The organism is Flagellimonas beolgyonensis (assembly GCF_003992615.1).
In the GTDB taxonomy this organism is placed as follows: domain Bacteria; phylum Bacteroidota; class Bacteroidia; order Flavobacteriales; family Flavobacteriaceae; genus Flagellimonas; species Flagellimonas beolgyonensis.
In genome coordinates this window covers 481,679-539,349 of the sequence record NZ_RZMY01000006.1, presented here as the reverse complement: position 1 = coordinate 539,349, position 57,671 = coordinate 481,679, and the positions used below count along the sequence as shown (strand labels likewise).

General features: G+C 43.5%; 41 protein-coding genes, 2 tRNA genes and 1 other RNA gene (1 of these 44 cut by a window edge). 23 read left to right on the top strand and 21 right to left on the bottom strand.

From position 1 onward, the window contains the following. The 4 genes from EO131_RS05985 to ppk1 form a co-directional block, all read left to right on the top strand. Positions 1-379, top strand: the end of a protein-coding gene (locus EO131_RS05985; protein WP_127019877.1) for a ribonuclease Z. Its footprint begins 527 nt before the window's first position; 379 of the gene's 906 nt are visible here — the last part of the coding sequence; the start codon falls outside the window, past its left edge; it ends in the stop codon at positions 377-379. A 76-nt stretch (positions 380-455) separates the two neighbouring features. Next, positions 456-1,103 (top strand): pyridoxamine 5'-phosphate oxidase, encoded by a 648-nt coding sequence (gene pdxH / locus EO131_RS05980; protein ID WP_127019875.1) that lies wholly within the window; start codon positions 456-458, stop codon positions 1,101-1,103. 10 nt (positions 1,104-1,113) lie between these two features. After that, positions 1,114-1,602, top strand: coding sequence for a SixA phosphatase family protein (locus EO131_RS05975; RefSeq protein ID WP_127019873.1), 489 nt, complete (start codon positions 1,114-1,116; stop codon positions 1,600-1,602). Next, the gene (gene ppk1, locus EO131_RS05970) at positions 1,603-3,678 is read left to right on the top strand and encodes a polyphosphate kinase 1 (protein ID WP_127019871.1); all 2,076 of its coding nucleotides are present in this window, start codon (positions 1,603-1,605) and stop codon (positions 3,676-3,678) included. 31 nt (positions 3,679-3,709) lie between these two features. Here ppk1 and EO131_RS05965 read toward each other — a convergent pair whose 3' ends face one another. Together EO131_RS05965 and EO131_RS05960 are read right to left on the bottom strand one after the other, a co-directional pair. After that, complete coding sequence (locus tag EO131_RS05965) at positions 3,710-4,291, bottom strand: MiaE family protein (RefSeq protein ID WP_127019869.1); 582 nt, start codon at positions 4,289-4,291, stop codon at positions 3,710-3,712. Positions 4,292-4,344: 53 nt separating this feature from the next. Next, entirely contained in the window at positions 4,345-6,108 is a 1,764-nt protein-coding gene (locus EO131_RS05960) for a DNA polymerase III subunit gamma/tau (protein ID WP_127019867.1), read from the bottom strand. Positions 6,109-6,209: 101 nt separating this feature from the next. On the opposite strand from EO131_RS05960, the gene rnpB reads away from it, so the two are divergent. After that, an RNA gene (gene rnpB, locus EO131_RS05955) (RNase P RNA component class A) lies at positions 6,210-6,512 on the top strand. On the opposite strand, the gene EO131_RS05950 is transcribed toward rnpB, so the two are convergent. Genes EO131_RS05950 through EO131_RS05940 form a run of 3 tightly spaced genes read right to left on the bottom strand, consistent with a single transcriptional unit; the run spans position 6,508 to position 8,596 of the window. Further along, positions 6,508-7,047: an RsmD family RNA methyltransferase gene (locus tag EO131_RS05950; protein WP_127019865.1), complete on the bottom strand. Its 540-nt coding sequence runs from the start codon at positions 7,045-7,047 to the stop codon at positions 6,508-6,510. The genes rnpB and EO131_RS05950 overlap by 5 nt on opposite strands. Continuing rightward, complete coding sequence (locus EO131_RS05945) at positions 7,048-7,881, bottom strand: DUF3822 family protein (protein ID WP_127019863.1); 834 nt, start codon at positions 7,879-7,881, stop codon at positions 7,048-7,050. Then, the gene (locus EO131_RS05940) at positions 7,862-8,596 is read right to left on the bottom strand and encodes a hypothetical protein (protein WP_127019861.1); all 735 of its coding nucleotides are present in this window, start codon (positions 8,594-8,596) and stop codon (positions 7,862-7,864) included. The genes EO131_RS05945 and EO131_RS05940 overlap by 20 nt, the downstream gene beginning before the upstream one ends. A gap of 108 nt (positions 8,597-8,704) precedes the next feature. On the opposite strand from EO131_RS05940, the gene EO131_RS05935 reads away from it, so the two are divergent. The 7 genes from EO131_RS05935 (at position 8,705) to EO131_RS05905 (ending at position 16,650) form a co-directional block, all read left to right on the top strand. After that, complete coding sequence (locus EO131_RS05935; RefSeq protein WP_127019859.1) at positions 8,705-10,138, top strand: ATP-dependent DNA helicase; 1,434 nt, start codon at positions 8,705-8,707, stop codon at positions 10,136-10,138. 30 nt (positions 10,139-10,168) lie between these two features. After that, positions 10,169-10,732: a DUF4126 domain-containing protein gene (locus tag EO131_RS05930; RefSeq protein WP_164731631.1), complete on the top strand. Its 564-nt coding sequence runs from the start codon at positions 10,169-10,171 to the stop codon at positions 10,730-10,732. Positions 10,733-10,768: 36 nt separating this feature from the next. Next, the gene (kdsB, locus tag EO131_RS05925; RefSeq protein ID WP_206512848.1) at positions 10,769-11,482 is read left to right on the top strand and encodes a 3-deoxy-manno-octulosonate cytidylyltransferase; all 714 of its coding nucleotides are present in this window, start codon (positions 10,769-10,771) and stop codon (positions 11,480-11,482) included. After that, positions 11,473-12,192 carry an HAD family hydrolase gene (locus EO131_RS05920; protein WP_127019853.1) on the top strand — a complete coding sequence of 240 codons (720 nt, stop codon included), beginning with the start codon at positions 11,473-11,475 and terminating at the stop codon, positions 12,190-12,192. The genes kdsB and EO131_RS05920 overlap by 10 nt, the downstream gene beginning before the upstream one ends. 55 nt (positions 12,193-12,247) lie before the next feature. Next, positions 12,248-13,303 (top strand): iron-containing alcohol dehydrogenase family protein, encoded by a 1,056-nt coding sequence (locus tag EO131_RS05915; RefSeq protein ID WP_241243800.1) that lies wholly within the window; start codon positions 12,248-12,250, stop codon positions 13,301-13,303. A 41-nt stretch (positions 13,304-13,344) separates the two neighbouring features. Further along, positions 13,345-13,881 carry a 1-acyl-sn-glycerol-3-phosphate acyltransferase gene (locus EO131_RS05910; protein WP_127019849.1) on the top strand — a complete coding sequence of 179 codons (537 nt, stop codon included), beginning with the start codon at positions 13,345-13,347 and terminating at the stop codon, positions 13,879-13,881. An 87-nt stretch (positions 13,882-13,968) separates the two neighbouring features. Beyond that, positions 13,969-16,650 carry a carboxypeptidase-like regulatory domain-containing protein gene (locus EO131_RS05905; RefSeq protein WP_127019847.1) on the top strand — a complete coding sequence of 894 codons (2,682 nt, stop codon included), beginning with the start codon at positions 13,969-13,971 and terminating at the stop codon, positions 16,648-16,650. Between the two features lie 7 nt (positions 16,651-16,657). Here EO131_RS05905 and EO131_RS05900 read toward each other — a convergent pair whose 3' ends face one another. The 3 genes from EO131_RS05900 to gcvT all read right to left on the bottom strand — a co-directional run bounded on the left by EO131_RS05900 (position 16,658) and on the right by gcvT (position 19,359). Next, positions 16,658-17,368 carry a YebC/PmpR family DNA-binding transcriptional regulator gene (locus tag EO131_RS05900; protein WP_127019845.1) on the bottom strand — a complete coding sequence of 237 codons (711 nt, stop codon included), beginning with the start codon at positions 17,366-17,368 and terminating at the stop codon, positions 16,658-16,660. 76 nt (positions 17,369-17,444) lie between these two features. Beyond that, positions 17,445-18,263: a sugar nucleotide-binding protein gene (locus EO131_RS05895; RefSeq protein ID WP_127019844.1), complete on the bottom strand. Its 819-nt coding sequence runs from the start codon at positions 18,261-18,263 to the stop codon at positions 17,445-17,447. 7 nt (positions 18,264-18,270) lie between these two features. Then, entirely contained in the window at positions 18,271-19,359 is a 1,089-nt protein-coding gene (gene gcvT, locus EO131_RS05890) for a glycine cleavage system aminomethyltransferase GcvT (RefSeq protein WP_127019842.1), read from the bottom strand. 145 nt (positions 19,360-19,504) lie between these two features. On the opposite strand from gcvT, the gene EO131_RS05885 reads away from it, so the two are divergent. Next, a complete protein-coding gene (locus EO131_RS05885; protein ID WP_127019840.1) occupies positions 19,505-21,121 on the top strand; it encodes an aminopeptidase P family protein in 1,617 nt (538 codons plus the stop codon). Between the two features lie 2 nt (positions 21,122-21,123). Here the strand turns inward: EO131_RS05885 and thrC are convergent, their stop codons facing one another. The 3 genes from thrC to thrA are packed head-to-tail and all read right to left on the bottom strand — an operon-like array spanning position 21,124 to position 25,790. After that, complete coding sequence (thrC, locus tag EO131_RS05880) at positions 21,124-22,416, bottom strand: threonine synthase (RefSeq protein ID WP_127019838.1); 1,293 nt, start codon at positions 22,414-22,416, stop codon at positions 21,124-21,126. Between the two features lie 3 nt (positions 22,417-22,419). Continuing rightward, positions 22,420-23,343: a homoserine kinase gene (locus EO131_RS05875; RefSeq protein ID WP_127019836.1), complete on the bottom strand. Its 924-nt coding sequence runs from the start codon at positions 23,341-23,343 to the stop codon at positions 22,420-22,422. 2 nt (positions 23,344-23,345) lie between these two features. After that, the gene (gene thrA / locus EO131_RS05870; protein ID WP_127019834.1) at positions 23,346-25,790 is read right to left on the bottom strand and encodes a bifunctional aspartate kinase/homoserine dehydrogenase I; all 2,445 of its coding nucleotides are present in this window, start codon (positions 25,788-25,790) and stop codon (positions 23,346-23,348) included. Between the two features lie 258 nt (positions 25,791-26,048). Here thrA and EO131_RS05865 point away from each other — a divergent pair, with 258 nt between their 5' ends. Further along, positions 26,049-27,584, top strand: a complete 1,536-nt coding sequence (locus tag EO131_RS05865) for an NAD(P)H-hydrate dehydratase (RefSeq protein ID WP_127019831.1) — start codon at positions 26,049-26,051, stop codon at positions 27,582-27,584. On the opposite strand, the gene EO131_RS05860 is transcribed toward EO131_RS05865, so the two are convergent. Both EO131_RS05860 and EO131_RS05855 read right to left on the bottom strand, forming a co-directional pair. Then, positions 27,581-28,000, bottom strand: coding sequence for an STAS/SEC14 domain-containing protein (locus tag EO131_RS05860; RefSeq protein WP_127019829.1), 420 nt, complete (start codon positions 27,998-28,000; stop codon positions 27,581-27,583). The genes EO131_RS05865 and EO131_RS05860 overlap by 4 nt on opposite strands. Positions 28,001-28,165: 165 nt before the next feature. Next, positions 28,166-30,721: an ATP-dependent Clp protease ATP-binding subunit gene (locus EO131_RS05855; RefSeq protein WP_127019827.1), complete on the bottom strand. Its 2,556-nt coding sequence runs from the start codon at positions 30,719-30,721 to the stop codon at positions 28,166-28,168. Positions 30,722-30,981: 260 nt separating this feature from the next. Between EO131_RS05855 and gyrA the strand changes: the two genes are divergently transcribed. Continuing rightward, the gene (gene gyrA, locus EO131_RS05850; protein ID WP_127019825.1) at positions 30,982-33,507 is read left to right on the top strand and encodes a DNA gyrase subunit A; all 2,526 of its coding nucleotides are present in this window, start codon (positions 30,982-30,984) and stop codon (positions 33,505-33,507) included. 33 nt (positions 33,508-33,540) lie between these two features. After that, on the top strand, positions 33,541-34,803 hold the full coding sequence (locus EO131_RS05845) for a tetratricopeptide repeat protein (protein WP_127019823.1): 1,263 nt from the start codon (positions 33,541-33,543) through the stop codon (positions 34,801-34,803). A 50-nt stretch (positions 34,804-34,853) separates the two neighbouring features. Here EO131_RS05845 and EO131_RS05840 read toward each other — a convergent pair whose 3' ends face one another. After that, positions 34,854-35,606, bottom strand: a complete 753-nt coding sequence (locus tag EO131_RS05840; protein WP_127019821.1) for a C40 family peptidase — start codon at positions 35,604-35,606, stop codon at positions 34,854-34,856. 22 nt (positions 35,607-35,628) lie between these two features. After that, positions 35,629-36,804: an acetyl-CoA C-acyltransferase gene (locus EO131_RS05835; protein ID WP_127019820.1), complete on the bottom strand. Its 1,176-nt coding sequence runs from the start codon at positions 36,802-36,804 to the stop codon at positions 35,629-35,631. Between the two features lie 113 nt (positions 36,805-36,917). On the opposite strand from EO131_RS05835, the gene EO131_RS05830 reads away from it, so the two are divergent. The 3 genes from EO131_RS05830 (at position 36,918) to EO131_RS05820 (ending at position 39,243) form a co-directional block, all read left to right on the top strand. After that, positions 36,918-38,954 carry an HD family phosphohydrolase gene (locus EO131_RS05830; protein WP_127019819.1) on the top strand — a complete coding sequence of 679 codons (2,037 nt, stop codon included), beginning with the start codon at positions 36,918-36,920 and terminating at the stop codon, positions 38,952-38,954. A 112-nt stretch (positions 38,955-39,066) separates the two neighbouring features. Next, positions 39,067-39,150, top strand: a tRNA-Ser gene (locus tag EO131_RS05825). Between the two features lie 18 nt (positions 39,151-39,168). Beyond that, positions 39,169-39,243: transfer RNA gene (locus EO131_RS05820), tRNA-Pro, on the top strand. Between the two features lie 318 nt (positions 39,244-39,561). Here EO131_RS05820 and EO131_RS05815 read toward each other — a convergent pair. Genes EO131_RS05815 through EO131_RS05790 form a run of 6 tightly spaced genes read right to left on the bottom strand, consistent with a single transcriptional unit; the run spans position 39,562 to position 45,753 of the window. Continuing rightward, positions 39,562-40,074, bottom strand: coding sequence for a hypothetical protein (locus EO131_RS05815; protein WP_127019817.1), 513 nt, complete (start codon positions 40,072-40,074; stop codon positions 39,562-39,564). Continuing rightward, complete coding sequence (locus tag EO131_RS05810; RefSeq protein WP_127019815.1) at positions 40,058-41,260, bottom strand: hypothetical protein; 1,203 nt, start codon at positions 41,258-41,260, stop codon at positions 40,058-40,060. The genes EO131_RS05815 and EO131_RS05810 overlap by 17 nt, the downstream gene beginning before the upstream one ends. 1 nt (position 41,261) lies before the next feature. After that, positions 41,262-43,436, bottom strand: coding sequence for a type II secretion system protein GspD (locus EO131_RS05805; protein WP_127019813.1), 2,175 nt, complete (start codon positions 43,434-43,436; stop codon positions 41,262-41,264). Between the two features lie 8 nt (positions 43,437-43,444). Further along, positions 43,445-44,857 carry a GspE/PulE family protein gene (locus EO131_RS05800; protein ID WP_127019811.1) on the bottom strand — a complete coding sequence of 471 codons (1,413 nt, stop codon included), beginning with the start codon at positions 44,855-44,857 and terminating at the stop codon, positions 43,445-43,447. After that, complete coding sequence (locus tag EO131_RS05795; RefSeq protein ID WP_127019809.1) at positions 44,858-45,343, bottom strand: hypothetical protein; 486 nt, start codon at positions 45,341-45,343, stop codon at positions 44,858-44,860. Then, a complete protein-coding gene (locus EO131_RS05790; RefSeq protein ID WP_127019807.1) occupies positions 45,340-45,753 on the bottom strand; it encodes a general secretion pathway protein GspG in 414 nt (137 codons plus the stop codon). The genes EO131_RS05795 and EO131_RS05790 overlap by 4 nt, the downstream gene beginning before the upstream one ends. An 804-nt stretch (positions 45,754-46,557) precedes the next feature. Here EO131_RS05790 and EO131_RS05785 point away from each other — a divergent pair. From EO131_RS05785 to EO131_RS05770, 4 genes are read left to right on the top strand one after another with little or no spacing between them, the layout of a single operon-like run. Then, the gene (locus EO131_RS05785; RefSeq protein ID WP_127019805.1) at positions 46,558-50,028 is read left to right on the top strand and encodes a hypothetical protein; all 3,471 of its coding nucleotides are present in this window, start codon (positions 46,558-46,560) and stop codon (positions 50,026-50,028) included. Between the two features lie 36 nt (positions 50,029-50,064). Further along, on the top strand, positions 50,065-50,520 hold the full coding sequence (locus tag EO131_RS05780; protein ID WP_127019803.1) for a hypothetical protein: 456 nt from the start codon (positions 50,065-50,067) through the stop codon (positions 50,518-50,520). A gap of 12 nt (positions 50,521-50,532) precedes the next feature. Next, positions 50,533-56,898 carry a DUF6443 domain-containing protein gene (locus EO131_RS05775; RefSeq protein WP_127019801.1) on the top strand — a complete coding sequence of 2,122 codons (6,366 nt, stop codon included), beginning with the start codon at positions 50,533-50,535 and terminating at the stop codon, positions 56,896-56,898. A gap of 14 nt (positions 56,899-56,912) precedes the next feature. Continuing rightward, positions 56,913-57,290, top strand: coding sequence for a hypothetical protein (locus tag EO131_RS05770; protein WP_127019800.1), 378 nt, complete (start codon positions 56,913-56,915; stop codon positions 57,288-57,290). The last annotated feature ends 381 nt before the right edge of the window (positions 57,291-57,671 follow it).

Sequence of the window (57,671 nt, the reverse complement as noted above, 5' to 3'; positions counted from 1 at the left end):
TAAAAAAGGGATGGATGGTTTGGACAAAAATGGCAATACCGTCCCCAATAAAAAACTCACTTTTGACCCTGATCCGCCTAAAAGTTATGCTTTTTGCAGTGATACGGTTTATCGGGAAACCGTTGTGCCCTTTATTAAAGATGTAGATGTGCTCTATCACGAATCCACCTTTTTGGATTCGGAAAGCCATCTGTGTGAAAAAACAAAACACTCCACGGCGAAACAGGCGGCCCAGATTGCCAAGTTGGCCCATGCCAAGCAATTGATTCTCGGCCATTATTCCACGCGTTACAAATCCATTGAACTTTTTGGGAAGGAGGCCATGGAGGTTTTTCAAAATGTGGAATTGGCGGATGATGGTAAAACGTTCCAGTTCTAACAACCTTTCCTAATTTTAGCCAACTTTTAAGTCGGTCAAACTTTGAAGAGATTTGAAATTTGACGAACTTCACCGTATGCAAAAAGACCTGGGCAATTACCGAAAATCGTACGAAAAAAGTGAGTTGATGGAGGACTCCATCAAGGAAAATCCGATGGAACAATTCCAAAAATGGTTTTATGAGGTAGAGGCATCCGAAGGGGTAGATGAGCCCAATGCCATGACCATTGCTACCATTGGTTTGGATGGATTTCCGAAGAACCGCGTGGTCTTGATGAAAAAATTCACTTTTGAAGGGTTTATATTCTATACCAATTACCAAAGTGAAAAGGGTAAGGCCATAGCGAACAACCCCTCTGTTTGTCTTTCTTTTTTTTGGCCCAACATGGAACGGCAGGTCATCATAAAAGGAAAGGCCGAAAAATTGGCGGAAAACCTTTCCGATGGCTACTTTGAATCCAGACCGGTGGGCAGCCAATTAGGGGCCATCGTGTCCAACCAAAGCGAGGTGATACCTTCTAGGGAATTATTGGAACAAGAGCTTAAAAAATTGGAAAAGACCTATGAGGGAAAATCCATTGAACGACCCGATTATTGGGGTGGATTTTTGGTACGACCGATTTCCTTGGAATTTTGGCAGGGAAGGCCCAACCGACTTCACGACCGTATTCGCTATACCCTGCAAGAGGACTTTGATTGGAAAATAGAGCGTTTGGCACCTTAAACCCACACAGATGAAACAATTGATTCTAATGCGGCATGGAAAATCATCATGGGAGTATGATGTTTCCGATAAAGATAGACCGCTACAAGAACGGGGCGTAAACGATGCCCATTTGGTGTCTAAAACGTTTGGCTTACATGCTCCGGAAATAGATTTTGCATTCGCCAGTCCCGCCAATAGGGCATTGCATACCGGCATGATTTTTCTTAGAAACCTGCATTTTGACCTTGCCCAATTTCGAGTGAACGAAGCCCTTTATGATTTTTCGGGACAAAGTGTACAACGATTTGTGGAAGGTTTGGATGATAAGTGGGATGTGGTCGCTATTTTTGGCCATAATTATGCCTTTACTTCTCTTGCAAATACTTGGGGAGATCAGTATATTGAAAACGTTCCCACGGCAGGACTCGTCCATATTACATTTGGTGTGGACTCATGGTCCGATGTAAAGAAGGGCACTACGAAACAAATGGTCTTTCCAAAACACTTGAAAAAATAAATGGTTAAAGCAAAAAACGAATATATAAATAGGGAAATCAGCTGGTTGCAATTTAATGCCAGGGTACTGCAAGAGAGTAACGACAAAAAAGTGCCACTGATTGACCGGCTCCGATTTTTAGGAATTTTCAGTAACAACCTTGATGAATTTTTTAAGGTGAGGTATGCCACGGTCAAACGTATTGTGGATGCAGGAAAAACTGGGAAAAGCGTTTTGGGAGGCGAACGGGCAAAGGACCTGTTGGAAGAAATCACCAAAATTGTGATTGCCCAACAAGCAAGAAGCTTGGAAATATTCAAGGGGATTGAAAAGGAGCTGCGCGAAGAAAATATCTTCATCATCAAGGAAAATGAGGTAACTGAAAGTCAGGCTGAGTTCATCAGGGATTATTTTTTCAAAAAGGTGAACCAGGAGTTGATGACCATCATCCTGAACGATCTTACCGAGTTTCCACTGTTGAAGGATACTGCTGCCTATTTGGCCGTTAAAATTGTCATGAAAAATGGGTCGGGCCAAGGAAATCATAATAGGTACGCCCTAATTGAGATTCCCAAGGGAATTGACCGTTTTGTGGTCTTACCAAAGGAAGGTGATAAGGATTACATCATCATGTTGGACGATTTGATCCGGTTTTGCCTGGACAGCGTGTTCACCATGTTCGAATTCGAGTCCATCTCTGCCCACATGATTAAGATTACACGCGATGCCGAACTCGATATCGACAACGATTTGAGCAAAAGTTTTATCGAGAAGATTTCACACAGTGTGGAGCACCGTAAGATCAGTGATCCGGTACGGTTCGTGTACGATAAGAAAATCGATAAGGATACCCTCCAATTTCTCAAGGAAAAGATGGACATCATGGACACCGATAGTGTGATTCCTGGTGGACGTTACCATAATAGACGGGACTATATGGGCTTCCCAAGTTTGGGCAGACACGATTTGATGTACGAGAAGATTGAGCCCCTACCTGTAAAAGGTCTCAGTATGAAGGGGAGTTTGCTCGACATTATTGCCCATAAGGACTACATGATCTATGCCCCATACCACACCTTTAGCTATGTGACCAAGTTTTTAAGGGAAGCCGCCCTAGATCCACAAGTGCGGTCCATCAAGATCACCATTTACCGTTTGGCCAGTGATAGCCAAATTGCTTCGGCTTTGGTGAATGCCGTAAAAAACGGGAAACAGGTAACCGTTCAGATTGAGTTGCAGGCCCGATTCGATGAGCAGAACAACATTGAATATGCCAACTACCTACAAAATGAGGGGGTAAAATTGATTTTTGGTGTCCCTGGCCTGAAGGTGCACAGTAAGATTTGCATGGTGGAACGGGAAGAAGGTTTAGGCATCAAACGATATGGATTTATCAGTACCGGCAACTTTAACGAGTCCACGGCCAAAATCTATACCGATTATACCCTTTTTACGGCCCATGAAGGCATTTTGAAGGATATGAGCAAGGTGTTCGATTTCTTCGAGACCAACTACATGATCAATAAATACAAACATCTCATCGTGTCGCCCCATTACACCAAATCAACCTTTATAAAGTTGATAGATAGGGAGATTTTGAACGCCAAACACGGCAAGGAAGCGTATATCAAGATCAAAATGAATAGCCTTACTTCGTACCAGATGGTGGATAAACTTTATGAAGCGAGTAGGGCTGGAGTAAGGATCCAAATGATAGTTCGTGGTATCTGCTGTTTGATTCCTGGTGTTCCGGGAATGAGCGAGAACATTGAGGCCATTAGTATTGTGGACAAGTTTTTGGAACATCCCCGATTGTTCATTTTTGGTAACGGCGGTGATCCAAAGATTTACATTTCCTCTGCCGACTGGATGACCCGAAACCTCGATTTTAGGGTAGAGGTGGGATGCCCCATCTATGACCCCGATATCCGTCGGGAACTATTGGATACTTTCAATATCTCATGGAAAGACAACCTTAAGGCACGGGTGTTTTCAGCAAAGCAGGACAATGCGTACCGCAAAAGAAAACAAGGTGAAGAGGAGTGTAGGTCCCAATTTGAGATGTATTACTACTATCAAGACAAGCTGGAATCCTAACGTTTTGTTTTAAAGGAGCATGCGGTTGTGATCAACCGTGCATGGTTTCTTTTTTACCCAGATTCTTCATGAGCTCGGCTTCGTATTCCAAGAGTGCCTGCCATTTTTGGTCCACTTCTTCTTTGTTGCCATATTTACGGGCAAATTTTAGGAACATGGTGTAATGGTTGGCTTCGCTCACCATAAGGTTTCGGTAGAATTCGGAAAGCTCCTCATCCTCCATTTCTTCGGAGAGCAATCGAAAACGTTCACAACTCCGGGCTTCGATCAAAGCGGCATACAATAGTTTATGTACCAAGTGGGTCTCCCGGCTTCCACCTTTTGGGAAAAATTTCATCAACTCGATCACATATTCGTCCTTGCGCTCACGCCCCAAAGTCCATCCTCGCTGAAGGATCTTGTCGTGCACCATATTAAAATGCCCCATTTCCTCTCGGGCCAAAGCGGTCATTTCCTTTACCAATTCCGACTTTTCAGGGAAACCGATGATCAACGAAATGGCAGTACTGGCAGCTTTTTGCTCACAATAGGCGTGATCGGTCAGGATTTCTTCAATGTTTTTTTCAACGATGTTTACCCAACGTGGGTCGGTCGGTAACTTAAGCCCTAGCATGGAATTGTTAATTAGAATTTATGGACCACAAAGATAGGGTGAAGCGAATTGTCTTAAAAATCCAGATCGAACTCTTTGCGCAGTAGGTCGATGGCGGGATTTTTTTCCTTCAACTTTTCGTATTTCTCCGCAGGGGTGAAGGCAAACTTTTTGGCCACTTCTTCATTTACGGTAATATGAAGGGTAATGGAGTAATTGTTGAGTTTTTGCTTCAGATAATCCAGCATCAAGCTTTGTTCACGCTCAATCTCCTTCTTCATGGTGCCATTGGGCAGCTCGATCCAAATGGTGTTTTCATTTTTGAGTTTGGGCACATCGGTCTGCAGGTTACTGGCCAAGATCTTTCGTCCTTGTTTTTCCAATTCGTCCACAAAATCGTTCCAGTGTTGTTGCATGGTTTCTTCGGAGAAAGCATCCTGAGGAAGATCTTCTTCGGCAATTTCTGGAGCTTTAATGTTTTCATGCTCCTTTTTTACCTTAATGCTGGAAAGGGATAGGCCCGACACCCGTTTTTCTGGAGACTTGATCTGAATCTTTTTGATTGGCTTGTAGGGTTCTTTGGGTTCACTGACCAAAACTTCCTGTGCAGGTGCTGCAACTGTTTGTTCCGCTTCTTTTTGGATTGCTACGGGAGCAGGGGACGGTTGAGTGGCAATAGCTGCTGAACCGTTGGATTCGTTGGGTTGGTTCCCATTTTTTTGAATTGTTTTGCTTCCAAAAAAGGAGGCGGGAATTATGAAATCAGTGTTTTTTTTTTCTCCATCAAAAGTGATGGAGGCTAATTTCATTAAGGTAAGTTCTACAAGCAGTCGTTGGTTTTTGCTGGCCTTGTATTGCAGGTCACAGGTATTGGCCATTTCCAGAGCCTTCAATAAAAATTCCTTGGAGGCTTTTTGTGCTTGCTGCTGATAGTGGGTCTTTACGTCTTCGCCTACTTCCAATAGATTCAATGTATCTGGGTGCTGACATACCATCAAATCCCTAAAATGGGAAGCCAGACCGGTAATGAAATGATGGCCATCAAAGCCCAGCGACAAAGTTTTGTTGAAAAGCAGCAACAATTCGGGAATGTTGTTTTCCAGAATTAAATCGGTAGCCGAAAAATAAATGTCGTAATCGAGCACGTTCAGATTTTCGGTGACCGACTTTCGTGTCAATTCCTTGCCCGAAAAACTCACTACCCGATCAAAAATGGACAATGCATCGCGCATCGCGCCATCGGCCTTTTGTGCAATGATGTGCAAGGCACTTTCTTCGGCATTGATGCCTTGCTGCTCGGCAATATATTTAAGATACTCGGTGGCATCCTTAACGGTGATCCGCTTAAAATCAAAAATCTGGCAGCGTGAAAGTATGGTGGGAATGATCTTGTGTTTTTCTGTTGTAGCCAAAATAAAAATGGCATGTTTTGGCGGCTCTTCCAGCGTCTTCAAGAACGCATTAAAGGCCGACTGGGACAACATATGCACCTCGTCGATAATATAGACCTTGTATTTTCCCACTTGAGGCGGAATCCGGACTTGGTCGATCAAATTTCGGATATCGTCCACGGAATTGTTGGAAGCCGCATCCAATTCAAAAATATTGAAGGCAAAGTCTTCATCCTCCCTTTCGGTACCGTCTTGGTTGATCTGTTTGGCCAGGATGCGTGCACAAGTGGTTTTACCCACGCCACGTGGCCCACAGAACAATAAGGCTTGGGCCAAGTGGTTGTTTTCTATGGCATTTAAAAGGGTATTGGTAATGGCACCTTGGCCCACAACATCCTTAAATGTTTGGGGACGGTATTTTCGTGCCGATACTACAAAAGGTTCCAATGCCATATTGATTTGTACAAATATAAAAATAGCTACGGGCAATGGCACCCCTATGTAACATTGATGGCTTTTTTTTATTAACAATTGGAGTACCTTTGTGCCCAGCAGGCCACCTTATCGCTGCAAGCCCGGGCAACCGGGTTTGAAGAGGAAAGTCCGGACACCATAGTGCGGCATAGCGGGTAACGCCCGTCCGCCGCAAGGCGAGGACCAGTGCAACAGAAAGCAAGTACAGTTCGGCTGTAGTGAAATCAGGTAAACTCTATGCGGTGAAACGCCATGTAAACCAGTGTTTGAGGGTAGCACGCCCGAGCTGGAGGGTAGGCGGTTCGAGTCTTTGGGCAACCAAAGGCCTAGATAAATGATAAGGATATACAGAATCCGGCTTATGGCCTGCTTTTATTTCAATTCAAAAAAACTGAAAATACTTCCCCCATATTTTCGCTGTTCCGTAAAGTGGGGATGTTCCGATAAGTTTGTTTGGTCGGAATGTTCCACTACCAACAAACCATCTTCCCGCAGCAATTCCTTTGTAAAAACCAAGTCAGGAATTTTCAAAAATTGGGTTTGGTCAAAATTATAGGGTGGATCTGCGAAAATGAGGTCAAATTGTTCCGTGGTCCGCTCCAAATATTTAAAAACATCAGATTTAATGGTAGTGATGGGAAAATCCAGTTCCGTGGAAATTTTGGAAATGTAGTGGACGCAACCTAGGAAACTGTCCACCGCAGTTATGTCTTGGACTCCTCGGGAAGCGAATTCAAAAGAAATGTTTCCTGTGCCCGCAAACAGGTCGAGTACTTTCAGCTCATCAAAATAAAACCGATTGTTCAAGATGTTGAAAAGGCCTTCCTTGGCCATGTCCGTAGTAGGCCTTACCGGTAATTTCTTGGGGGCAACCAAGCGTTTCCCTTTATATTTTCCCGAAATGATGCGCACCTATAACGAACTTAAAATAGAAAAATCAATGCTCTCGTCCTCAAAATTTTCCAGTGGGATGGAGGTACTATTGGGGATAAACACCGAAACATTTTTAATGTAAGTGTGGCAGAGTTCAAATATGGGGTCACCTTCCTCTATGGCGCCAAAAAGTTTTAATTGTATTTTTTCGGTGCTCATTTGCGTTTGCTCCAGACTAAACAGCAAATAATACAAAAAGTCTTCCTTGGTTGCGTATTCAAACTGGTTGTAGAATATCAATTGCTTTTCCGATACCACCATCATTTCCATTTCCCTTTCGGACACCTGCACATAGCAAACGGGTTCAGCCGTTGGCCGGTTTTGGCTCATAAGACTTTGGATCAACACCGTTCCACTGTGTTTGAACTCGAATTCTCCAAAAAGTTCAAAAATGTAGTTGTTGATGTTGGTGTAGGGAATATAGACGTTTACGATGTCCTGGTTGGGAATCTCATCATAGGCAATGAGATCGTTTGCCATGATTTTGGCATTGAACTTCAAATAATTGGGAAGCTCTTCCTTGTTGAAAAGGGTTTTGGGTACCAAGCTGAACATATTGTTCTTATGGATGACCAGCACCTCGGAAAAATTTTTACCGATATCCCCTTTTTGGTTGAGCTTGGACTTTAGTTCCTTTAACAACAGATAGGGGGTGGAGGTTGTTTTGAAGGTTTCCCGCTCAAAGGCCAGAATCTTGTTGGTAATCGTATCCAGAACACAAAAAGAAAGTCCATTCAAGCCAGCTTGAATGGACAGTTTTCTATAGGTGTTATTCGGTTCTGTACGGTCTATATTAGTTGTCTTTTCTATCATAGATAGGAGGCCAGTTACCGTTTGTACTCACATCGGTCAACGAACCAACTTTTATTTCATCTCCATTTACTTCCTCTACACTTTGATGTGCCTTTTCCCTGTCGACCAAATCTTTGGGTTGGTCATAAAGGACAACGTCTTTTTTCACTTTGGCTTCGAATACCGGAGCCTTGTAACCACTCTTATCGATGATGTCCGCCTTCAGCTCAAACTTTTCGTTGTTTTGGGCATAAGGAACATTCATCATGGTTTTGTAACGGTCACTGTTTTTGAATAGTGAGTCCTTAACTTTAACAGTTCCCAAAGTATCAATGATTACAGTATCCTGTTGCATATCAATACCATAAGCCCTGTCAAATCGCATGAAAGAGGAATCTTTTTGGGTGGTGATGGTGTAGCTGCCAGTATCAATAAATTGAATCAAGCTTTCAAAATTTCCGGCGTATTTTCCATTCACTGTTTTGTAAGCTTCTTCGGCATCCCTGATATCCTTCAATTTAGCGATAACTTGGGAAAATCTTTCTTTTCTTACCTTGTTGAATTCGATGGGGGCATTGATGGATTCATATATTTTGTAACCGAGGAAAATGCTCACTAGTCCAAAGAGAATCACCAAAAATGGCTTAACCTTTTGAGGTAAAAATCTGTCAATCAAGAACACAAGCCCTACGGTAACAAGGCATATTAGAACAACAATAAGAATTAAGTTTAACATATCTGATATAGTCTTTCAAAGTTAATTTAGTGGTTACTGACAAATCTACAATTTTTTTTTAATCAGGAAACTTTTTGCTTTAAAAAACCATGCTATCTTTAGAAGCCCATGGACGATTTTACTGCAGCAGGATTTTTACGGATTTTAAACGAAAAGTTTCCCCATTTACCTACGGAAAAGCAAAGCATGGCCTTGGAAAAAATGGCTCGTTTTGTTTTGGACGGAAGGGACGGGGAGGTATTTTTATTGAAAGGATTTGCCGGTACCGGAAAGACAACTTTGGTGGCCACATTGGTGAGCAGCCTCTGGAAAGTGAAGATGAGTGCCGTGCTCATGGCACCTACTGGACGCGCAGCAAAGGTGATGTCCGTGTATTCCGGAAACCAAGCCTTTACCATCCATAAGAAAATATATTTTCCCAAAAAACAAAGTGGAGGAGGGGTCCAGTTTGTTTTGGCGCCCAATAAACACCGGAATACCGTATTTATAGTGGACGAGGCGTCGATGATACCCGATACCCCTTCCGATTCCAAGTTGTTCGAAAACGGTTCGTTGTTGGACGACCTCATGCAGTATGTGCACTCCGGCCATAAATGCAAGTTGATCTTGATCGGGGATACGGCCCAATTGCCACCTGTAAAATTGGAATTGAGTCCTGCATTGGACGAAGATCGTTTGGCCTTGAATTACGATAAGGAAGTGGAGTGCCTGGAATTGGACGAGGTAATGCGACAGACCGAGGATTCCGGAATACTGCACAATGCCACCAACCTCAGGGAGCAATTGCAATCCCAATATTATGATGGCTTCAAATTTGAGCTGGACCATTATAAGGACATTGTCCGATTGATCGATGGTACCGAGATCCAGGAGGCCATCGATTCCTCCTACAGCCAAAATGGAAAAGAGGAGACGGCCATTATAGTGCGATCGAACAAAAGGGCCAACCTCTACAATCAGAATATAAGGGAGCGGATCTTGTTCTTGGAAAGTGAATTGGCAGTAGGCGATTACATGATGGTAGTGAAGAACAATTATTTTTGGCTCAAGCCGAATTCCGAGGCCGGTTTCATTGCCAATGGGGATATCATTGAGGTATTGGAACTGTTCGCGATAAAGGAGTTGTACGGCTTTACCTTCGCGGAAGTGAAGGTTAAAATGGTGGATTATCCGAATCAAAGACCTTTTGAAACTGTTCTATTGTTGGATACCATAAATGCTGAGACACCTTCCTTATCGTATGAGGATGGCAATCGGCTGTACCAAGAAGTATTAAAGGATTATGACCACGAAAAATCCAAGTATAAAAAGTTTCTCGGTGTGAAGAACAATCGATTCTTCAATGCCCTGCAGGTCAAGTTTTCTTATGCCATTACTTGTCATAAGTCCCAAGGAGGCCAATGGGATACCGTGTTCGTGGAACAGCCTTATTTGCCAAACGGGGTGGATAAGGATTATTTGCGCTGGCTTTATACTGCAATCACAAGGGCAAAGAATCAACTCTATCTCATTGGATTTAAAGATGATTTTTTTCTTGATTAGGAATACCCTAAATTAGACCTAACCATGAACATTGAACCTAACACCATAATCAGTATTTTTTTGGGAATCGGGCTTGCCGCTTCGGTAGGTTTCCGCATATTCCTCCCCTTGTTTGCCCTAAGTTTGGCAGCTTATTTTGGGGTATGGGAACTGAATGAATCCTGGCAATGGATAGGAAGTTTGACGGCGCTCATCACCTTTGGTGTGGCCACTGTGGTGGAAATTTTCGCCTATTTTATCCCTTGGGTGGACAATGTCCTGGATGGACTGGCCTTGCCATTGGCCGGTATTGCAGGTACTGCCGTTATGGTATCCACAATCACCAATTTGGATCCGGTGGTAACATGGTCTTTGGCGATTATTGCAGGTGGTGGTACGGCAACAGCCATTAAAGGGGCCAATGCGACGGGAAGATTGACTTCCTCGGCAACCACGGGAGGCCTTGCCAATCCCATTGTGTCCACATTGGAGACCGGTACAGCGGTGGTGGTGAGCACTGCATCAATCCTAGTGCCGCCCATTGCAGCGATATTGGTCATCATTATACTGTTGGTCATATTTAGCATTTATAGAAAACTACGTCCAAAACGATAACCTAATCAATTCAAACTAATAGTGAAGATAATTTCCATGATTCCCGCACGGTATCAAGCCTCTAGGTTCCCCGCCAAATTAATGCAGGACCTTGGCGGCAAACCTGTTATTGTAAGAACCTATGAAGCAGCGGTGAACACACAATTATTTGATGAAGTTTATGTAGTGACCGACAGTGAGGTTATCTCAGAAGTTATCAGTGCAATTGGCGGCAAGGTAATCATGAGCAAACAAAAACACGAAAGCGGCAGCGATCGTATTGCGGAGGCAGTGGAGGATATGGAGGTCGACATTGTGATCAATGTGCAGGGCGACGAACCTTTTATAGATGCGGTGAGCCTTGAAAAGATCATTGATGTATTTAAAGCGGATACGGAAAGGGAAATTGATTTGGCCTCCTTAATGACGCCCATTTCCGAATGGGAGGAAATTGCCAATCCAAATACAGTAAAGGTAATCGTGGACAACCAAAACTTTGCCTTGTATTTCTCACGTTCGCCCATTCCCTATCCAAGGGACGAGGAAGTGGAGGCAACCTATTATAAGCACAAAGGCATCTATGCCTTTCGAAAACGGGCACTAATGGATTTTAAACGATTGCCCATGTTGACCTTGGAGGCCAAGGAAAAAATTGAAGCCATACGATTTTTGGAATATGGCAAAAAGATAAAAATGGTGGAAACCCATGTAACAGGTATAGAAATTGATACGCCGGAGGACTTAGATCGCGCAAGAAAGGTATGGAAGTAGATTTCTCGAACATAAAGGTCATTGGTTTTGATGCCGACGATACCCTTTGGGTAAACGAAACCTATTTTCGGGAAACGGAGGAAAAGTTTGCCGAACTGTTGGAAGATTACGAGACTAAGAACAAGGTGGACCAAGAGCTCTTCAAAATGGAGATGGATAACCTCGATCTATATGGTTATGGCATAAAAGGTTTTATGCTCTCCATGATTGAATCCGCATTGGACCTTTCCAACAACCAAGTCCCGCAGGAGACCATTACCGAAATCCTTACTTTGGGCAAGCAAATGATAGCCCATCCGGTGGAACTGTTGGATGGGGTGGAAGAAGTGCTTTCCAAATTGGTGGGCAGGTATCGATTGATTGTATTGACCAAGGGCGATCTGTTGGATCAGGAACGAAAATTGGAACGGTCGGGCCTATCCAAATATTTCCACCACGTGGAAGTATTGAGCGATAAAAAAGAAACAAATTATAGCAATCTCTTGGAACATTTGAACATCGATGTAAAGGAATTCTTGATGATCGGGAATTCGTTAAAATCGGATGTATTGCCTATTTTGAACATTGGCGCAAAAGCAGTTCATGTTCCTTTCCATACCACATGGGCCCATGAGATGGTGGAAGAGGACGAACTGGTGAACGACCATTTAAAACTGAACAGCCTCAAGGATATTTTGAAGTATTTGATAATTAATGAAGACAGCAAGTAATTTGAGAAACAAAAAAACAATCCCGCAGACTAAAACAAGATACCGTAATTTTCCAATGGTACCCCGTGTAATTTTTGGTTCGGGATGCTTTTCGCAATTGGGAGATATTCTATTGCCCGTTCGGAAGAGTTCAGAGGCACCGTTCATATTTTTGGTGGACGATTTTTTTGAAAACAAGGGGTTCGCAAAGCAACTGCCCTTGATGTTCAACGATGAGGTCATTTTTATTTCAGCCGATGAGGAGCCCAAGACAGCGCAAGTGGATGCTTTGGTGGCACGAATCAAGGAAAAATATGACGAATTACCCTCTGGAATAATAGGTATTGGTGGTGGAACCCTGCTCGATTTGGCCAAGGCCGTTTCCATTATGTTGAACAACCATGGAGTGGCCAAAGATTACCAAGGATGGGATTTGGTCACTAGACCCGCTTTGTACCATCTCGGTATCCCAACCATAAGTGGAACAGGGGCAGAAGTGTCCCGAACAACAGTGTTGTTGGGTCCAGATAAAAAACTGGGCATTAACTCCGATTACACTACCTATGATCAAGTGTTGTTAGATCCGGATTTTACCAAAACCGTACCCAAGGAACAATGGTTCTACACCGGAATGGATTGTTTTATCCATTGCGTGGAATCTCTGACCGGTACATATTTGAATGCCTTTAGCCAAAGTTATGGGGAGAAGGCCATGGAACTATGTCTCGAAGTGTTTTTGGGCGATATCCCTGAGGAAGAATCAAGGGAAAAATTGATGATGGCCTCTTGGCACGGTGGCATGAGCATTGCCTATTCGCAAGTGGGGATTGCCCATGCCATGAGTTACGGTCTTTCCTACCTGCTAGGGGTAAAACATGGCATTGGAAACTGTTTGGTGTTCCAGCATTTGGAAGAATTTTATCCGGAAGGGGTAGCACAGTTTAATCAGATGATGGCCAAACATGGTATCGAATTGCCCAAGGGAATCTGTGCCAATTTAACACAAGACGATTTCGATATCATGGTCAATGTTTCCTTGGGGCTTGAAGCACTGTGGGAAAATGCTCTGGGGCCCGATTGGAAAAAGACCATTACCCCTGAACGGCTGCAAGCCATGTTCCAAAAAATATAGGTCATTGTTCCCAACTGAAACAGTAGATTAAAAACGCGAATATGCACCGACTGGCCAAATTTTTATACTTCAAGGTTTTGGGCTGGAAACTGGTGGGCCATTTTCCGGATTTGGATAAATGTGTCATTATCGTGGTTCCACATACCCATTGGTGGGATTTTTTCTTGGGTTTGTTGGTGCGAAAGGTAATGAACCTTGAAATCAATTACATTGGCAAGAAAAGCTTGTTCAAACCACCGTTTGGATGGTTTTTCAGGTGGACAGGCGGTGCCCCGGTGGATCGTTCCAAAAATTCCAATACGGTGGACAGTGTTGTTCAAATCTTTAAGGAAAGAAAGGTGTTTCGATTTGCCTTGGCACCAGAGGGAACACGAAAAAAAGTGGATAAACTGCGAACTGGCTTTTATCATATTGCACAAAAAGCAAACGTACCCATTGTTATGGTTGCCTTTGATTTTGGCAATAAGCAAGTGAAAATCGCCGATCCCTTCCTACCAACCGAACAGGAAGCCGATTTTCTAAAAATCCATACGTTTTTTAAAGGAGTAAAGGGAAAGATTCCAGAATACAGTTTTTAAACTCTAAATTTTAATGGGTTAATTGCATTTTTTGTCCGTCTTCTGGACAAAAATGGTATCTTGTAAGAAACACCTTAAGACCATTCTATGATAGCTACCAATACTGTGGTTTCACGGAAACACGGTTCACGACTATTGCACAACATCGGCCTTTTTTTTGTTTTTGTTTTTTTTCAGTTTGCATACTCGCAGGTCGAACAAGAGATCAGGGGAACAGTGTTGGATGAAACCACGGGATTGCCCATCCCTTTTGTGAATATTGGAATTTTAGCCGAGAGTATCGGCACCGTGAGCAACGAGAATGGAAATTTTCATTTAATATTTGAAAAGAACATCCCTTCAGATGCCATTGTGCAAATCTCATCCATCGGTTATTCCACCAAAAAGTTCGATTTGGCCAAATTAACGGGGTCTGGCTTTACCAAGATTTACCTGCAACCCGATATCACCGTTTTAAATGAAGTAGTGGTATCCAGTGAAAGAAGCTCAAAGTTGGAACGCGTTGGTTATTTATATGATAGTAACTTAAAATTGGGGTATTGGAAGGGAAATGGTTCGCTGGGAGGTGAGTTGGTCACCAAGATTAAAGTGAACAAACAACCTAGGACACTCAACCAATTTCACTTCCTTGTAAAAGGAAACACTTCAGATAGTCTTTTGATGCGGGTAAATGTGTACGAAGGCAACTCTATGGTGCCCGAAAAAAAATTGAACAGGTCAAACATATTTCACACAATCAAAGTTAAGGAAGGGGAGGAAGTGGTTGATCTTCGCAGTCATGGGATTTTTGTCCAAGATGATTTTATGATTGGTCTGGAATTGTTGAAAGTTTATGGCGGAGGTGAAATAGGTTTGGTTTTGGCAGCAACCAGCACACCTGGTACGTCTTATCGTAGATATGCCAGTCAAGGCGAATGGGAGCGTTTTAGGGGTGATGCGATGACCTTTTCGGTGGAGACCAGTGTATTATTGCAAGTGGATGATGTATCGACCTTGCGCAAGGAAAAAACATTGGCTGCTTTGGACCATAGTATCGACAATACAAATCCGTTGGAGCATTTGACCAAGGTCAACGCTTCGGTTTTTAAGGAAATTACAGGGTTTGTTTTTCATGAAGGTGAGCCCGTATCCAATGTGGCAGTTCAAGTTGCCGGAATGGGAAAAAGTACCATCACCGATGCTTACGGAAGATATGTTATCATGGCCAAAGTTGGGGATAAGATCAATTATTCCTTTTTGGGGATGGAACCTGAGACAAAGGAAGTGGAGGAATCCACTACCATACTTAACATTTCCCTTTTGCCAAAAGCCAATCAATTGGAAAATGTGGTAGTGACGGCCAACAAAAGATTAAAACGAACCGAAAAACAAAAATTTGAGGATTACAATATCGATAAAGGATTAATGAAATCAGCTTTTGGAACGTTGGACAAGGAAACAGCCGGCGTGAATATGCAGGTTGTGGATTTTAGTGATAGAACCGCTACTGCAGTAAATCTAAAACTTTTATTGCAACAGAGTTTCTCCGGAGTCCAAGTCGTAGATGACAATTACATCAGCGGTGCCCAATCGGTTATCTACTTAAGGGGAAGGACATCCATTCTTAACGAGCAGCCTGCCATCTATGAAGTGGATGGGCAAATCTTTACCCAAATTCCGGATATGATCAACGTGGCAGATATTCAGAGAATTGCTAAACTCCCGGGTATGGCGGCTGTAAGAAAATATGGAAGTATTGCCGCCGGTGGGCTTTTCATCATCAATACAAGAAACTCCAATTTCTCTCCGAGGGCAGGAACATTGCAACAAGATCCCTTGGTGCGAACAGACAATGCCTATAAAAGTGATGCCCTAACCAAATCAGAATATGACAAAAGTCTACCGGGCTACTTGTCGGATTTGAACAGTGCCCCATCATTCGATACTGCTGTCAAAATTTACGGGGAATACAAAAAAATGTACGGCACTTTTCCGTATTTCTATTTGGATGCGCTGGATTATTTTATGAAGAATTGGAAGGATGAAGGGATAACCTTAAAAATATTGGAGGATGGCAATGCCGTATTGGAGAGTGAGGCCAAATTAAGAAGGGCCCTTGCCTATGTTTTTGAAAGAAATGGAAAAATGCAAAAAGCAGTTCCGTTGCACAAACAAAACTATAAGGAGTATCCGAATGCTTCCCAATCGTATATGAGTTTGGCCCGCTCTTATCTGGATAACAAGGAATATGCAAAAGCAGCAGGTATCTATTCACGCTATATGTATTTGTTGGAGAAAAATTTCTTGACTCCTGACACCAATGTTACCCATGAAGTTATCGCAACGGATTTTGATAATCTTTTGAAGCAACATGGGGATGAACTTCAATTGGAAATGCCCTTGGATGTTAATGCCGAGAAGAATGTTGATCGGAAAATCCGGATCGTTTTTGAATGGAACGACCCTTCCGCAAACTTTGTGCTTCAGTTTGTGGATAAAGACCAAAGATTTTTTACATGGGATAATTGGGAAGAATCCAACTTAGGGCAAAACATTGCTTATTTGGGATCCAAACAGTTTGAAATTTTAAGGGAGGATGCGATGTTCAAACCTTGGCTGGTCAATGTAAAATATAGGGGCAATAAAGATTTGACCCCGACATACATAAAGGCCACCATCTTTTTTGATTTTGGGTTGCCAACAGAAACCCAAGAAGTACAATTGTTCAGATTGGGTCTAAAGGATGTGAACCATGAACTATTTAAGGTATCGGCTTCCGAGGTGCAGTAATTGATTTCTATTCCTGCATGGTATGATAAACGTTCTGTACGTCATCATCCTCCTCGATTTTCTCCAATAGCTTCTCCACATCAGCCATTTCTTCCTCGGAAAGCTCCTTGGTTACTTGTGGAATACGTTCAAAACCGGAAGAGATGATTTCAATACCACGGGATTCCAGCTCTTTTTGAATGGCGCCAAAATTTTCGAACGGGGCATAAATATGGATGCCATCCTCGTCAAGGAACACTTCTTCGGCGCCAAAGTCGATCATTTCGAGTTCCAGTTCCTCTGGGTCTATACCTTCCCCGTTTATGGTAAAGTTACAGGTATGGTCGAACATGAATTCCACGGAACCCGAGGTGCCCAAACTCCCGTTGCACTTATTGAAATAGCTTCGGATATTGGCCACGGTGCGGGTATTGTTGTCGGTAGCAGTTTCAATCAAAATGGCGATGCCGTGGGGTGCATAACCTTCAAAAAGCACTTCTTTATAATCGCCTTGGTTTTTGTCCGATGCCCTTTTAATGGCCCGTTCAATATTGTCCTTGGGCATGTTCACCGACTTGGCGTTCTGAATAACGGCGCGCAATTTTGCATTGGTATCCGGATCGGGACCACCTTCCTTCACGGCCATTACAATATCTTTTCCAATTCTTGTAAAAGCTTTGGACATGGCGGCCCAACGCTTCATTTTTCGTGCTTTCCTAAATTCAAACGCTCTTCCCATCGTATTCTTCTGTTATGGACGAGGGCAAATTTAACAAAAAAAGCACCCTTGTCAAGACCAAAATTAAAGCTGGGTGTTAAACTGGAATGTGATGATCGATGATTTCTTGATAACTGATCCGCAAGTTTTTCGGAAGTTTATTTTCCTTGGGTAATGCAGCCAAATATCGGTCCTCGTTGGTGGTGTATACCCGTTTAAAGATTGGATGGTAATTGCCCATGCGCTGGATCACCTCCTTGATGAACTCTTCATGTTGGATGAGGTCCTCACTGCCCAAATGATAAATGCCCGTTTTGTTCCTATTGATGAGGTAATGCAATTGCTGTGTTAGTCGGTCGTCGTTCGTAACATTGATGATCAGGTTGGGGAAAACCTCAATGGGTTCCTTGTTTTCCAGATTGGCCTTAATTTCCCGAATACGGGGCGAAGTGTTTCCAAAGACCATCGGAACCCGAAGAATGGCCCATTTTTCCTTGGGCATCCGCATCATCATGTTCTCGATCTTTATTTTGAGACGACCATATACACTCTCCGAAAGTGTCTTGTCAAATTCATAGGAGGGGAACTTGCTGTAAGCATCAAATACGTTGGCCGATGAAATGAAATACAACCGCGCTTTTGAGGTCACCAAATATTCCATAATGTGATGGTGCGCTTGTATTTGCGCCGGAAAATTACCTCGCAATGCCGAAATAATGATATCGGGCCGAATCCTTTCTAAGAGTTGAAAGATGTCATCCTCTTCCACATCGTATCTGAAGTATTGTTGATTGGAGGCAAAGGAGCGATTCGAAAAATACGTGCCGTAGGTATCAAAATAGGAGCAGAGCTCTTTGTAAATGGCATTGCCCACAAACCCACTCGCTCCCAATATCAATATCTTCTTTTTATTCAAAGGCTGCTCAGGAATTTTTGTAGAACGGTAATTTTACGACCGTTGCCGGTACTTTGTTGATTCGGATTTGGATGTAAATGGTAGTATCGAGTGCAGCATGGTCGGTTGGAACATAACCCAATCCTATTCCTTTGGAAAGGGAAGGGGACATGGTGCCCGAAGTCACTTTTCCAATTTCGTTGCCAGCCGCATCCAATATAGGATACCCATGACGGGGAATACCGCGCTCCTCCATTTCAAAAGCGATCAATTTTCGTTTTGGACCCGCTTCCTTTTCTTTGGCCAATGCCTCACTGTTCACAAAATCTTTAGTGAATTTGGTGATCCAGCCCAATCCGGCCTCCAAGGGCGAGGTGGTATCATCAATATCGTTACCGTAAAGACAATACCCCATTTCCAAACGGAGTGTGTCGCGTGCAGCAAGCCCGATCGGTTTAATGCCAAAATCGGCACCTGCCTCCAAAACCTTGTCCCACACTTGTTGTACTTCCGAATTTTTGCAATAGATTTCAAATCCGCCCGATCCGGTGTAGCCTGTTGCGGAAATGATCACGTGATCGATTCCGGCAAAATCGCCCACCACAAAATTGTAGAACTTGATGGCCGATAAATCTACACTGGTCAACGATTGCATGGCTTCCACGGCTTTTGGACCTTGGATGGCCAAAAGCGAATAATCGTCGGACAAATTCCGCATGTCGGCCCCAATGGCTTCATTGTATTTGGAAATATGGTTCCAGTCTTTTTCAATGTTTGAGGCGTTAACCACCAAAAGGTAGGTTTCCTCTTTGATCTGATATACAATAAGGTCGTCCACAATACCTCCGGTTTCATTTGGCAAGCAACTGTACTGGGCCTTGCCCACTGAAAGTTTTGAAGCATCGTTTGAAGTCACTTTTTGAATCAACTCCAAGGCTTTTGGTCCTTCGATCAAAAATTCGCCCATGTGCGAAACATCGAATACGCCCACACCGTTTCGAACTGTCTCGTGTTCCACATTTACCCCTTCATAGGATACGGGCATGTTGTAGCCCGCAAAGGGGACCATTTTTGCACCCAATGCCTTATGGGTTTCAAAAAGCGCTGTATTTTTCATTACTTCCATTTTTAAGCATGGCAAATTTATAGAATTAATTAAGGATTTTGGTGTTTTGGGTTCCTATGATTTCCATAAAATGGAATTCCCTTTTTAACACGTCCTTCGTTTGAAAATTTGTATTTTGACCCAAATACTTTTTTACATGGAAAAATACTCTTTTAGCATTGTTGCCGCGTTGTTGCTTGGCTTTTTGGTTTCGGCACAAAATACACCAACCGATTATCTGGCCTCCGATTTCCATAAGGAGCGAAGGGAAGCCGTTCGAAAGTTGTTGCCCCCGAACACAGCGGTCGTATTATTTGCCAATGCAGAACGCAATCGTGCCAACGATGTGGATTATGTATATCACCAAGATCCCAATTTTTATTATTTGACAGGCTATAAAGAGCCCAATGCAGTGCTGGTTATATTCTCAGAAACACAGACCGATGCCTCTGGGAACAAGTTTAATGAAATCATCTATGTCCAGGAACGTAATGCCAGGGCCGAACAGTGGACCGGAAAAAGACTTGGGGTGGAAGGGGTAAAGGAAAAATTGGGATTTGATATGGTGTTCAATGGAAGCGAATTCGAAAATTTTCCATTGGACTTCGCCAAATTTGATATTGTTTCTTTCGTTGATTTCCAAAACGATTATCGCGATAAAAATGGGAAGGCCGATTTGTTTGATTTGATCAAAACGTTCAAGGAAAAGGCCAACTATCCTTCAGATTACAATCCCATTCGTAATGAGGTTTACAGTATTATCTCGGAAGCGGATGCCTCCAAAATGGAAGAAGTGGTAAAGACGGTGGAACGCTATTTGAACCGTTATGAGGATTTGAAGGAAGATGAATTTCTCAACGATTTTGTGAACGCACCCAATGATGATTTACGAAAGGAGATCAAGAACAAGGTGTTGTTGATTCAACGTGAGAATAATTTGGATTCCAAGGTATTGCCGATGGCCATGGCCAAATTACGTGAAACCAAGACCCCCGAGGAAATGAAATTGCTGAAAAAGGCCATCGAAATTTCTGCAGTGGGCCAAATTGAGGTGATGAAGGCCATGCATCCCAACATGTCCGAAACCGAGATCCAAGGGGTACATGAGTACGTGTACAAAAAATATGGGGCCGAGTATGAAGGCTATCCATCGATTGTAGGCGGGGGAAACAATGGTTGTATCCTCCATTATATTGAAAACAACAAAACCCAGATAGGGGAAGATTTGGTGCTGATGGACCTAGGGGCCGAATACCATGGCTATACGGCCGATGTGACCCGAACCATCCCTGCCAACGGAAAATTCACGCCAGAGCAAAAAGCCATTTACGATATTGTCTATAATGCTCAGGAGGCCGGCATCAAGGCCAGTGTGGTGGGTGCGCCATTTCAGGCACCTGGCAGGGCAGCTTATCAGGTAGTGGCGGAAGGATTGCTAAAATTGGGCATCATCAAGGAAGAAAAAGATACCCGCATTTACTTTCCGCACGGAACTTCCCATTATTTGGGGTTGGATGTACATGATGCCGGCACCTATGGGCCGTTCAAGGCCAATACCGTGATCACAGTTGAGCCTGGCATCTACATCCCCGAAGGAAGTGACTGTGACAAAAAATGGTGGGGTATAGCCGTTCGTATCGAGGATGATATTTTAATTACCGAGGATGGTCCCATCAATTTATCCGGTTTGGCACCAAGGACCACCGAAGCCATTGAGGCCATGATGAAACAGCCCAGTCCATTGGATAATTTTAAATTGCCAAAATTGGATTGATGCTACTGCAGTAAAAAAGTTTTCAATTCAGCATAAGAACGAATGGGCATGGACTTTTTTTCCTTGCCCATTATTTTTTGTATTTGTGAAGGAATTTCCAATTGCACGTCAAGTGTTTCTTCCACAACATTTAGAAACTTTACAGGATGTGCAGTTTCCAGAAATATACCAAAGGTATCGGGATGGCTTTTTTGATACGCCTTTAGGCCCAAATAGCCTACAGCACCATGCGGGTCCATAACATAGCCAGAGTTGGAATACACTTCTTTCATTGCATTTCGGGTCATGCTATCCGTGAACGAATAAGATGATAAGTTTTCACGGAGGGCATCCAGATCATCTTGGTATAAGTGTCGGATACGCACAAAATTACTGGGATCGCCCACATCCATGGCATTGGAAATGGTGGCAACGGATGGCATGGGTTCGTAAACGCCTTGCTCCATATATTTTGGCACTACATCATTTACATTGGTGGAGGCCACAAAATGTTTTACGGGCATGCCCAGCTTTTGGGCCACCATACCTGCACAGATATTTCCAAAATTTCCAGAAGGAACAGAAAATACGATGTCTTTTCCTTTGGATTTGGCCTGTTTGTAGGCAAAAAGGAAGTAGAACAATTGGGGCAGCCACCGTGCCACATTGATGCTATTGGCCGAGGTCAGTTTTCTGTGTTGTGTGATTTCTTGGTCCAAAAAGGCCGTTTTTACCATACGTTGGCAGTCGTCAAAGGTGCCATCCACTTCCATGGCCTCAATGTTTTGCCCCAACGTGGTCAATTGTTTTTCCTGAATGTCACTAACCTTACCGCTGGGGTATAGGATGACTACATGAACTCCTTCAACCCCTAAAAAACCGTTGGCCACGGCACCACCGGTATCGCCAGAAGTAGCTACCAAAACAGTAACTTCCTGTTTTTCACCCTGCGAAAAATAACCCAAACAATTGGCCATAAAACGCGCACCCACATCCTTGAAGGCCATAGTGGGTCCGTGGAAAAGTTCCAAAGTGGCCACATTTTCCTCCAAATCAAACACTGGGAAATCAAAATCAAGGGTGTTGGCGATGATTTCCTTCAAAATGTGATCGGGAATATCCTCATGAACAAACTGGTGTATGGCCCGAAAGGCAATCTCATGGTTTGACAACGCTTCAATGTTTTCAAAAAAATCAGGTTCAAGTGGTGTGATGCGTTCTGGGAAATACAGTCCCTTGTCCGGTGCAATGCCAGATACCACTGCATTTTTAAAAGAGGTTCGATGATCGGGATCGTTAAGACTATAAAATTGCATGGTCTAGGAAATTTGTTTTACCCCTTGGGCATTAATTTTTGAAATATGGATATCGAATGGGATACCCACGGTCTCATAGGTCTTTTGCATGGATTGGGCAACGTTCTCCGCCGTTTCCCGGCCTTTGCTCAATGCAAATATGGAGGGTCCTGAACCCGATATGCCGCCACCAAGGGCTCCAGCCTTTAAGGCATTGGCCTTTACTGCGTCAAAACCAGGAATCAAAATGGAGCGGATGGGCTCTACAATATGGTCTTCCAGAGAGCGGCCGATCAATTCATAATCACTGCGAAAAAGGCCAGCGATCAAACCACCCAGATTGCCCCATTGTTGTATGCCTTGTTCCATGGAAATGGTGGTCCGCAATATTTTTCTGGAATCCGAGGTTTTGATCTCTATTTGGGGATGTATTACCGTGGCATAAAGGTCGTCCGGTGTTGGAATCGGCACAATATCGAGGGGTTGATAGCTTCGCACCAAGGTAAATCCACCAAAAATGGCGGGCGCCACATTATCGGCATGAGCTACTTCACTGGCCAATTTTTCACCTTGTATGGCAAATTGGACCAATTCCAACTGGGAAAAAGGTTTGCCCAACAATTCGTTCATGGCCCAAACGGCCCCGGCAGAACTGGCTGCACTGCTGCCAATGCCACTACCGGGTTTTATACGTTTGTCGATTTCGATTTCGAATCCACCTTCATAGTTACTGGCGGTCAACAATGCCAACCCAGCCACACCCGCAACATTTTTTTCGGTTTGCAGGGGCAGTTCCTGGCCTCGGATTTTTATAATGCGAATTCCTTTTTCCGAAGTTTTCCGAACTGTCATTTCATCGCCTACGGCATCCAAGGCCAAACCTAGGACATCGAATCCGCAGGATACATTGGCAATGGTGCCTGGACAAAATACCTTGATTTCTTCCATGGTCAAAAATTTCCGATTCGAATGATATCTGCAAATATACCCGAAGCAGTAACATCTGCGCCAGCTCCTGCACCTTTTATGATCAAGGGTTGGTTGGGGTAACGTTCTGTAAAAAACAGTACAATGTTGTCGCTGCCCTCCAAATTGTAAAAGTCGTGTCCTTTCGGAATTTTTTGTAGCCCGACCTTGGCTTTCCCATTTTCAAACTGGGCTACATATTTTAATTTACAATCGGATGCTGCTGCCTCATTGTACAGTTGCTGAAAGTCAGCCTCATATTTTTTAAGGGATGCAAAGAATTCTTCATTGGAATTGGTTTCCAGACTTTCTTTGGGAAGGAAAGATTCGTTCGCAATATCCTGGATATTCAGTTGATGACCACTTTCCCGAGCCAAAATGAGGATTTTCCGCATCACGTCCACGCCGCTGAGGTCGATGGTCGGGTCTGGTTCGGTATAGCCTTGTTCCTGTGCCTGTTTCACCACATCATGAAAGGTCACCGAATCGTTGAATGTATTGAATACAAAATTGAGGCTACCAGATAGAACGGCCTGTATTTTCTTCACCTTGTCTCCGGATGCGATCAAGTGTTTTAAAGTGTCGATAATGGGCAACCCTGCTCCCACATTGGTTTCAAAAAGGAATGGTGCATTGTATTGCTTGGCCAAATGTTTCAAGTTTTTATAGTAATCAAAATCTGAAGAGCAGGCAATCTTGTTGCAAGTGACCACCGAAATACTGTTTTTTAGGTAATCCGCATAGGTGTTGGATACCTCGGCACTGGCCGTATTGTCAACAAACACACTGTTACGGTAGTTGAGGGACTTTACTTTTTGAAAGAATGCCTCTCTATTTGCAGGTTCGCCATTGGCCAAATCCGATTCCCAATCTTTTAGGGCTATGCCATTTTCATCAAAGGCCATGGTTCTTGAGTTGCTGATGCCAATAACCCTAATGTTGAGTTTCAGTTCTTCCTTCAAGTATTTTTTTTGCTGACGGATCTGATCCAGGAACTTGGCGCCCACATTGCCCACTCCCATTACAAAAAGGTTGAGCTGTTTGATGTTTTCCTCAAAAAAGGCCTCATGGAGACTGTTCAATGCTTTTTTGACATCGTCTTTTTTGATTACGGCCGAAATATTCCGTTCGGAAGCGCCCTGAGCAATAGCCCTGATGTTCACATTGTTCTTGCCCAAGGTACTGAACATTTTTCCGCTCAAACCTTGGTGGCTTTTCATGTTATCGCCCACCAACGCCACAATGGTCAGGTCCTTTTCCACCATCACCGGCTTTATTTTTTTGCTGGCGATCTCGTATTCAAAAGTTTCGTTCACCGCCTCCGTTGCAAGATCAACATCATGATCTGAAATACCGACACAAATGGAGTGCTCCGAGGATGCTTGGGTAATCAGTACAATGCTGATGTTCTTTAGCGAAAGGGTTTCGAAAAAACGTTTTGAAATGCCGGGTATCCCCACCATGCCTGGCCCCTCAAGGGATAAAAGGCTGATATTGCCCACATGGCTGATACCGCGGACCGTTTTTCCATTGCCGTTGTTGTTCTTTGCGATCAACGTACCCGGACTATCCGGCTCGAAGGTGTTTTTTATGGCGATGGGAATTTCTTTGCCCAGTACCGGTTGAATGGTAGGTGGATATAGGACCTTGGCCCCAAAATGGGACAATTCCATGGCTTCCTCGTAGCTGATATTGGCAACACACTTGGCCTGTTTCACCAGTTTTGGATTGGCTGTGTACATACCGCTCACATCGGTCCATATTTCCAATAGTTCAACCTCCATGGCTGCGGCGAGAATGGCTGCCGTATAATCGGAACCACCCCGACCCAGTGTAGTGGAATCACCCGATTTACTTGAAGCTACAAATCCGGGTAGAACAGTTATGCGTTTGGCATTTGACGAAAAGTATGCTTGGCAATTGGTGTTGGTCAGTTGAAAATCTACATTGGCCTTCTCAAAATTACTGTCGGTTTTAATTAGCTCCCGACTGTCCTTGAAGCTGGCATCCAATCCCTCAGCCTTGAAAAATTCACTGATGATAAAGGAGGACAATAGTTCTCCATAGCTCACAATTTTATCCGAAAGTTTTGGGGTGATTTCACCTATCAAATAAGAACCTTCCAACAAGGTCTCCAAAGTGTTCAGTTCGCTTTTAACTTGGCTCAGCACCGCACTTTGGGATTGCACAGGAATAAGGGATTTAACGGAAGAAAGGTGACGATTTTCAATCTCCTTTAGGCCTTCCTTATAGCTCAAATCTTGGCTGGAAGCCAATCTGGAGGTGTTCAACAGGAGGTCGGTAACGCCTCCAAAAGCGGACACGACCACCGCAATTTGATCATTGTCTGCTTGGGCAACAATGGATTTAACTTTATGTATGTTTTCTGGATGGGCCACTGAAGTGCCACCAAATTTTAGGACTTTCATAAGAAAATGTATTGCAATTGAAATTGTAAATGGATTAAAAAAACGGACGGATGATATATAGCAGACTTACCCCAAAGGGGTTGTAGTGGTAATAGTGATGGTAGATGAAAAAGCTTTCATCCCATTCAATTTGCTATCCGTTTGTTTTAATTGCATTCTGCTAAAATGAGATGATAAAAGTAGTACATTTGATTACTTTGTCATATCCTTTGCGGGATTTTTACGAATTCCTTAGTATTAGTTGTAATTTCTTATTGAATGAAGATATTTTCTACCTCTCAAATCTATGAAGCTGATAAATCCACAATACAGAAACAACAGATTTCCAGCGATGAACTTATGGAAAGGGCTGCTACCAAAGTGTTTGAGTGGATCCATTCCCGATTGAGGGGTACCCAGGTCCATATCAAATTGTTCTGTGGTATAGGGAACAATGGCGGCGATGGATTGGTCTTGGCCCGACTTTTAAAGGAACATGACTACACCATATCGGTTTATGTGGTGAATTATAGCGAAAAGCGATCCAAGGATTTTCTATTGAATTTGGAAAGGTTGAAAAACACCAAACTTTGGCCCGATTTTTTGAACAAGGAAAGTGAACTGCCTGAAATTTCTCCCAACGATATTTTGGTTGACGCCATTTTTGGAATCGGATTGAACCGTACACCGGATGTATGGGTGGGCAAACTGATACAACACATCAATACTTCGCAGGCCTTTGTGCTTGCCATTGATATTCCATCGGGCTTACCCATGGACACTGCTCCTTGGGACGCGTCTGCCGTGGTACAGGCCAGCTATGTGTTGAGTTTTCAGTCACCTAAACTGGTTTTTTTTCTGCCGGAAACAGGGGTTTTTGTCAACCAATGGGAAGTTTTGGACATAGGTCTTGATCCGGAATATTTGAATAACACCAATACGGATTTTGAATTGATCGGTCGCCCGGAGGTCTTGCCACTATATAGGCCAAGGCTCAAATTTTCTCACAAAGGACATTATGGACATGCTTCAGTAATTGGTGGGAGCCATGGAAAAATTGGTGCGGTACAACTGGCCAGCAATGCTTGTTTGCGTGTTGGAGCTGGACTTGTAACGGCATTTGTTCCTTCTTGTGGGTATGATGTGTTACAGACCACAGTACCAGAAGTCATGGTGATAACAGATCGACACGCAAAAATCCTATCGGATATCAAATTGCCTTTTGAACCAACAACCATCGGTTTTGGTATGGGTGTGGGAAAGGATAGTATTACCGTGGAAGCTTTTGCCTCATTCTTGAAATCGGTGGAAAAGCCCATTGTAATCGATGCGGATGGACTGAATATATTGTCGGACAAACCTGAATTATTAAAGGATGTTCCCCCGCTATCGGTTTTGACCCCTCACCCCAAGGAATTGGAACGACTGATAGGCACATGGAAAGATGATTTCGAAAAACTGGAAAAGACCTTCGCCTTTTCGAAGGAATACAATGTGGTGGTGGTGATCAAGGGGGCACATACCATATGTGTGTATGAAAACAAAGGGTATGTAAACACTACTGGAAATCCGGGTATGGCCACTGCGGGTAGTGGTGATGTGTTGTCGGGCATGATCACCGGACTTATGTGTCAAGGATATTCCTCCTTGGACGCAGCAATTTTTGGAGTGTATCTACATGGGCTTGCCGGCGATATAGCTGCTTCCAAGATGGGCTACGAGGCCCTAAGGGCAACTACGCTGGTCGATACTATTGGAAATGCGTATTTGGAACTGTTGAGACCACCCGAAATGGATCAGCAAGAAAATGCTTAGGGCTTGTTCTTGTCCTTGGAGCTCTTCAACCTTTTCTTTACCCAAGCAACGGCATTGTCATATTCAATAAAGAATTCCATGTTCTTTTTATAGAACAACTTCTCGATTTTGAAGTTGTGCATATCGATCTCCTTCTTCGAAACAATTGCAAAAGCCTTAAGGTTTTCCAGGCCCCTTACATAATTGTAAATGGTCGGGTCTACGGCATAGGAATTTTTGCGTAAGCTGATATAGCCAAAATCCTTGTCCCTAAAATGAATTTCGGAAATCCCGATAATTTGATAGGCGCGCTCCAATGTAATGGTAGTGCCTTCGTTGAACGAAGAGACCATGTAGTTATCATAAACCTGAACGGTTCCGATATCCAAGTGGTACTCGCGTACAACAATAGTCTTCTTAGAAGAAGTTATTTTCATTCCCAAGTGTAGTTATAGTGTCTCGGATACGAAAATATTTGGAAACCGGTCGTGGGGAAAAAATAATAGATTAAAAGCGCAAATATCGTTTGTACGGTAAAAATGGGTCTAAAAAAAAGCCCCGGCAGTAATGGCTGACGGGGCTTTTCAAATTTTTGTATTGTTTTACTCCTCTGTTTCCGGCGACTTTTCAGTTTTTTTGATCTTGATGGTAAGTTCATCCTTTTTCTCATCCAGATCCATAAAAATATTGTCTCCTTCTTCCAATTTTGAGTTCACGATTTCTTCTGCCAAAGTATCCTCAATATATTTTTGGATGGCCCTTTTTAAAGGTCTGGCACCATATTGTTTATCGAATCCTTTTTCGGCTATGTAATCTTTGGCCTTGTCTGAAAGGGTAAGATTGTATCCGATTTCCTTGATTCGTTTGTACAATTTGTTCAGTTCGATGTCGATGATCTTGTGAATATCCTCTCTTTCCAATGGATTGAACACAATAACATCATCGATACGGTTCAAGAACTCCGGGGCAAAAGCCTTTTTGAGGGCATTTTCGATCACACTTTTTTGATGTGTATCGGCCTGTGCTTGTTTGGCAGCGGTCCCAAAACCTACACCTTGACCAAAATCCTTCAATTGGCGTGCACCGATATTCGAGGTCATGATGATGATCGTATTTCTAAAATCGATTTTTCGGCCCAAACTATCCGTTAAGAATCCATCGTCCAATACTTGCAACAACATGTTGAAAACATCAGGGTGGGCTTTTTCCACCTCGTCCAACAAGATTACGGAGTAGGGTTTGCGACGGACTTTTTCGGTCAACTGGCCACCTTCTTCATAGCCCACGTATCCGGGAGGTGCACCAACCAAACGTGATATCGCGAATTTTTCCATGTACTCGCTCATATCGATACGGATCAATGCATCTTCGGAATCGAATAGTTCCTTGGCCAATATTTTGGCCAATTGGGTCTTACCAACTCCGGTTTGTCCCAAAAAGATAAAAGATCCAATGGGTTTATTGGGGTCCTTAAGACCGGCCCGATTACGTTGAATGGCCTTGGCCACTTTGGCGACTGCTTCATCCTGACCGATGACAAAACCTTTGATCAAGTTGGGCAGTTCGGCCAATTTATTGCTTTCGGTTTGGGCAATACGGTTTACAGGGATGCCACTTATCATCGAAACCACGTCGGCAACATTGTCTTCGGTCACGATTTCCCGGTGCAGTTTGCTTTCTTCTTCCCAACGTTCCTGGGCGGTTGCCAATTCTTTTTCCAAACGCTTTTCATCGTCTCGAAGTTTGGCAGCCTCTTCGTATTTCTGTTTTTTGACCACGCTGTTCTTAAGCTCACGGACATCTTCCAACTGGCTTTCCAGTTCCAAAATTTGTTTGGGCACGTCCATGTTCACGATATGCACCCTTGAACCGGCTTCGTCCAAAGCATCGATGGCCTTGTCCGGAAGAAAACGGTCGGTCATGTATCGGTTGGTCAACTTCACGCAGGCCAAAATGGCCTCATCGGTATAGTTTACATTGTGGTGGTCTTCGTACTTCCCTTTAATGTTCATCAAAATTTCGATGGTTTCCTCTACGGAAGTAGGCTCTACCATTACTTTTTGGAAGCGACGCTCCAAAGCACCATCTTTTTCGATGTATTGACGGTATTCATCCAAAGTAGTGGCGCCGATACATTGAATTTCGCCCCGGGCCAATGCCGGTTTGAACATGTTGGAAGCATCCAAGCTGCCAGTGGCTCCACCAGCACCTACAATGGTATGGATCTCGTCAATGAAGAGAATAATATCGTCGTTCTTTTCCAGTTCGTTCATCACGGCCTTCATCCGTTCCTCAAACTGTCCACGATATTTGGTGCCAGCAACCAAAGATGCAAGATCTAAGGTAACTACACGTTTATTGTAAAGAATACGGGATACCTTTTTATTGATAATGCGCAGCGCCAAACCTTCGGCAATGGCACTTTTACCCACACCGGGTTCTCCGATCAACAATGGGTTGTTCTTTTTTCTTCGGCTCAAAATTTGGGAAACGCGCTCAATTTCCTTTTCGCGTCCCACTACGGGATCGAGCTTGTTCTCTTCGGCCAATTTCGTTAGGTCTCGACCAAAATTGTCTAAAACAGGGGTCTTGGATTTTTTGTTTCCTTTTTGGGCAGAACCTGAACCGAAAGAGCCTTCTTTGGCATCGCCCATGTCATCGGAGTCGCCTGGGAAGGATTCGGCCTGTGGGGAATCGATATAGTCATCATCGCTGGTGATCATCGATTTGAACTGTTCCTTTACATTATCATAATCCACTTTCAACTTGTGCAAAAGCTTGGTAGTGGGGTCGTTTTCATTGCGAAGGATGCACAGTAACAGGTGTGCGGTATTGATGGAAGAACTTTGGAAAAGTTTTGCTTCCAAAAATGTTGTTTTTAGGGCGCGCTCCGCTTGTCGGGTCAAATGCAGATTTTTCTTGTCTTTCTGCATTGTGCCCGTATTTGGATTGGCGGGACTCAGGATCTCCACCTTTCTTCTCAGGTGTTCCAAGTCCACATCCAGTGCGTCCAATATACTAATGGCCTTGCCATTTCCATCTCTTAAAAGACCAAGCATAAGGTGTTCCGTGCCAATAAAATCATGCCCTAATCTAAGGGCTTCCTCCTTGCTGTATGCTATAACGTCTTTTACTCTGGGGGAAAAATTGTCGTCCATACGTTTCTTTTTCAGCAATTAAAATTAATAAAAGTATTGTTACAGTGGTCAAATACCGTACCCTTATTCGATAAAGATGTATTAAAAGTCGGAATAATGGTACTTTTTTAACGGGTTTAACACTGCTTTACCATGCAATAAGAGACAAGGATCTACTGTTGATAATTTTTTTAATAAAGTAAGCGCAATGCGCTGTAAAGGCTGCTAATTTCTGTATATTGCCATGATATTTTAACCACAAAAAACTATAAGATTTTAGCATGGCTGAAGGAGAAAAGTTAATTCCTATCAACATTGAGGATGAGATGAAATCTGCCTACATTGATTATTCAATGTCGGTCATTGTGTCACGTGCCCTGCCAGATGTTCGTGATGGATTGAAACCAGTGCATCGAAGGGTATTATTCGGAATGCACGAACTAGGTGTAAGGTCCACAAGCGCCCACAAGAAGTCTGCCCGTATCGTTGGGGAGGTTTTGGGTAAATATCACCCCCACGGTGATACCTCTGTTTACGATACCATGGTGCGTATGGCCCAAGAGTGGAGCTTGCGTTACATGCTTATAGACGGCCAGGGTAACTTTGGTTCCGTGGATGGCGACAGCCCGGCGGCCATGCGATATACCGAGGCAAGAATGCGGAAGATCGCTGACGAAATGTTGGCGGATATCGATAAGGAAACCGTGGATCATCAACTCAATTTTGATGATACATTGCAGGAACCTACGGTGTTGCCCACGCGTATTCCCAACCTGTTGGTGAATGGCGCTTCGGGAATTGCAGTGGGTATGGCCACCAATATGCCCCCCCATAACCTTTCGGAGGTTGTTGATGGTACCATTGCCTATATCGACAACCACGATATTGAAATAGATGAATTGATCACCCATATCAAGGCACCCGATTTTCCAACCGGTGGTATCATTTATGGCTATGATGGTGTAAAGGAAGCGTTTCATACCGGTCGCGGACGTGTCGTAATGCGCGCCAAGGCCTCTTTTGAGGAGGTACAGGGTAGGGAGTGCATCATTGTTACCGAGATCCCTTATCAGGTGAACAAGGCGGACATGATCAAGAAAACCGCCGATCTCGTCAACGAAAAGAAAATCGAAGGAATTGCATCCATCCGTGATGAATCCGATAGAAAGGGAATGCGTATCGTTTACATTTTAAAACGTGACGCCATCCCGAATATCGTTTTGAATACACTTTATAAGTACACGGCGCTGCAATCTTCTTTTAGTGTCAACAATATTGCCTTGGTCAATGGTCGACCTCAATTGTTGAACCTTAAGGAGATTATCCACTACTTTGTGGAACACCGCCATGAGGTGGTGGTTCGTAGAACTACCTATGAACTGAGGAAGGCCCAAGAGAGGGAACACATCCTTCAAGGTTTGATCATTGCATCGGACAATATTGATGAAGTGATTGCCATTATCCGTGGTTCTTCCAATGTGGACGAAGCTCGTACCAATTTGATGGAACGCTTCAAACTTTCCGAGATTCAGGCCAAGGCCATCGTAGAGATGCGCTTACGTCAATTGACCGGGTTGGAACAAGACAAACTTCGTGAAGAATACGAAGAATTGTTGAAGACCATCGAGGACTTGAAGGACATTCTTGAAAAAAAGGAGCGCAGAATGCAGATCATCAAGGATGAATTGCAGGAAGTAAAGGAAAAATACGGTGATGAAAGACGTTCCGAAATCAACTATGCGGGAGGAGACCTTAGCATTGAGGATATGATTCCGGACGAGCAGGTGGTGATTACCATCTCCCATGCCGGATATATCAAAAGGACGCCATTGTCCGAATACAAGACCCAAAATAGGGGCGGAGTGGGCCAAAAGGCATCCTCTACCCGAAACGAGGATTTCTTGGAGCATTTGTTCGTGGGCACCAACCACCAGTACATGTTGTTCTTCACCCAAAAGGGAAAATGTTTCTGGATGCGGGTGTATGAAATTCCGGAAGGAAGCAGGACTTCCAAAGGAAGGGCCATCCAAAACTTGATCAATATCGAAACGGATGATAAGGTAAAGGCCTTCATCTGTACCCAAGATCTGAAGGATGAAGATTACGTGAACAGCCATTATGTGATCATGGCCACCAAAAAAGGTGTGGTGAAGAAAACCTCATTGGAACAATACTCCAGACCACGCCAAAATGGTATCAATGCCATTACGGTTAGGGATGGTGATGAGCTTTTGGAAGCCAAACTGACCACGGGTACAAGCCAAATTTTCTTGGGACTTAAATCCGGGAAGGCCATTCGTTTTGAAGAAAGTAAAACACGGCCAATGGGCAGGAATGCATCAGGTGTACGAGGCATTACTTTGGCCGATGACAATGATGAGGTCATTGGAATGGTATCGGTCCACAACTTTGAGGATGATATCTTGGTTGTTTCCGAAAACGGGTATGGAAAACGATCTAACCTCGATGATTACCGTATCACCAATAGGGGCGGTAAAGGGGTGAAGACCATTTCCATCACGGATAAAACCGGAGGCTTGGTCGCCATCAAAAATGTTACCGATACCGATGATTTGATGATCATCAACAAATCGGGAATCGCCATCCGTATGAGCGTGGAAGACCTCCGTGTCATGGGTCGGGCCACACAAGGGGTTAGACTCATCAATTTAAAAGGAGGGGATTCCATTGCAGCGGTCGCCAAAGTGATGAAGGAAGACGACCCAATGGACGATACCAACATCTTGGATATTGAGGTCAAAGGAGAAGATGGCACAGCTATTGATGAAAACAATGAAAATAATTAATAATCGATAAACACAAATATTTAAATTTTTGACATGAAGACTAAAGTTATACTACTACTAGCTATAGGGATCTCAGCAATGGGTTTTGCCCAGAAGGATGAGATCAAAGCTGCCGAAAAGGCTATGAAAAGTGGAGATGCGGCAGCTGCACTTGCAGCTCTTGAAAGTGCATCTTCATCCATTGGATCGGCAGATGAAAAACTTCAGGCACAGTACTATGTTGATTTGGGAAATGCAAACTATGATTTGGCCCAAAAAGGGGATGCTTCAAAATTTAAGAATGCCGTTGAAGCCTACAGAAAAGTTATTGCTGTGGAAGAAGCCAGTGGAAAAACAAAGTATACTCCTGTTGCTAGGGAAAAAATGGGTCAAATGACCGCCGATTTGATCAATGCGGCCGTGGAGGACAATAACAATAAGAAATATGCTGAAGCTGCCGAAAAACTATACATGGGTTATAAATTGAGCCCAATGGATACGATTTATCTTTACTACGCTGCGAGCAGTGCCGTTAACGGTCAGGATTATGAGAAAGCCTTGAAGTACTACAATGAGTTAAAGGATTTGAATTATGATGGCAGTTCTGTTAGCTATACTGCCGTTAATATAGAGACCGGCGAAACCGAAACCATGGACAAAACAACTCGAGAGTTATATGTAAAGGCAGGAACACATAAAGATCCAAAGGAAGAAGTTAGTCCTTCCAAAAAGCCAGAAATTGTTAAAAATATTGCGTTGATCAATCAACAACTGGGTGACAATGACAAAGCTTTGGCAGCTTACACCGACGCTCGTACCGAAAACCCAGATGACGTAAACTTGGTTTTGGGAGAAGCCAATCTATATTACACTATGGGTGATAAGGATAAATTCAAGGAATTGATGGCAGAAGCTTCCTCCATGGCGCCTGACAATCCAGACTTGCTTTACAATATTGGGGTAATCAATATGGAGCAGGGTAATTTGGAAGAGGCCAGAGCGGCTTACATCAAAGCTTTGGAAGTTGATCCTGGTTACATCAATGCTCTATTGAACCTTTCTACCACTTATGTAAATGAAGGTAACGGTCTGATTGATGAAATGAATGCTTTGGGCTCATCAAGGGCAGATATCGCTAAATATGATGAGTTAAAAGAGAAAAAGGATGATTTATTCAGGGAAGGTGCAAAAGTGCTGGAAGAAGCCTTGAAATCGAATCCTGGCAACCAAAGTGTGTTGACCCAGTTGAAGAACATCTACGGTGCTTTGGGTGACACGGAAAACTTTATGAGAATCAAGAAGTTGTTGGGTGAGTAACCCGATGCCAAACAATAAAAAAGGCCCTGACATTGTCGGGGCTTTTTTGTTTAGATTATTTTTTTGATCACCCGAAGTTGATGGGTATATAACTTTTCGTCGGTGTTGAAAATTCCGGTATGGTCCAATCGGTCGATACGCACATGCCCGTTTACATGGATAATGTAATTGTCCTTAAGGATAATGCCCACATGATCAATGGTTCCTTCATTGTTGTCAAAAAAGGCCAGATCACCTGGCTCACTTTCCTCAATAAAGGATAAAGGTTCACCCTGTTTGGATTGTTCTTCGGCCGTACGTTTAAGCGCATACCCACCAATTTTATAAACCATTTGGGCAAATCCTGCAGCATCGATTCCAAAAGGTGTTCTTCCTCCGTTTAAATAAGGAGCCTTTACAAATAGAAAAGCGATATCCACCAATCCTTCCCGTTCCATTTTATGGTTTGTGCACAATCCTTCGAACGAATGTTTCAGCAACGAAGAACCATTGATGGACGACCCTAAAAGAATGGGCATTAACAAACCTTCGCTCGTACAAATGTGGGAGATGATATCCGAGGATAAGTCGAGGGCTTCAACATCACAGAGTCCTTGGAAGTCCTCTTCAAGTAGAACAACAATCTGATTATTGGCAACCCATCCTTCAAAACCATCGTATGCAGTACGGATCTTGCTCCATTTCTTTCTCTGCTCCAATATTTTGAAATGCTCTCCATATAGGAGTTGTGAAGACATTTCAGAGCAATCGTCCGGTAACGTTCTGATAGGGACTATGCTCAGAGGACAAATTCCGTACTGCATTTATTGATTCTGTATTGTATACCTAATTTCGTTCCAAAACAATGGCCGACGCTCCACCACCACCATTGCAGATGGCCGCTGCACCTAATTTGGCATTGTTCTGTTCCAAAATATTCAAAAGTGTTATGGTGATTCGGGCACCGGAACAACCTAAGGGGTGTCCAAGCGATACGGCTCCACCGTTTACGTTCACCTTTTCGTTGTCCAATCCCAATGCCTTCATATTGGCCAATCCGACCACGGAAAAGGCTTCGTTGATTTCAAAGAAATCCACATCATCCACAGAAACACCGGCCCGACCAAGAGCTTTGGGCAATGCCTTTGCCGGGGCCATGGTAAACCATTCGGGTTCTCGGGCGGCATCGGCATAACTTTTTATGGTCGCTAGGGGTTTTAATCCCATTTCCTTGGCTTTTTCCTCGCTCATGAGCACAACTGCGGCCGCACCGTCGTTAATGGTGGATGCATTCGCAGCGGTTACGGTGCCTTCTTTGGTAAAAGCAGGTCTAAGAGCAGGAATTTTATCGATATTAACATTCTTGTACTCCTCATCCTCGGTGACCAAAATAGGTTCTCCTCTACGCTGGGGCACTTCAACAGGTACCACTTCGTTGGCAAATTTTCCTGCTTTCCACGCCTCGGCCGATCTTTGGTAAGATTGGATGGCGAAGTTATCTTGATCCTCTCGGCTAAATTCATATTCGGTGGCACATGCATCTGCACACACCCCCATGGCATTTTGGTCGTAGGCGTCTACCAAACCGTCTTTTTGCATGCCATCCACCAAAGTGGTAGGGCCAAACTTGGTTCCACTTCGCATGTAGGCATAATGAGGAATAAGACTCATGTTTTCCATGCCGCCAGCCACTACGATCTCATTTTCGCCCAAGGCAATACTCTGGGCTCCTTGGGTAATGGCTTTCATTCCCGAGGCGCATACCTTGTTTACGGTAGTACAGGGTACCGTGTTGGGTATTCCTGCAAAAATGGCCGCTTGTCTTGCCGGGGCCTGACCCGTACCTGCCTGTACAACATTGCCCATCAAAACTTCATCTACAAGTTCGGGCTTCAAATTGATTTTTTCCAATGCTCCCTTAATGGCCACTGCACCCAATTTTGGTGCTGGTATGGTGGATAGGGCTCCCATAAAACTACCTATTGGTGTTCTGGCAGCCGATACGATTACTACTTTTTTCATATGTGCATTATTGTTCCTGCGAAAATACTAAATTATAATGCAAAGGTCTAGAAGGATGGGTAGCTTAACTTCTTATTTATATTTTCTATTTTTGATGTCAACAGCAGTTTAGCATGGGAAAGACTTTGGATAACGTTTACAAACACCAATCACTTGTCTACAAGTATTTCCTTTATTTTGTTTCGGTGGCCCTTATTGTCTTCTTTTTTCCCAAAGGAGGCAAGTTCAAATACGAATTCCAGAAGGGGAAACCTTGGCAATATGAGAATTTGTATGCCCCCATTGATTTTTCCATTAAAAAATCAAAGGAAGAGGTAGAACAGGAACAAAATGCCCTTCGAACCAATAAAACAGAGTACTACATCTTTGATGCATCCGTCGTTTCCAATGTTAAGGAAGCTGTTGAAAACGGGACCAATACACTTTTATCGGCAAGCGATCTGTCGAACTTGCAGCGGCAGCGATTGATGAACCTGTCCCAAGAAATTGTGGAACAAGTTTATCAGATTGGCATTTTTCAAAACCTTCCCGGTTCAACCTCGGTACTTGTTTTAAGGGACAATGAGGCACAGCCTGTTGCCCCGGTAAACTTTTTGGATATTGCCGCGGCCCAACAAAAGGTTTCCGAGCTTTTAAGACTCACGGGAAACAACAACGCATCCCTGATAGAGGGGTTGATCCAAAGAAACTTGCGTCCCAATTTGGCATTTGATGAAGCCCTCACGGAAAGTGCCCTAAGTGATGAACTTTCCAAAATTTCCTTTACAAGAGGGGAGGTGGCGCAAGGCAAATTGATCATCGCAAAAGGCGAGATTGTGGAGGCAGAGGATTTTAAAGTATTGAGCTCCTTGAAGGATGAATATGAATCCGAATTGTGGAGCGGCAACAACTATTATTTTATCCTTTTGGGGTATACTATTCTGGTAGCGTTGGTTTTGGTCATGCTTTTCCTTTTTCTGAAAAGGTACCGCTACGAGATCTACCGAAACAATAATAAGGTCACTTTTATATTTTTCAATATTTTGTTGATGGTGCTGGCCACCACGTTGATGGTAAAGCACTACGAAGATTATGTGTATGTGGTGCCCTTGTGTATTTTGCCCTTGGTGCTCAAGAATTTCTTCGATGCCCGTTTGGGATTATTTGCCCATGTGTTAACGGTATTGATTCTTGGCTTTGTGGTACCCAATAGTTTTGAATACATCTTTTTACAGATCATAGCCGGTATCGTAACCATTTTAACAGCCTCTGAGCTTTACAAGAGGGCCAATCTCTTCATTTCGGTGGGGCAGATTACCTTGATCTATATCATCGGTTATTTCGCCTTTCATGCCATTCATGAAGGAAGTTTGGAGAACATCGAATGGATTTTGTTCGGGGTTTTTGTGTTAAACGGGTTATTGACCCTTTTCGCCCAACCTTTGATCTATATGTTCGAAAAATTGTTTGGTTTGGTTTCCGATGTTTCCCTTTTGGAGCTTTCCGATACCAATTCCAAATTATTGAAAGAGCTATCAGATAAGGCACCGGGAACCTTTCACCATTCGTTGCAGGTGGCCAATTTGGCCGAGGCCGCTGCCAATGAAGTAGGGGCAAATGCCATGATGGTTAGGGTAGGGGCCCTATACCATGATATCGGTAAAATGGAAAACCCCACTTATTTTACCGAAAACCAAATCACCAGTGTAAATCCGCATGATGATTTGCCCCCGAAGGAAAGTGCCAAAATCATTATCGATCACGTGATCAACGGTATTGAAATTGCACGGAAAAACAATATTCCGGATCGTATCATCGATTTTATCCGAACACACCACGGAACCACCTTGGTCTACTATTTTTTTAAGAAACAGCAGGAAATTGATCCAGAGGTGGACGAAGCCAATTTCAGGTATCCCGGACCCATTCCTTTTTCCAAGGAAACAGCCATTCTTATGATGTCGGATGCCGTAGAGGCTGCCTCCAAAAGTTTGAAGAACCCAACCTTTACCGTTATTGATGAGTTTGTGGAGAAAATAGTGAAGGGACAGATGCAGGCCAACCAGTTTTTGAACGCCAATATTACCCTGAAAGAGATAGAAATGGTGAAGAAAGTACTGAAACAGAAACTCACCAATATCTACCATTTGCGGGTGGAGTACCCTGAATAGGAAGCTGTTCCGAATTAATGTGCCAAAAAAATGGAAAAATAGTTGCGATCTATGATCTGAAAAGGTACATTTGCATCCGCATTTTCAGAATGCACGTTCATAATAAGAAATAGGAGAGGTGCCGGAGTGGTAACGGAGCAGATTGCTAATCTGTCAGCGCGTAAGTGCTGCCTGGGTTCGAGTCCCAGTCTCTCCGCTTTTCCAAAATACAGTTCGGGGTGTAGCGTAGCCCGGTTATCGCGCCTGCTTTGGGAGCAGGAGGCCGCAGGTTCGAATCCTGCCACCCCGACTTTAATTTCTAAAGACCAATAATCATTGATTATTGGTCTTTTTTGTTTTTAGGTCCATTTGATGAACAGCCCCCCAACCCACTTAAATCAAATTAAAAGATAGCAAAACGATGATGACCTTTTCTTGCTTTTTAAGCCAATGCCCTAATTATGCATATAGTCTTCATATATCTTTTAAGGATAGCATTGGACAATTGGATTTTTTGTGCCATCATGGTGGTAATGAAAACAAGGGCAATAGAAATTATGTAGAAGGCTCGTATCTTGGGGCAGTTGAAAATTATGATTAAAGGGAAGTTGGAATGATGCTTTTTAGATCAATAGACCAGCTTTAAAAACACAGAGGATTGCAAATGTTCTTTTTGGGTTCTGTGGTTGTTTTGTTTTTCAAAAGAAGTATGGGAAATCGATCCAAAACCACTTTGATTTTCCAAAGCGTACAAGACTTTCAGAATTTCAGTATAACGACCTTCAAGTTTCATCATATAAGTCACATTCTCAGTGCTTTTATCTTGGAAGAAATGAGGAGACTTAAATTCAATTAATTTAACAGATTGGGTCGTGTTATTTTCGTTCAGGAACTTTAAGAGGTCCGTCTGAAAAGCGGATGAGCTTAGGTTTAACTTCATAAACTGGGCATCCAGATATTTTTCCTTTTGGTTGAGTTTGGCAATTTCCAAGGGGATGTTTTTGGACAGTTCTTGATTTTCCAAATTACCTAAATAATCGGCCCTGAGGGACAGTGTTTTTTTAATGGCCAGGTGATAGCTCAAAAAAAGGAGTGCCACCAAGCCAAGGAGGAGCATTTTATTTTTATTGTCCAGCTTCATGGATTCCAATTTTTAAGGTGAACCTGTCCGAATTTTTTGTATCGAATTCAAGGCTTTGGATCTCAATGGTTTTGATCCAATCCATTTTTTCCAAATCATCCGCCCAACTGGTAAATTCCTCTTTGTTGTTGGTCAATCCGGTGACTATCATGGTATTTTGGACCATCTCAATGGGTTTATCGTCTTGAACGGGTTTCAAAAGGGGTTGATAATCCAATTTATCGAGCAAAATTGAAGCGGGCAAACTGTTGCCGATTTGATCCAAGTAAAAAGTAACCTTTGAGTTTGAACTGTTCATCAGTGCATTCAATTTGGATTCCTTGTTTGCAATCCTATCCTTGGTTAGATTTAAGAGATTGCTTTGATTTTCCAAACTGGCAATGGTATCCATATCCAATGTTTTTGAGCGATAATGTGAGAAGAGAACGAAATTCAACAATAGAAGCACCAATAGGGCACCAAGTCCCAATTGCGATCCCAAGCTGAAAAATCGCCTGTTTTTAAAGCCATGATCCAATGACAAGTTTATGTCCTGAAGATTGGAAGGGACCTGAACATGATTCACTGTGCCCAAAATACTGGAGAACGACAAAAGGCTTGTACGGGATAGGGTCAATCCGTTCATATCAATTGTACCACCCTCCATTTTATCCGAGTTGTTGATTTCCGGTCCCGCGTTCTCATTTTCATCAATATAAAAAGAGGAGCCATGGACCGGGAAATGCAAATAGGGCAGTGTATTTGACAATTCTGAAATTCCAATTGCTATTTTGGAAGGTACAATCCCATTTTGTCTTAACTGTTTTAAAAAAATATCGACTTCGGACTTTTTACTGATGGACACCACTTTAAAATCGGCGGAATCCAAAACCTGGTAATAAAAATTTTCCAAGTCCAAATTTGGAAAGGCCTGGGCAACCCATTGTTCGACATTGGCCGGTGTTCCATTTGAAATTTTCTTTTTCAGCACCTTGGAGGTATTAAGGACCACTGCCAATGCTTTTTTATTATCAACAGAGGCCACGAGATTGTCCAGGTCCGTGAACAATTCCTCGAAGCTAACTGTTAGTTCACCCTTCTTTTTGTAAAGTTTGAGGAATGTGTAGTATTTGGAATTGTCGATTTCAAAGATTTCCAACCCTTGGTATATATTCCCTTCAATGATATGTTGAAACCTGTTCTTCAATTCAGTAGATTACTGTTGGTTTTATCAATATGGTCAATTTTTGTTTGGTGTCCTCGCGTTTGCGTTTGCTGAACAGCCATTTGATCACCGGTATCCTGGCCAACAAGGGGACACCGCTCCCTGAATCGTTTTTGATCTTTTCCTCGAGCCCCCCAAGTATGGCCAAGTCCTGGTTCTGCATGCGTATAATGGAACTAAATTCCCGAGAGGTCAACCCGGGAGGGGCATCTTCCTCTATGCGCTCGCCACTGAAATCGGATTGGATCACATTGATGTTCAGAGTCACCTGACCATCTCCGGAGACCAAGGGTTTAATGCTCACCCCCAACTCGGCATCGATAGGGGCATAGTTCCTGATTTCGGAGGTGGTCGGGATCTGTGATCCGAAAAAGTTCTGGTTGGTGACCACATAATAGGTGGTTTCACCAATGGAGAGATTGGCCCTATGCCCGTTCAAAGTGGAGAGCTTGGGTGTGGATCGGATCTTGATGTTGCCATTTTCCTCCAATGCCTTAATTGTTGCAAAGAACTCAGGGACTACTTTGCCGATGTTGAACGATCCGAAACCATCGAACCCTCCGATGACCTTGTTGACCGATTTGGCCCCCAATGTCAAATCCGTTTGTGGAAATAGGTTTCCTTTGGTCTGTACGGGCTCATCCCCAATCCCCCAACTGATGCCCGTCTCAACAATGGAGGATTTCCGCACCTCAATGATCATGACTTCGATGAGCACAACAGGTACCGGTTTGTCGATTTCCCTGATAAAGCTTTTAAAACGTTCAATGTTGGCCGATGGCCCACTTACAAAAAAGCTGTTGAGCTCAAAATCAACCTTGATGTCCAGATCTGATTTGATCTCATCGGGCAGGATATTTACCAGGGCCTCTGCGGTATCCTGGTAATTTTCAAATCCGTCGCTCCGAGTATTTATGCTCCTTTGTCCAATTGAGTTTTGTTGGCCAGGCAGGCCAACCCCTTGGCCATTGCCATAGTAATTGATACTGCCGGCATTGGTCCTGCCTGCAGAACGGTATCCACCGGAATAGGAGGTGGGGTCGCTCAACAGTTCCACCGATCGGTGCATCATTTGTACGACCTCTATCCTTCTGACACTGAGTTGGTCGGCAGTTCCAAAAAAATAGATGTTGTTCTCTTTCTTATAGGTGAAGTTGGTGTTTATCGCTTGATTGATTTCGTTTGCACCATTGTTCTGCAGGCGTTGGGGACCTCTGCTGTTTTGCGGGTTATCATTCGTTGTTGAAGGAACGACCCCTTGTTGTCCGCTTTCAAAAATATGTGACAATAAGTCGTCAAAGTAGATGTTCTTGGCATTGAAGGTTACCTTGCCTGCCTGTTCCAAAGGTGTGGCCGTGTAGATGTCCAATTGTAGGTCTAGGCCCAAAGATTCAACAATTTGGGAAACAGGGGTATCATTGAAATCAACATTGAGAATTTTGTTGATCGTATCCAGAACTTCATAGTACATACCATTCTGGAAACCTCGCGATGCAATCTTACCGCCATTGTTGTCCATAGTGCTGAACAGGTAAAAGCCATCCCTTGATTTGGAGTGGGCAAGTCCGTTCAGTTCAGCAATTTTTTCCATGGCGGCATCAAAGGGCACTTTATTGAGGTAAATGTTCAATGATTGATTTTTTAAGCTATTGGAGTAAAGTAGATTCTTCCCGGAGAGGTCCATTATTCTCCTGAACACACGATCCAAGGAAATATCGTTGACATCCAATGATATGGTTTCCATAGAAGGGTCCAGTTCCACGTTAAATGGCTTTTCTTCAACTTCGGGCATTGGTGCCTCGAACCTTTTGATGGATAGAATACTGCCTGTAAAATCAATGGTGAGGTTGTATTCCTTGCACAAGAAAATCAACAGATCTGAAACGCTTACATTGGAAAAGTTGTTGACGATATTGATTTTCGAAATATCATTTGAAACACTTAAATTCAAGTTGTGCACTTTGGAGACCGCAATAAGAAAACTGGGCAAAGTAACGTTGGAAACATTGACATCAAGCTTTAAGGTTTCATTATAGGCAGGGTGATCAATGGCCAAAAGTTCCAATTCGTTCTTGATGCGTTGGATCCTGTCACCTTGGATTTGGGATAGGCTCAGTTGTGTAACGAACAATAGTGATATGAGGACGATATTTTTCATGGATGATGTTAGGTACTCAGCAGGGCATACACTTCCTCAATGGAGGTGATGCCTTGTTGGATTAGGCCAATGGCGTTGGATTTCAATGTTGGAATTTGGTGTTCTCTGAAATATCCATCAATTTCCAAAGCGTTGCTCTTAATGGAAGATTCCAGGTCCTTTCCTACGGGCAGAATTTCATAAATGGCCTTCCGGCCTTGGTAACCTGTATGATGGCATTCATGACACCCGACAGCGACATAGTGATGTTCTAACTCTTTCGGCATTCCAAAATTTGCCGGGAAGAGGCTTTTTTCCACCTTATCCTTTTGCTTGCATTGGTTGCAAAGTTTCCGGACCAATCGTTGGGCAACGCTCATGTTCAAGGTGCTTGCGATAAGGAACGGGGGCACCCCCATGTCAATGAGCCTTGATATGGTGGCCCAAGACGAGTTCGTATGGATTGTGGACAGGACCAAATGTCCTGTCAACGCAGCCCTGATGGCCATATTTGCGGTTTTTACGTCCCGAATCTCACCTACCATAATGATATCCGGGTCTTGCCTTAAAAAGGTGCGAAGGGCGCTGGCAAAATCCATACCAATATTTTCTTTCAATTGTACTTGGTTGACCCCCTCCAGGGTATACTCTATGGGATCCTCAATGGTCAAGATATTGGTGGCCCCATCATTCAATTGTTTCAAAGTGGCATAAAGGGTAGTGGTCTTACCGGAACCAGTGGGCCCGGAAATCAAAATGATGCCATTGGGCTTTTTGATGTTCTCCCTGAAGCGTTGCAACTCAATATCGTTAAATCCCAGTGATGCCAAGTCTATGCTCCCAGAATCCCTGTTCAGGATACGCAGCACCAATTTTTCCCCGTAGAGGGTGGGCAGGGATGATACCCTGATATCGAATTCCGTTCCTTGGGACCGCATTGTGATTCGGCCATCTTGGGGCAGACGCTTCTCGGAAATATCCAGATTGGCCCTTATCTTGATCTTGTTCACTATGGTCGGGTAATCCTGCAAGGGAATACTGTAATATTCCAACAGCTTTCCATCCAACCGCAATCGCACCCTACTTTTCTGCTCGTAGGGCTCGAAATGGATATCGCTGCTTCCAACGGCATTGGCCTCGAACAGTATCTTTTCCAAAAAATCATTGGTATAGCCGAGCTGCGAAACATCTTGGTTTGTCCGTTGACGGTAGTTGGTCGTCAGATATTGTTGCAGTTCGTCCTTTACACATGGTTCCAAGGTGACTTCGGTGTCCAAAACGATATTAAGTTCTGCCAGTAGTGCATCCAAGGATTCGCTATCGGTTTTTAGAACCAAGTTGTTCCCAATTTTGGAAACCGGCACTATCCGATAGTGGAATGCCTGATCTGCTGAGATGCATTGTTGTAATTGTGGCGGTATGTGATACCCATTCTTCTTCATCTACATTGCATAAAGTGATGGTGAACCTGGGAACAGGGAAATGGTCAGAACGGCGATTAAGAAAATCCCCATCAATCCCGCAAGTGGGACGGTGTCCGATTTTAGGAACAGTTTCATGGGCAAAAAAGCGAGTAATGCAAAACCAACGGCCCCGACAAACAAATAGATGAAGGTAACTGTTGGGAAGCCAAGGGCCAAGACATAGAAATATAGTAGATCACCCAGACCAAAACTCACGTTCAAAAAGACTTTGTGAAAGACAAAACGGGTAATCAACCAAAGGAGGAACACTACAAAACTAACTGTTATGATGTTGATCAAAATGGAAACACCCAAAGTGGGCCAATCCATGTTTTGGAAATGTAACATGGTCAGTGTGATGGACAATAGGGGAAACAAAACCCATGAGACCTCACGGTCTTTGATGTCTTGGAACGCCAATACGCCACACCCCACCATTGTGAGTATTTGAATAAGTATGATCAATCCTTAATGATTTGTTTTGGATTCCCGTTTTCATCTATTTCCCAAACGTTGAACACCCCGTCCCCATCAAAATCGGTGATGGCCTCGGCACGGGCCTTAAATGAAACATTGTCCGCTGTTAGAATTTCATACCTATAATTTGCGGTCCCATTTTCCTCCACCGTTTTTGGCGGGATAAAATCCAGTTCGTTGATCTCGCCAGTGTACTTGCTATACATGTACCTATAGGTAGTCTGTGAGTTGTACAACGCCTTCAACTGGGTCTGCGCCTCGATACTTTTCGCCTTTGAAATCAGCGGCATCAGGTTGGGAAGGGCAAGGAGCAGTAAAATTCCGATAATTGCCAGCACGATCAGGGTTTCCTGTAGGTTTAAAGCACTGATCTTTTTAGTGATTAATGGTTGTGCCATAAATAGTCAATCATGATTTGGTAGTAGAGATAACTTAAAAATTTTAAGAATATTATATGATTTTGGAATAATTGTAAGAATTTAATGCAAACCTTGTAGTTTATCGAATAAATAAAATAAATGTTAAAAAAATAGTAAAAATACAATATACTTGTTCAGTATTTATATTATACATAATAAGATAAATCTTGTTAAACATTAACCTACAACATTAACTATGCACACAATTTCTATTAGTCCCTTGAATTATTTTGGGCGAGCCCAACGGAGTGGTGTAAGTTTAATTGCTACGATTATCAACAAGCACTACCAGAAGATCGAACCTTCAAGATGTAAATCTTTATCCCCCTCGGGTCGAAAACGCAAAAATGCCTTGGACCATTTCAAATAAATATTTATTGATGTAGCCTGGATCCGACTGGTAGCCCATTTTGCTGTGTCACTTGGAATGCAAGGCAAGTTTGCATGGCTAAAATCCATTCTTTTGATGGAGGAACGCGCCCACTAGGTACTCCATCCGTCGTTATTTTTTTGAGCCCTTTCGCTCAAATACAGTGAACAAACCTAATTGGCATTGTGCATTATAACTGTGATTTTTCTGGAACATCAGTATATCAAAACGGTTAACAATGTCGCTTAGGGTGTGGATGCCTTTTTTGCAATTTTCATCATTTTACCACAAAATCACCCTTTTTCAGGAACCCCTATTCATCACCTGTCAGCAACATATATCGGTGATGGAATAAACTTCAATTGATTCATATCCATATACCTAGAATAAATGAAATGCCTAAATATTGAATTATGAATAAAATATTCAACCTAGTGGTTTTTATAGTTTTTCTGCTGCTTTGTGGGAATTTTGGCCATGCACAGAACTATACAAAAAGACAGGAGTTTGCAGTGATGAACCCCAACTCCTATGAAATTTCCAAATTTGACCTCACTCCTTTGAACCAATATACGGGGAAGGCCAGTGTGAACTACCCCCTCTTTTCCATGAATTTGGATGGCAAGGAGATACCCTTCAACCTATCCTATGATACCGGTGGGGTTAGGGTGGGACAAGAGTCCACTTGGGTTGGACTGGGATGGAACCTTGGAGGTATACCGGTCATTACCCATCATATCAATCAAAAGAGTGATATCGGGAATAAACCGCCCTACAACCAAAGAGGGTTCTGCTACGAACCGGTGTTGCCTGCCAATGGTATGACCCAAGCCTATTTGGACTGGATCAATAGCGGACAATACAACGGAACCTATGGTGAGCCCGATACCCAACCTGATGTTTTTGTGGCCAATTTATCGGGTTCCGTGGTCAAATATCAACTCACACAGAAATTGATCAACGGAAGTATTGAGGCCAAGATCTTGAACAATAGCCAAGCCAAAATTGCCTATAACGAGACCAATCAAACGTTCACAATAACCGATGAAAACGGTTTTGTCTACGAATTTACCCATGTGGAATATACAACAACTTGGACACAGCCGGCCGCAACCTTGGGCAATGAAGTTGATCCGACCAGCATAACAGGAGCGTATCAGGACGATACAAATTATAATGATAATGCTGAGCGATTGATTCCAACGGCTTGGTATGTAGATAGGATCGTGGCACCCAACGGGGACTTTCTGGATTTTATCTATGAATATGAGTCGGACGGTGTGCCAAATGTAACCTTGAGCCATGCGGTTTACAGCAGTTCCAAAAAGATATCCCTGTGCGGTTCTGATTTTAACAATGGGAACATTGGCAATTATTGGAACAGTGGATTTTTTGAAGATGTCACGGCAAGCAGGAGCATACAGGAAGTCATGGTGCTTTCTGAGATTGCCCATTCATCATCGGGTAACAAAGCAGTGTTCAATTTGGGTACCCGGAACGATATTTCCGGCTATACGGGATCGACCCAAATTTTGGATGGATTTACAGCCTATACCAATAGCTATGATGGTGTGCCCAAAAAACTGAATTCCATCGATATCAAGACGGCGGCCAACACCACTGTTAAACACATAGACTTTCAACAATCCTATTTCAACGACTACAAACTGGGTACTGCCGAGGAGAAAAGTTATGTTAGGTTACGACTGGATGGATTCAAGATATTTGACCAGCAATATGCCTTCTTGTACCAATGTCCGGATGCCTTGCCCGCCAAGCATTCAAAGGATGTGGATTTTTGGGGATTTTATAACGGTGCGAACAACCAGTATTGGAGTGCCAAAATTGAAATAAGTTCCGACTTGTGCCCCTATAGCAATCCGGAGGTGATGACCAATATAACCCAGATACAAGGAGCCATTAAGGGGAGCAATTCTGAATTTGGCCTTATCGGTTCCCTACAGGAAATTAGATTGCCAACGGGAGGGACGACGAAGTTTGAATACGAGCCGAACACATTTACCATCAATGTCAACAACTATGATGTGAATATGGACGATTTGGTCTATCCGTACCTTCTTCAACATAATTTGGAGCCTGGTTATCCAAAAAATGGTGTGGCCAATGCCAACCTTAGGGTGTTCGCCGTCGGTGGTTTGCGTATCTCTGAAGTGACCAACACCGATTCTGGAGGTAATCCCTTGTTAAGAAAGAGATACAACTACAATGAGATTTTTTCTGGAGTCGATGAGGTATCAACCGGAAAACTGATGGATGGTCTTCACTATTACCGAATCTCCAATGAAATGTATGAGGGAGGAAATGTCCAATTGGCAAATCTTACGGTACACAATAACAATATTGTAAATACCAACGGATCTGCAATGGGCGGACATATTGGATATAGTAAGGTTGAGGAATATCTGGAGCACAAAAACTTGGAGAACCAAGATTTGGGGAGGATAATCACTTCCTACCTCAATACCCCCAATGAATCCTTAAGGGCCGATCCCAATGGAGGAGCGCCCTATATTGTGGAATCCCCTCCGGTGAACTATGAGGATGCCAATGGGCAAATGCTGTCACAAATCATTTATGATGCCAACAATGTCCTTAAAAAAGAGGTGAATGTCACCTATGAGATACGGGAAAACTTTTTGGCTCCAGGTTATAAAGTGTATTACGGAAACCTTACCAATTTTTTAATGGGTGCCGCGGGCACACAACACTTTGTATCGGACTATTATGATTTCACCCCGGCCAAATATTTGGCCTTGCCTGCAACCACTACCACTACGGAATATATGGATAGTGGGGAGGCCTATGTGACCAACACCTCGAACGTGTACAACTCCAAGGATGGACTTTTGTCCACCGAGCAGATCAATTCCTTTGGTGGCGGCAATGTCGTGAAAACAGAATACCGCTATCCTTGGGAAAGCAGTTACGGTATCAACGGTCTTTCTGGTACGGCCGCGTTGGTTGCTGCAAATAGAATAAGTCAACCCATTTATACACGAAGCTATAACAATGGACAATTGGTCGGGCATCAATATACCGAATTTGGTCTAAAGAATGGAAATTATGAACCTATCGCTATTTATCATCAAAAATTGGATGCTACGATATCAAGTATGGAGAGGAAAGTCTCCTATGAGCGTTACGACGCGTATGGCAATTTATGCCAATACAAGCAAGAGGATGGTATCTGGGTATCCGCAATATGGGGTTATAATGGACAGTACGTTGTGGCCAAAGTGGAAAATGCAACATATGCCCAAATCGAGGCATTGGCAGCCTTTGGTTCCAATTTTGATTTAGGGAACAATGGATTATCGGCCAGTCAGGAAACCCAACTCAGGGGACTTGCCGATGCCATGGTAACAACATACGATTACGCTCCGTTGGTAGGTCCAGTTACCATTACCGATAGCCGTGATTATTCCACCAACTATCAATATGATATCAACAACCGTTTGGTTGCGATTACGGATGAATCGGGTGATCTTATCCAAGATTACGAATATGAAATAGCGGATGTTGGCCTTTACCAATACCCACCTGTTTCAAGTTGTTTGGATCCATTGGATGCCACTATTAGTGTGACCAACAATACTGTACAATATGTATCCTTGAGCGCATCGGTCTCTGGCGGTGTGGGTGATTATACCTTTAAATGGTACCTGGGCATAGGAACCAGTAGTACCAGTTTTGAATCCACGCCTGCCTTTGTCGGATCCGGGATAGTCTGGGAGATTTGTTGTTATACCCAACAATTCATCAAGTTGGAAGTGACCAGTGGACAAGAAACGGTTACCCGGGTTATTGAAAACCCGAATTACGATCCTAACTGTCCTGCCAATTCCTGTGACAATCCCTATTAAACCTCAGTTTCCCTTTGGATAATTAAAAACGATACCATGAAAAGACTTAAATATAAGAACTCGAACCGAACCATATGGACCATTATTCTGGTTGTCTGCCTTGGTGCAGTTTATATGTCGGCCCAAAAAAGTGGTGCGACCATCAATGGCAACTGGCGACTAGACTATGAAAAGTCCTACGCCGAAGTTGTGCCAGAAATTAAAATGCAAATGGACACCATACCCGAATTCAAAGCCAAGGTAAGGGAAATGTTTGTGGGCAGGCAGTTTGAAATCAATGATGCTGGGGTTTATAAACATAAACTGTCCAATGGGCAAGTACTTCAGGGTTCATGGCAATTGAATGGACCCATTATGGTCCTAAAGGATGCGATGGGCAACACAGACAAACAACGGATACTTCTATTGACCGAAAGCACTTTGGTCATTGAGCCGATTTTAAGTGGTGATGCAAAACCACTGATTCCACGCTATTATTTTACTAAAAACTAAATCCTGCTAATCATGAAGTATCCATTTCACAGGCTAAATATGAGCTATACTTTACTATTAACAGTAATAAGCTTATTTTTTTCGCAGAATATTCTTGCACAAAATTATTTTACCCTTTCAGGGAGCGGCACGGCCTCAGCCGGGCAAACAAAAACCTATAATGTGTATGGTGATACCTATGCCATTGTATATACCAATTGGACAACGAGTGGTGCCAATGCTACAATAGGAAGCCGATCAAACACCTATGCAAATTATACCTTTAATGCAGGTGGTACCAGTTATGTCAATGCACAGGTGGTCAATAGTAGTTATAGCAGTTACTATTTGTCCAAAACCGTTACGGTGAGCAGTAATGCACCATCTACACCCCCAACTCCCACAGTGACCAAATACTGTGGCTACACACGATTGACGCGGGCCACACCTCCATCAGGTGTCACCTACTATTGGCAATCCAGTTCAACCGGAACAAGCACGTCCAACTCATCCTCTTATGTGGATAGGACCAGCGGTTCGGTTTATTATCTGAGGGCCCGATCTAATTCCAATGGGCTATGGAGCTCGGCCCGATCCGTAAGCTATACGATCAACTATACGCCGGGAATGGCACCACTGCCCAGTATCACACAAAATTGCGGTAGCACCACCATGACCATATCAACGCCGCCAAGTGGTTTGACATGGTACTGGCAAACCAGCTCGACGGGAACAAGTACGGCAGATGCCTCATCGTCAAAAACCTTTACCAGTGGATCGGTGACCTATCTGCGCACCCGGGACAATACTTCCGGCTGTTGGAGTACCATACGCACGATTAATTATACCATAGATAACGGACCATCGGCGCCATCGACCCCAACCATAACCAATAATTGTGGAAGTACGGTATTGACCAGGGGAACCCCACCTTCGGGAGTTACCTGGTATTGGCAGAGTACGTCCAATGGAACAAGTACAACCAATTCGGCAACCAGTGTTACGCGAACCACGGGGACCGTGTATTATTTGAGAGGACGAAATAGCAATGGATGTTGGGGTGCCACGCGTACCATAAACTATACTATTAACAGTGCACCTGCAACACCACCAACACCTACCATAACGAATAATTGTGGATCAACGCGCTTGACCAGGGGCACTCCACCATCCGGGGTTACCTACTATTGGCAAAGTAGTTCCTCGGGAACCAGTACCTCCAACTCTTCCAGTTATGTGGATAGAACAAGTGGCACTGTATACTATTTGAGGGCGCGGAATAATACTACCGGTTGTTGGAGTTCGGTAAGAACCGTAAACTATTCGGTCAATTATGTGCCGGGGCAGGCCCCACTTCCCACAATAACCAACACTTGTGGCAGTACCACCATGACCATATCCACGCCGCCGAGCGGATTGACCTGGTATTGGCAAACAAGCTCCACAGGGACAAGTACCTCGGATTCTTCTACCTCAAAAACGTTTACCAGTGGCACGGTGACCTATCTAAGAACTCGGGACAATGCTTCCGGTTGTTGGAGCACCATTAGGACCATAAACTATACGGTGGATGCTGTACCGTCCACACCAGCTACGCCAACTGCGGACAATACTTGTGGCAGCACCATACTTACCCGGGGCAACCCACCAACTGGTGTAACATGGTACTGGCAAAGTTCTGCCAGTGGTACCAGTACTACGAATTCAGCTTCAACCATATCCCTGACAAGTGGTTCGGTATACTATTTGCGGGCACGGAACGATGCATCTGGATGTTGGAGCACCAACTCGTCCAGTGTTTCTTATACGGTGAAGTATACACCCAGTATGCCCTTGGCACCATCGGTTGCCAACAATTGTGGCAATACTGTTTTGACCATGCAGGCGCCTCCACCGTATGCCGATGTGACCTATTATTGGCAATCCACGGCCACAGGCACAAGCACGGCCAATACAGCCCAAAACTTGACAATGACCTCAGGGACTGTGTACTACATCCGTGCCAAGGACAATGTGAACCTTTGTTGGGGACAAGCCTACACGGTAAACTACACAGTGAACCAGGTTCCCGGGCAAGCAACTGGCTCAAATGTATCACGATGCGGAAGCGGCAATGTTGACTTGATTGCATCGCCCGGAAGCAATGGAGATACGGTTCGTTGGTATACCGCACCGACTGGTGGCGGGGTTTTGGCCACCAACACGACCTATACTGTTGCTGTGGCATCCACTACAACCTATTATGCAGAAACGTATAATACCGCAACCGGTTGCATTGCTGCGACACGGACCCCTATCACTGCAGAGGTCGTACCTTTGGTGACCTATTATTTGGACGCGGACAACGACGGACATGCAGTTTCCTCAATGGATGCCTGCAGTAATCCTGGTGCTGGCTATACCACAACGGTAATGCCCGTGGATGACTGTGATGATACCAATGATACCATTCTTGGGCCCTTAACCTGGTTTTTGGATGCCGATGCCGATGGCTATCCAGCAGATTTGAACACGTACTATCAATGTACCAGCCCAGGTGCCAATTATCGTGCAGGGCCATTTTCTTTAAGTTTGGATTGTGATGATAACAACCCCAATTCCTTCCCTATCAAATGGTATGAGGATACCGATGGGGATGGACTCGGAAATCGTAGGGGAAATTTTGTGGAACAGTGTTCCGCTCCCCTTACAGGTGGTCCTTGGGTAACCAATAATAATGATCTGTGCCCTGATGATCCCACAAATTCTTGTACGATTCTTTCATCAGGACCATCTTATGGGCCCAATTATGTGTACGTGAGACAATATCAAAAGTCCGCTTCGGAAATGTTGGCCCAAGAAAGCATCGATCAAACCAATTTTCCATTTTTTACGGCATCCGAAGGGGTGATCCAATCCATTACCTATTATGATGGGATTGGTCGTGCATCACAACAAATCGGGATGGATCAATCTCCAGTGATCAACGCCCAAAAACAGGATTTTGTCACGCATTTGGAATACGATGCCTATGGTAGGATGACCAGGGAGTATCTGCCCTATAGTACTTCCTCTGGAACGATGGGCAGTTTTAGGAATGATGCCCTTACCGGTACGCTGTCCTTTTACAATACCGCAACCTTCGAGAATACGGCCAATCCCTATTCCGAGAAGCAGTTTGATGGCACACCGTTGAACCGATTGGAAAAGCAAGGTGCCCCTGGCGCAGCATGGCAGATTCAGAGCAGTGGCGACGATCACAGTATTGAGTTTGACTATCATGCCAACACAGGTACTGAGGTCCGCCGGTTTGAAGTTGATCTTACCACGGGAACCGATTTGGTGCTCGATGAAAACGGACCCAATGAATATTATGCGGCCCATGTATTGGTCAAGACCATAACCATGGATGAGAACCATATAAGCGGCAAGAACCATACAACTGAGGAATTTACGGATAAATCAGGTCGTGTGGTGCTCAAGCGAACCTATGCGGACACTGATATTACGGGGGATGGAATTCCCGAATCCGAAGTGGCGCACGATACCTATTACGTGTACGACGATTATGGAAACCTCACCTTTGTACTGTCGCCCCAAATGAAAGCAACAACGGCCACGTTTGCCAATATCCAATCCGCATTGGATGACTTGGGCTATCAATACGTGTATGATTCCAGAAACCGTTTGGTGGAGAAAAAGATCCCTGGAAAAGGTTGGGAGTATATAGTGTACAACCGATTGGATCAACCCATCATGACGCAGGATGCCATGATGCGTGCTGCCAATAATACGGCACTCACATCGGATAATTGGCTATTTACCAAATACGACAAGTTCGGAAGAATTGCCTATACAGGGAAAGCCACGGCAACTTCCGGTACCACAAGAACAGCCATTCAAAACCAGGTGAACGGACTTACCGGTGATCTGTGGGTAAACCGCACCGGTTCCTACTTTACCATGGATGGACTGAACGTCTACTATGATCAAGGCGGATACCCGGATAATGCCATTACCAGTCCAGAGGCTGTTGTGGATGAATTGTTGACGGTCAACTATTATGATGATTATAATTTTGACAGGGCAGGGGCGCCAACTTCGGTTACGGTATTTGGGCAAACATCCACATCGGCAACCAAAGGTTTGGCCACCGGAAGCCATGTGAAAGTTTTGGAAACCACCAACTGGACCACGGGTGTTACCTATTACGATGCCAAGGCAAGGGCCATCCGCACGATCACCAACAATAACTATTTGGGAACAACCGATGAGGTGAGCAGCCTTTTGGATTTCGCTGGCAAGGTTTTGAAGGTGAGAACCAGTCATACCAAGAGTGCGACCACCATAGTTACCATCGACAATTATATGTATGATCATAGTGGCAGGTTGATGTCCCAAACGCAATGCATCGGTGATGTTACCATGGGCGATTCATGTCCTTCCACTGCCGGAGCCACTGAGTTGATCGCATTGAACGACTACGACGCAATCGGCCGTTTGGTATCGAAGAAGGTAGGGGGCGATGCCGCCACAACGGTGTCCAGCTCTGCCGGATTGCAGACGGTGGATTATGAATACAATGTTCGTGGCTGGTTGAAAAGTATCAATGATACCAATTTGACCGACAGTGCCCTTAGCTTGGACAGCAATGATGTTTGGGGCTTTAAGATCAAATATGACGATATTGCCGATCCGAACAAGCAATTGTTCAATGGGAATATAAGCCAAACATTGTGGGCTTCTAGCACGTCAAACCCTGCACCATATAACCCGGTGAGCCATACCTATACCTTTACGTACGATGCCATGAATCGATTGACCGATGCCGCGGACAACACCACGAATTATTCGGTGGGGTCTTTGGCCTACGACCTTAATGGAAATATTTTGGCATTGAGCCGACAGGGCCATACCAACAGTGGTGCTACCAGCTTTGGGGTAATGGACGAATTGGTGTACACCTACAATGATGGTAACCAATTGGTAAAGGTATTGGATAATGGCGATGACACCTATGGATTTAAGGACGTTGTGGACCAGGCCACGGAATATACCTATGATGCCAATGGCAACATGGTCACCGATGCGAACAAGGGTATCACAAGCATCACCTATAACCATTTGAATTTACCTGCGACTATTGTCACAAGCAACGGAACAATTTCGTATGTTTATGATGCTGTGGGCACCAAATTGAAGAAGACTGCGCCCAGTGCTGTAACGGAATATGCGGGTAATTACATTTATCAAAACGGAACGTTGCAGTTTATGGGTCAATCCGAGGGGTACATAACTCCGAATGGTATGACTGGCTATGACTATGTGTATCAGTACAAGGACCATTTAGGAAACATTAGGTTGAGCTATTTGGACAATGGTGGCACGTTGGAAATTGTGGAGGAAAACAACTACTACCCATTTGGATTGAAACATAAGGGTTACAATAACCCACCTATTTCTCCATTGGGCAATAATGTGGCGCAGAAGTGGAATTACAATGGGACGGAACTTGATGAGACATCTGAATTGTATGAGATGCCTTTAAGAAGATATGATCCTGCAATTGTCAGATGGACTTCCATCGATCCTGTAGTTCATTATGATTATTCGGGCTATCAAGCGTATGATAATAATCCTGTATTTTGGTCTGACCCGAGCGGGGCAGACTCAAAGCATGATTTTTTGAAAGATAATCAGGGAAGAGATAAGTTTGATTCTTTTACTGGATTGTATATATCTCCATACGAAAGAAATCCGTCATCCGGCCAGAAAATCATTGATAAAGTTGCTTCAAAAACGCTTAAGACATTTGCAAATGGAATCGTCACTTATAATGGTGAAGATATTGAACTAGGAAAACTTTCAGAAAATGAAAAGAATTATTATTTTAAAAATGACTCTGCAATTACAGTAGCAATATTATTATGGGAGTTTGCTTCTGGAGCAGGTAGGGAAACAAGAGAGTTTACTTATGGAACCCATCCATTTGCTAATGCAGTAATGACTAATCGTTATATTGCAGAAGTAGTAGCACGCTTTATCGCTTCTGGAAAAAAAGCTGGATTGAGTCTCCATGATTTAGTAGAATCAGGCCAAGAATTGGAATTTGGAATGCCTTTCAGCCCTGATCATACCAACTTTTTTGATTCCTTAGAGAAGCATGTTGATGCAATAACTGGAAATTTATCCCAACTATTTATAGGAGGAGCAAATGCTAAAGTAAGTATTAGAGATGGAAATATAAATATTATGATTAGCAACGGAACAACTAGAAATTCTCTTTTATTACATTTGGATGATAGATTAAAAGACCATACGGATTATTTTCGAAATTATGATAGGTCTACAGATGGCAATATACCGTTATCTACAATTTATCAAAATTTATTTTACTCAAACAAAGTAACGATTGAATGATAATTTACATGATTTTGGATTCACTTTTGTCACGAAAATCTATCTTATTTCCAATGTTTATTTTATTTTTAAGCTCTTGTGATAATAGTTGCGATGAAGATTTAGTCGGTAAATTTTACAATTTGGCTTCAGTTAAGGAAGAGCATTATATTGAGCTTAAAAAAGATTCAACATATGTTCATTTTTATAAGGATTCATCCGCAAAAATTCATAGCCATAGTGGTAATTGGAAATTCGTAAGGGATGAATGTGAACTTGTTTTAATAAATTGGACAAGTTTTGGAAAGTTTTTAACTCCTTGTGACAGCTGCATAAAAATTGTTCAAATTAGTGGAAAAGAGCTATTATTTTCGTATGATTTAAAAAGGGAATCAAATTTTATTAAAAAATAATTAGAGCCGATAATGAAGTAAAATAGTTGTTTTACCTAAACACAATAATCAACAGCAACTCTTTTTGGGGTTGCTGTTTTGTTTTTACAAGCTTTATCCCCCGCTCCCCGCTACCGCTAGTCTGCGACTAGTGGCATTCGTTCCCGTCAGTCTTTCTGTGCTGATCCTGTCGAAGCATGACTAGTGGTATTCGGCTCCCGCTAGTCTTCCTGTGCTAAGCATGTCGAAGCACGACTAGTGGCGGTAAGAGTAAGAGTGTACACAAACCAGTTCCTTTTTTGGGAGCTGGTTTTGTTTTAAAAGTATTGTTGCATTTTTAGATGCCACAAGATACAATCTTGCGGTAGCGGTGCTTTCGGCAATCTTAGGCAAGTTTCTTCC

Bases quoted from the DNA above. Each gene is read 5' to 3' on its own strand.
- pdxH (WP_127019875.1), top strand. From the start codon at position 456: ATGCAAAAAGACCTGGGCAATTACCGAAAATCGTACGAAAAAAGTGAG.
- EO131_RS05975 (WP_127019873.1), top strand. From the start codon at position 1,114: ATGAAACAATTGATTCTAATGCGGCATGGAAAATCATCATGGGAGTAT.
- ppk1 (WP_127019871.1), top strand. From the start codon at position 1,603: ATGGTTAAAGCAAAAAACGAATATATAAATAGGGAAATCAGCTGGTTG.
- EO131_RS05965 (WP_127019869.1), bottom strand. From the start codon at position 4,291: ATGCTAGGGCTTAAGTTACCGACCGACCCACGTTGGGTAAACATCGTT.
- EO131_RS05945 (WP_127019863.1), bottom strand. From the start codon at position 7,881: ATGATAGAAAAGACAACTAATATAGACCGTACAGAACCGAATAACACC.
- EO131_RS05940 (WP_127019861.1), bottom strand. From the start codon at position 8,596: ATGTTAAACTTAATTCTTATTGTTGTTCTAATATGCCTTGTTACCGTA.
- EO131_RS05935 (WP_127019859.1), top strand. From the start codon at position 8,705: ATGGACGATTTTACTGCAGCAGGATTTTTACGGATTTTAAACGAAAAG.
- kdsB (WP_206512848.1), top strand. From the start codon at position 10,769: ATGATTCCCGCACGGTATCAAGCCTCTAGGTTCCCCGCCAAATTAATG.
- EO131_RS05920 (WP_127019853.1), top strand. From the start codon at position 11,473: ATGGAAGTAGATTTCTCGAACATAAAGGTCATTGGTTTTGATGCCGAC.
- EO131_RS05915 (WP_241243800.1), top strand. From the start codon at position 12,248: ATGGTACCCCGTGTAATTTTTGGTTCGGGATGCTTTTCGCAATTGGGA.
- EO131_RS05910 (WP_127019849.1), top strand. From the start codon at position 13,345: ATGCACCGACTGGCCAAATTTTTATACTTCAAGGTTTTGGGCTGGAAA.
- EO131_RS05905 (WP_127019847.1), top strand. From the start codon at position 13,969: ATGATAGCTACCAATACTGTGGTTTCACGGAAACACGGTTCACGACTA.
- EO131_RS05900 (WP_127019845.1), bottom strand. From the start codon at position 17,368: ATGGGAAGAGCGTTTGAATTTAGGAAAGCACGAAAAATGAAGCGTTGG.
- gcvT (WP_127019842.1), bottom strand. From the start codon at position 19,359: ATGAAAAATACAGCGCTTTTTGAAACCCATAAGGCATTGGGTGCAAAA.
- EO131_RS05885 (WP_127019840.1), top strand. From the start codon at position 19,505: ATGGAAAAATACTCTTTTAGCATTGTTGCCGCGTTGTTGCTTGGCTTT.
- thrC (WP_127019838.1), bottom strand. From the start codon at position 22,416: ATGCAATTTTATAGTCTTAACGATCCCGATCATCGAACCTCTTTTAAA.
- EO131_RS05875 (WP_127019836.1), bottom strand. From the start codon at position 23,343: ATGGAAGAAATCAAGGTATTTTGTCCAGGCACCATTGCCAATGTATCC.
- thrA (WP_127019834.1), bottom strand. From the start codon at position 25,790: ATGAAAGTCCTAAAATTTGGTGGCACTTCAGTGGCCCATCCAGAAAAC.
- EO131_RS05865 (WP_127019831.1), top strand. From the start codon at position 26,049: ATGAAGATATTTTCTACCTCTCAAATCTATGAAGCTGATAAATCCACA.
- EO131_RS05860 (WP_127019829.1), bottom strand. From the start codon at position 28,000: ATGAAAATAACTTCTTCTAAGAAGACTATTGTTGTACGCGAGTACCAC.
- EO131_RS05855 (WP_127019827.1), bottom strand. From the start codon at position 30,721: ATGGACGACAATTTTTCCCCCAGAGTAAAAGACGTTATAGCATACAGC.
- gyrA (WP_127019825.1), top strand. From the start codon at position 30,982: ATGGCTGAAGGAGAAAAGTTAATTCCTATCAACATTGAGGATGAGATG.
- EO131_RS05845 (WP_127019823.1), top strand. From the start codon at position 33,541: ATGAAGACTAAAGTTATACTACTACTAGCTATAGGGATCTCAGCAATG.
- EO131_RS05840 (WP_127019821.1), bottom strand. From the start codon at position 35,606: ATGCAGTACGGAATTTGTCCTCTGAGCATAGTCCCTATCAGAACGTTA.
- EO131_RS05835 (WP_127019820.1), bottom strand. From the start codon at position 36,804: ATGAAAAAAGTAGTAATCGTATCGGCTGCCAGAACACCAATAGGTAGT.
- EO131_RS05830 (WP_127019819.1), top strand. From the start codon at position 36,918: ATGGGAAAGACTTTGGATAACGTTTACAAACACCAATCACTTGTCTAC.
- EO131_RS05815 (WP_127019817.1), bottom strand. From the start codon at position 40,074: ATGAAGCTGGACAATAAAAATAAAATGCTCCTCCTTGGCTTGGTGGCA.
- EO131_RS05805 (WP_127019813.1), bottom strand. From the start codon at position 43,436: ATGAAAAATATCGTCCTCATATCACTATTGTTCGTTACACAACTGAGC.
- EO131_RS05800 (WP_127019811.1), bottom strand. From the start codon at position 44,857: ATGAAGAAGAATGGGTATCACATACCGCCACAATTACAACAATGCATC.
- EO131_RS05790 (WP_127019807.1), bottom strand. From the start codon at position 45,753: ATGGCACAACCATTAATCACTAAAAAGATCAGTGCTTTAAACCTACAG.
- EO131_RS05785 (WP_127019805.1), top strand. From the start codon at position 46,558: ATGAATAAAATATTCAACCTAGTGGTTTTTATAGTTTTTCTGCTGCTT.
- EO131_RS05780 (WP_127019803.1), top strand. From the start codon at position 50,065: ATGAAAAGACTTAAATATAAGAACTCGAACCGAACCATATGGACCATT.
- EO131_RS05775 (WP_127019801.1), top strand. From the start codon at position 50,533: ATGAAGTATCCATTTCACAGGCTAAATATGAGCTATACTTTACTATTA.